The following is a 50,076-nucleotide window of genomic DNA, read 5'->3' as shown; positions in this document are numbered from 1 at the left end:
AAATATAACTTCTAGAGTGATCCCAGTGCCGACAAACACTGAAGGCGTTCGAGCCAAAGCGGTTCGGTCTGTCGGGGAATCGTATAGAGGATGCAAAGGAGTCTTGCTATGACAATTGATAATGGCGTACGTGTAATCGCTGGCATGATGGTGCTACTTTCTGTCGTGCTTACCCTCACAGTTCACAGCCAATTTATTTGGCTAACCGTCTTCATTGGCGTAAACCTGATCCAAAGTGCGTTTACAGGGATTTGTCCGGCTGCCTTTTTCCTGAAAAAACTTGGACTAAGCAACGCTTGATGGAGTCATAATGACCAAAATCGTAATTATTGGCGGCGTCGCTGGTGGCGCCTCTGCCGCCGCTCGCGCCCGTCGCTTAAGTGAAGAAGCCGAAATTATCATGTTCGAACGTGGCCCGTACGTCTCGTTCGCTAATTGTGGTTTGCCTTATCATATCGGCGGAGATATTACCGATCGCAGTAAACTCTTGCTGCAAACCCCAGATAGTTTTCGCGCCCGCTTTAATGTGGATGTGCGCATCAACAGCACAGTCACTGCGATTAATCGCGAGAACAAAACCGTTACCGTCACCCGTGCCGATGGCAGCGATTATCAAGAAAGTTACGACAAATTACTGTTAAGCCCAGGTGCGGCCCCCATCATGCCGCCCATCCCTGGCTTAGATAACCCGCTGACCCACTCGCTCCGCAATATTCCAGATATGGATGCGATTTTGCATACCATTGATATGAATAACCCCAGCCATGCGACTGTCGTTGGCGGAGGATTTATTGGCCTTGAGATGATGGAAGCGCTGCATCAACGCGGGATTAAAACCACCCTATTGGAGATGGCCGATCAGGTCATGACGCCGGTTGATCGCGAAATGGCGGGCTTTGTTCATCAAACCATTCGCGATCAAGGAGTGGATTTACGCCTAGGCACAGCGCTGGAGTCCGCCGAGTTTATTCCCACCACGCATGTCGCCAGTGATGATGCCGGCGAGCCCAGAGAGCCACAACACTTAGAAGGTTCACTGAGCCTCACGCTCAATAATGGTGACACGCTGCAGACTGAATTGTTGATCATGGCGGTTGGCGTTAAGCCTGAAGTCACGCTGGCGCAACAGGCGGGGCTTGCCATTGGTGAAAAAGGCGGGATTGTGGTCAACAGTACTCTGCAGACCCAAGATCCCGATATTTACGCGGTCGGCGATGCAGTCGAAGAAATCGACTTTGTGACCCATAAGCCAACGTTAGTGCCACTGGCGGGTCCGGCGAACCGTCAAGGACGTATGGCCGCTGACAACATGCTAGGAAGCACTGAACATTATCTTGGCACCCAAGGCACCGCCATCTGTAAAGTGTTCGATCTCGCCGTCGCCTCGGTGGGCCAAAACGAGAAACAACTCAAGCACGCTGATATCGACTATCAAAAGGTCTATGTCCACGCCGCCAGTCATGCCGGTTATTATCCCGGTGCCGAAATTGTCTCGTTTAAACTGTTATTTGCCCCGGATACCGGTGCGATTTTAGGCGCACAAGCGGTGGGTAAAGACGGCATTGATAAGCGCATTGATGTAATGGCCGTGGCACAACGTGCTGGCATGACCGTTGAGCAGCTACAACATCTAGAACTCACCTACGCACCGCCTTACGGAAGTGCCAAAGATGTGATTAACCAAGCGGCGTTTGTAGCAACCAACCTGATTAAGGGTGATGCAAAAGCGATTCATTATCACGAGCTAGATGCGAGACATGATGACCAAGTGCTACTCGATGTGCGCAATGCCCCAGAGCGCGAAAACGGCCAGTACATTGAAGGCGATGTGCATATTCCGGTCGACGAGCTGCGCGGACGCATCGATGAACTACCCAAAGACAAAGAAATTTTGATTTACTGTCAGGTCGGTCTCAGAGGCAACGTCGCCTACCGCCAGTTAGTCAATCATGGCTTTAAAGCGCGCAATTTGATTGGAGGCTATCGCACTTACAAATTCGCCACCGCCTAACCATTCAGACACTCCCTATCAAAAAGCACGAGCACCCGTTCGTGCTTTTATTTATTGGAAAATCTCCCCTACCTCGTTTATACCTTAACTATTGTCATGATTAGTTGTAAGGCTTTTAGTCATTAACTTCATGCATGATGTCACGACATCACTCCACTGAGTCTCATTTCCCGTTTTGAGCAAGAGGATAACTATGCTAGGTCGCTCTAACACTCATTTACAAGCACTTGAGCAAGCCATTATCGCCGTTGTCACGATTGATCATCACAATAACATCACCTTTTTTAATCAAGCCGCAGAGGATATATGGGGATACGCCGCGAACGAGGTATTAGGTAAAAACGTGGCGATGCTGATCCCTACCGAACTGCAAGCTGATCATGATAGTTATGTTAACCGACACAGAGAGGGCGGGGAGGATCGTATCGTCGGACGCTCTCGGGAAGTGCAGCTCAAGCGGAAAGATGGCGCATTGACTTGGGTACAACTGTCGTTATCCAAGATACGTGTCGCTGGCAAAATCCATTACACCGCCTTTGTTCGTGATGTGACCGCGGAACGAGAGGCACGAGAGATGATGACCCAAACGCTCGAGCAAGCGCTTGATGCAGTCGTGTGCATAAATGAACACAACTGTATCACTTTTTATAACAAAGCGGCTGAGCAGTTGTGGGGATACAGCAAAGAAGAGGTTCAGGGTAAAAACGTTAAAATGCTGGTCCCGCAAGCAATTCAGTCTACTCATGATGAATATATTGATAGGAACCGCAAAACCGGCGAAGACAGAATTGTCGGGACAAGTCGAGAAGTCGAAATTGAACACAAAGACGGTCATCGCCTCTGGGGACAACTGTCACTGTCTAAGATACGTCTGGATAACCGGACACTCTATACCGCATTTGTTAAAGATGTTACGGAAGCAGTAAGACGTCGCGAAGAAATGCGATTACTGTCCATGGTCGCTAACGAAACCGACAATGCTGTTGTGGTGACGAATCCGAAAGGTGAAGTGGTATACGTTAATCGCGGCTTCGAAGATATGTCAGGCTATACATTTAATGAAATGGAAGGGAAAAAGCCAGGACATGTTTTACAAGGTAAAGATACCGACCCCCAAACCATACAAAATATCCGCGATCATTTATCACGTTGTGAACCCTTCTATGACGAAATATTGAATTATAATAAGGATGGCGAGCCCTACTGGATCTCCTTATCGATAAACCCTGTTTGGGACAGCCAAAACCAGCTAACCCATTTTATATCGGTACAAGCCAATATTACGCAAGTCAAGCAAACCTATTTAGATTTCACCCGCAAACTGGATGCTATTGGCGGCGCGCTCGTCATTATGGAGATTGACGCGACTGGCAAGCTTGATTCCGTGAACCCCTTATTTGAAGAGGCACTAAAACAGATTGATAAGTCGTGTGACGACGCGTCACGTTCTATTTATCATAAAATTACTCACGAATTAAAAGAAGCGATTGATGAACAAGGGCATGCTTCGGCGTTGATCGAGTTTGATGGTCAACATGACCAACTGGCGATTGATGCGAGAATCTGTGTACTTAAAGATTTATCCGGCAACATACTCAATTATGTCATGTTCGGTATCGATATCAGTACGCGGCGTAAAACAGTCGCAAAAACACAAACATCAATGCAGTCCGTCTCTCAGTCCAGCCAAGAGGTCATGAAAATCATTGATACCATCAACAATATTTCAGAGCGCACTAACTTACTCGCACTCAACGCCGCCATAGAGGCCGCTCGCGCGGGTGAGCTTGGGCGTGGTTTTGCCGTGGTCGCCGATGAGGTTCGTCAGTTAGCCCAAAGCTCTCATCAGTCGAGTAAACAGATTAGTGAATTAGTGGAAAGTACCGTGCAAAGTATTGATGAACTGGCCACCTTGTTGAATGACATAGAGAGCTAGAACGTCGAGAAGTCCAAGAGCCAACACTAGCGCCATTTATTCACGCAAAAACTAAATTAGCATTGACTTATATTGAAGCCTCAGTATGCTGCGTGTCTGATTTAATCGTAACCTGTTTTGACTCACTGAAAGGAAAATCATGACATTTCAAATTCCATGGGAAGCCTTAGTTGGTGGCATGCTTGTGGGCACAGCCTGTCTGGCACTATTAGCTTTCAATGGTCGTATTGCGGGGATCAACGGTATAGTGTCAGGCGCGTTGTCATCACGCGGTCGTGAGGCACAATGGCGAGGGTTGTTTTTGCTGGGTATGATCACTGCCGGTGTCTTAATGCCATTCATTGGCTTCGAATTGCCCGACTACACAAGCCTTACACCGGGATTAACACCTATGGTTGCCGTACTCGCAGGTTTATTGGTCGGCGCAGGAACAACGCTCGGAAACGGCTGTACCAGTGGTCATAGCATTTGTGGCATCGGTCGCTTATCGAAACGGTCAATCGTGGCAACGCTCACTTTTATGAGTGCTGCCTTTGTCACTGTTTTTGTTCGTTTACACCTTTAAGGACGTTTATCGCTTATGTTCCGCCTTGTTGCTCTACTCTCAGGCTTTATCTTCGGTGTGGGTATGATGGTGTCAGGCATGACCGACCCGTCTAAGGTGATTGGCTTTCTGGATGTGTTTGGCCACTGGGACCCCAGCCTTGTGTTTGTGATGGGTGGTGCGCTGCTGGTTTTTGTTCCCGGCTACTTTTTGGCCGTGCGTCGGCAGAAAAAACCCTTAATGGCCGATCAATTTTGCCTGCCCAAAACGCGAAAGATTGATAAAAAACTCATCGGCGGCGCATTACTCTTTGGCACCGGCTGGGGACTCGCCGGACTTTGCCCAGGCCCGGCAATCACGGCCATTGGCTCCGGTGCACTACCGATAAGCTTATTTGTGATTAGCATGCTAGTCGGAATGCGGCTTGTAAACCTATTCAGTGCCAGCTCAAACCGCACTCTCGCGGCTGAACGTTAAAGAATGACAGGTGAGCAGGCGGCGCAATCGCCACCTGCCTTCGGTTTATCGTCGTTCTACGAGAACAGTCCCGACGACAAATAACGGTCGCCGCGGTCGCAAACAATGGGCACCACCACAGAGCCGGGTTCGGCTTTCGCGACTTGCAGGGCCGCAAACACCGCGCCACCCGAGCTAACACCTGCACATATACCCTCTTCTCTGGCGAGGGCGCGCGCAGTCTCTTTCGCATCTTGCTCAGAAATGTCCATCACCTCGTCGATATGCTCGTCGGTATAAATGCCAGGTAAATACTCAGCCGGCCAGCGCCGAATACCAGGGATCGCACTCCCTTCGGTAGGCTGTAAGCCAATGGTTTTAATCGCGGGGTTTTGCGTTTTTAGGTACTTTGAGGTTCCCACAATGGTGCCTGTGGTGCCCATGCTGGCGATAAAGTGGGTGATTTGTTGCTGGCTTTGTTGCCAAATTTCTGGGCCCGTACCCGTTAAGTGCGCCTGCCAGTTATCCGGGTTAWTAAACTGATCCAACACTTTGCCCTTACCCTGTGCCTGCATGGATAAAGCTAAATCGCGTGCGCCTTCCATCCCCGCCGCTTGAGAGACGAGGATAAGCTCACTGCCATAGGCTCGCATGGCATCTTTGCGCTCCTGTGTGGCGTTTTCAGGCATGATTAAAATCAGTCGATAGCCTTTAATCGCCGCTGCCATCGCCAGCGCGATCCCAGTGTTGCCACTGGTCGCTTCAATCAAGGTATCGCCCGGTTGGATATCTCCCCGTGCTTCTGCTTGCACGATCATATTAAGTGCAGGTCTGTCTTTCACCGAACCGGCTGGGTTATTGCCCTCGAGTTTGACCAAAACAGTGCTGCCTGTAGCTGCAGCTAGGCGCTGCAAGCGCACCAAAGGGGTCTGACCCACATAATCTTCAAGCGTGGGGAAATCAGCCACGTTGCTTACCTCTGCATGTTTCATGAATTGCCTGCCTGATGGGTGCTTTCAACACCGCGTAAGGCACTGTCTATCGCCATAYCCTACAAGGAGGCTATGTGCGACACGCAGACATTTTTTCACTAACATATACAAAATGGTTATATTCAAACTCTTTTTTATTCCCTTCAATTGCTTTTATTCTGTGACCTATCCCAACTTTCTTCGCTGATAACAGCAACAAACGGCTATCAAGGATTTTACAATGAAGGTATTCAAAACGCTGGCTCTCTCAGCCTTGCTTGCCACCAGTGCCGCACCGGTATCTGCCGCCGAGCAAACTCTTTTGAATTCATCTTACGACATCGCGCGTGAGCTTTTTGCTGATTACAATCCGCTGTTTGCGGCGCACTGGCAAGAAAAAACCGGAGAGTCGGTGACCATTAAGCAGTCTCATGGCGGATCCTCGGCGCAGGCGCGCGCCATCATGCAAGGGCTACAAGCGGATGTGGTCACCTTCAACCAAGTCACGGATGTACAGGTGCTGTACGATCGCGGCAAGTTGATCGACAAAAACTGGAAAGAGAATTTCCCCAACAGTAGCTCGCCGTACTACTCCACCACCGCGTTTTTAGTGCGCAAGGGCAACCCCAAAAACATTGAAAATTGGGATGATTTAGCCAAGGACGACGTTGCCTCTGTCTTCCCAAACCCAAAAACCTCCGGTAACGCCCGTTATACCTACCTTGCTGCACTCGGTTATGCGCAAAAGGCGTTCGGAAAAGACAACACCGAGCAACAAGACCAGTTTTTGAAACAGCTTCTCGCCAATGTGGCGGTGTTTGATACCGGTGGCCGCGGCGCAACCACCTCATTTGTTGAACGTGGCATTGGCGATGTGCTGGTCACCTTTGAATCAGAAGTCAACAATATCCGCCAGCAATATGGTAGCGACAAGTACGATATTGTGGTGCCTAAAACCTCGATTTTAGCTGAGTTCCCCGTCGCCGTGGTTGAGCGTAACGCCAAACGCAACGGCACCACTGAGTTGGCAACCGAGTATCTGTCTTACCTATACAGTGAAAAAGCACAGCGCTTATTGGCCGATTTTAACTACCGTGTCCATCACCCTGACGTGGTCAAAGACAATGCCGATCGTTTCCCTGAAGTCGAATTGCTGACCGTGGAAGCTATCGCAGGAAGTTGGGACCAGGCCATGAAAACGCACTTTGCCAGTGGCGGAAAACTCGACCAACTACAACGCCGTTAATGCTTTCTAGGTATTGAGACGCTATGCCATCGCTATCGTATCAACGCCAATCCACACCTTTGGCAGCACGTCAGCAACGCGTGCTGCCCGGGTTTGGCATCAGTTTGGGCGTGTCTTTGCTGTTCTTCAGCTTAATCCTGCTGTTACCGGCCAGCGGCCTTATCATGCAAACCAGCCAAATGAGTTGGCAAGAATACTGGTTTGCCATCACTGACCCACGCATTGTTGCCAGTTATAAAGTCACAGCCGGTGCGGCGCTGATTGCCTCACTACTAAATGGTGTGATTGGCCTGCTCTTTGCGTGGGTGCTGGTGCGATACGATTTTGCGGGCAAACGCTTGGTCGATGCGCTGGTTGATTTGCCGTTTGCACTGCCCACCGCCGTTGCCGGTGTCACGCTCGCCACCCTGTACGCCGATAACGGCTGGATAGGCAGTGTGCTTGCTAATTTCGGTATCCAAGTTGCTTACACGCCGCTTGGGATCGTGATTGCCATGATGTTTACCAGCTTGCCGTTTGTGGTGCGTACCGTCCAACCCGTGTTGGAGGAAATTTCTCAAGAGGAAGAAGAGGCCGGTACTGTGCTCGGGGCGAGCGACGCTGCGGTATTTTGGCGGATTATTCTGCCGACCATCAAGCCAGCGTTGTTAGTCGGTGTGGCCTTATCGTTTACCCGCAGCTTAGGCGAGTTCGGCGCGGTCATTTTTATTGCTGGCAATATGCCCTACGTTAGCGAGATCACGTCGCTGATGATCTTTGTTCGCTTGCAAGAGTTTGATTTTCCAGCGGCGAGTGCCATTGCCTCGGTGATCTTGATGGCATCCCTGTCATTGTTGTTTGCCATTAACCTTTGGCAAGGTCGCTACTTAAAGCGCATTCACGGGCGATAAGGACACCTTATGAGTAGAAACACGGTGAGAATCGGTGATACCCCATGGATAAGGCGCAGTTTAATCGCGCTTATGCTGCTGCTCGTGGCGCTGGTGTTGGTTGTGCCATTGGTAAGCATCTTTTCCATTGCCTTCGCGGATGGTATCGCCAGTTACTTCCAACACTTGCTCGCGCCGGATACCCGCCACGCGATTGGCCTCACTTTATTAGTGGCCGTTCTCACGGTACCCATTAACCTAGTATTTGGCGTGATGTTGGCATGGGCGGTCACCCGTTTCCAATTTCCGGGACGAAAACTGGTCACCACCTTGATTGATATCCCGTTTGCCGTGTCGCCCGTGGTCGCAGGCTTACTCTATTTGCTGCTGTATGGCAGTAACGGCTGGCTAGGCGCGTGGCTATTTGAGCATGATCTTCAAGTAATGTTTGCCCTACCCGGCATTGTGTTGGTCACTATTTTTGTTACCTGCCCTTTTGTCGCCCGCGAGCTGATCCCGCTCATGCAACAGCAAGGGCAAGCCGAGGAAGAAGCGGCGGTGGTGTTAGGCGCATCATGGTGGCAGCTTTTTCGCCGCGTCACCTTGCCCAATATTAAGTGGGCCCTCATCTACGGGGTCATTTTGACTAATGCGCGCGCCATCGGCGAGTTTGGTGCGGTCGCTGTGGTGTCAGGCAGCATTCGCGGTCAAACCAATACCCTGCCTTTGCAGGTACAGCTGCTCTATGAGGACTACCAAACCCAAGCGGCGTTCGCCTGTGCGTCATTACTTGCTTTTATGGCTCTCGCCACCTTGGCGCTAAAAGCTTTGGTGGAATGGCGTCAGTATCGTGTGCACGCCAGCACCGCGCCGATGGATGAAAGCAGTGCATCAACGCCTGCCCACTTAACCTTACAAACGAACCAGAGTGAGCCGTAAGCCATGCGCATTCAACTGAACGATATCACCAAACACTTTGGCCAATTCCAAGCGTTATCGCCGTTATCACTCACCATTGAGCAAGGTGAAATGATGGGGCTGCTTGGCCCCTCAGGATCCGGGAAAACCACTTTATTGCGTATTATTGCCGGATTAGAAAGCAGTAACAGCGGCCAGATCCTGTTTGGAGAGCGCGATGTCACCCGCGTTCATGTGCGAGATCGCCGTGTCGGGTTTGTTTTTCAAAACTACGCCTTGTTTAAACACATGACGGTGGCAGAGAACATCGCCTTTGGCTTGCAAGTGATGCCACGTCGCGAGCGTCCTTCACCGGCCACGGTGACACAAAGGGTTAATCAACTGCTTGAGGTCGTGCAGTTGGGCCACCTGGGCCAGCGGTATCCCGAACAATTATCAGGCGGGCAAAAGCAACGTATCGCGCTGGCGCGAGCGTTAGCGACACAGCCGGAAATCTTATTGCTTGATGAGCCATTTGGGGCATTAGATGCACAAGTGCGCAAAGAGTTACGCCAATGGTTACGCAGACTTCACGATGAAATGGCTTTTACCAGTGTGTTTGTTACCCACGACCAAGACGAAGCACTGGAACTATCGGATCGCGTGGTAGTGATGAGTAACGGTCAAATTGAACAAGTCGACAGCCCGGTTGATCTATATGCTGCGCCGAAAAGTCGCTTTGTGTTTGATTTTTTGGGGAATGTAAATGTCTTTTCCGGCGCCTATCAACAAGGCGTCTGGCAAAATGGCAATGCCTTTATCCAACCCACATTAAACACGCACACCCAACAATCAGGCACTTTGTATGTGCGCAGCCATGAGTTAACTCTGGCCGATAAACCCAATAGCCAACTCTCGCTGCCCATGCGTGTGGTCTCTATCAATCCAGTCGGTGCCGAGGTGCGGGTTTCACTCGCCCCACAAGGCTGGGAGAGTGAACAACTGTGGGAGGCCACCCTGACCCATCATGCGTGGCAAGCCGCAGCGTATCAAAAAGGGGATACCGTGTATGCGATGCCGCACCGCGGATATTTTTTCAACGGCACTGACATGGAGCCACAACGCCTTAATTGGCCATTTTTGGCGAAAGATAGCTTGATATACGATATTTAATTGGTTTTGCGGGTAAATCTTGGCGGTGCTTTATCAACTCTCTACTCAGTATCCGCCTTTCAAACAGACATCGCCACTTTCAATTCGGATAGCGAAGAAGGGTAGCCTAGGTAATAACCTTGTGCATATTCGCACTCAAAGCTTTTCAACAATGCAAGCTGAGTGTCCGTTTCCACGCCTTCAGCCACCACGTTAATGTCAAGTCGTTTGGCAATATCAATAATACCTGCAGTGATCGCTTTGGCACGACTGTCGGTTTCCATCGATTGGATGAAACTGCGGTCAATCTTGATTTCATCGACGTTGATTCGGTTAAACATCCCTAAAGAGGTATATCCAACACCAAAATCATCAATGGAGAAGGCCACGCCATGGCGTTTGAGGGTATCAACCACTCGTGCGCACTCAAGAATATCATCAAGTGCCGCGGTTTCGGTTATTTCTAGGCACAGGTAACGCGCAAATTCTGGATTCAATTGCAAGTAGTCATCAATACGCCGGATCGCACTCTCACTATTAAACTCAACCGCAGAAATATTAACCGACACACGCTGAATGACAGTTCCCAACAGACCGCTATCATGTAACTGCTTGGCAGCTTTTTCGAGCACGAGCGCCGTTAGGTCTTCGCAAAACCCCTGCTCTTCGGCAAGCGTGATAAACGTACTCGGTGGCACCACACCATAGGTTTCATGGGTCCATCTCGCCAATACTTCTAAGCCGGTTAGCTCGCCTGATGCCAAGCGATATTGCGGCTGAAAGACAACCTCAATCTCTTTGTTATTGATTGCAATCCTGAGTGCGGAAACGAGCTGCCTACGCTTTTGAGCTTGCTCAGTTAAATGAATATCATGATACGTTATCGCCCCTTTGCGCTTTTTGGCGTCATTCAGGGCGCGCGTAGCCGCCGTCATCAAGGTGGCGGCATCGTCACCATCTGGCCCAAATAACGCCACCCCTATCGAGCAAGTGGCTTTTTGATCGTATCGTTGCAAATGACGATGACACTCACGGTGCAACCTATCAATATAAAGGGCCATATCGCTGGCACCGTCTAACGCTACAAGGCAGGCAAAGCGGTCTGCATGGACGCGCGACGTGAGTTTATCGAATAGCGTTGATACCTCAATGGCATGAGCCATGTCAGACAGCAGGTGATTAGTACGTTCAAACCCAAGTTTATTGGTGAGTGATGTGAACCCATCAATGTCGATAATCACCAAAACATACGAGGTTTGTTGCTCCCGTGGGGCAAGCAAGGTATCCACATGACGCATAAACACTGACGGGCTGTGCAACCCTGTGACACTATCAATGTCACTCGCTCGCTCTAACGCTAGGTTATTCCTTCTTGCCAAGTTCCAGAGCATAATCGATGTCACCACAACAAAGAGGTGCCCTTTGAATGCTTGTGCCAGCTCGTACAGCTCCAGGTTTGTTGTTAAGGCAGTCACCACGCGATCGGAGAATAAGATCCACAAAGTCGCAAAAAAGAAATAGATAAACGCCAGCTTCAGTGCGTAGTAGTTCGTTTTTTTCATTGTGGTTCCCGTGCGATGACGTCCATTCAACCTTTTTGCAACACCCTACCTCACGCCCACCGTGACGCAAAGTGAAGGAGGCGGCAATAAAACCGACCTCTTTCAATCCATTATTAAAAATGAGACAGCGCTTTTAAAGTGTGTAACTGCATATTAGGTCTAATGTTAGTTGTTCGCCAGAAAAAACGACAATAAACAACCTACTAATTGACAAACGCCTTCCATCTATATTAGCCATCTCATCAATGATTAGGCGTTAGACTACCTAGCATCAATCCAACACAGTCCGGTAAAGCGTCATACATTACCCCGCCGCGCCATCTGCGCGTGCTTGGCTCAGCATAGGGCCAAATCGCACCGCAAACCAGCCATAGCTGATCGTCCAAAGCAGTGCTGATGCGGCAACCAGCTCTAGGGTATACACCGGCCAAAACCACATGCCAAATACACGGACGAGGGCTGAAATGAGTAAGGCATAAAAGAGCCAAGAAACAGTGGGACCTTGATAGACATTGCGCCCAGTATGGCCGAGCGTGACTCGCACAATCATGGCCAAGACAACGCCACCGAGCGCACCTATCGCGAATAAGTGCCAGATAAGATTTGATGCCCAGGGGTTAATCACCAAGGCTTTTAATAACAAGCCAAGTGGTAAAAAGAGATAGAATACGTGCAACGAGAACAGCATAGGTACCTGGTACGCTCTCCAACCTTTCCAGCGGTAAAGCCGAACACATTGCGCAATACCCGCTGTAAGCAGCAACCCACGCGCGACCATGTTATCAGTACCGGACACCAAAGTGACGCCAATCAGTAGCACAAACAGAGCAATAATCGCTCGCTCTAGCCACACAGGTGGGCTGGACACCTGTATACCCAACTTCTTCTCCGTGAAAAACGGGATCACGCGGCCACCCATGACGCTAATAAGCAGCATGAACCACAACAAGGTACTGTGCCAAACTTGATTAATAGGTAGTGAGACTTCCCCTAGCATTACGCCGTAAGACAATGCGTTAAGCAAAACCGCCACCGCTAAAATAGGAATAAATAGATAATTGCGCTGACGCTTAGTCACTACCACGCGATAACCCAACGACCATGCCACGCAGGCCATAAACAGGGTATCAAGTACAAGGCTCGACCAAATTGGGACATCCACCCAGAAGCTCAACCGCGCCAACAGCCATAATGAAAAAATGGCGAAAAGCTTCAACCCTCGGGTACCTGGCACACCCGTCCAGTTTTGCACCGCCGTCATTAAGAACCCACCGACAATGGCCATCGAAAACCCAAACAGCATCTCGTGGGCATGCCACCAAAGGGAGGGAACGGTCAGTGAAACCATTCCAGGATGCGTGTAAAGCCCACTCCATATAATAATAACCAGACATGAGTAAAGAGCACCAAAGAGGAAGAAGGGCCGAAAGCCCAATCGGAGCAACGGTGGGATCTTATCTTCTTTTTGTTTGTCGGTGACATTCAGTAGCATGGTAAAGCACTCCATAGGAGAATTTCGATGATGTCACCCTAGCACACACGAAAACACTGCCTTTGATATTAAACAAACCCAAACCACTTTAATGTGCTACAAAAAATAGGGTTATTATATCTATTGAGTAACCGATTTCCGTCTTGTCGTGTCACTCGGTCAAGGCCGTCAATAGAAGAAGAAACCCAAACCACTGAATAGAACCACACTACTGAAAATTAATTACAACATTGTCATTTAACACAGATATTAATTAAACATTGATCACAAATAAAACACGAACTATGCTCTAAATATACCAATATGTAATTTAGTTACACATAAGGAGCGTGCTATGTTATCTGCAATTAAGGAACTTTTTACCCCTCATAAAGATTATGCGGGTCGACATATTGATGCGGTTATTGACCGTTTGGCCGCACAAACAAGGACAGAGCCCCATGTTTGGTCTTACCTTCGAGAGCAAGCTGTTTATGAAAACACCCTCAATGGCATGCGTGTATATCCTCATGAGCTCAGAAAGTACGCGGCCTAGAACACCAGCAGATTTTGCGTCGTGCTACTGTAAGGTTCGTGCTAGACTCCACGCCATTCAGTGTGTCTGAGCGGGAACGCGGACACACGCTTCTTGTTTGTTGAGTCTGTTATGCCATTTAAAAAACTGGGTTTAAGCGACCCTCTTTGCCAAGCCATTGTCCAACGCGGCTTTACCACGCCAACATCGATCCAAACGAAAGCCATTCCGCTTATCCAGCAAGGGCATGATCTGATTGCCGCGGCACAAACGGGCACGGGGAAAACCTCGAGTTTTATCTGGCCTATCATCGATAAATTATCTGCCGGTGAAGCTGGGCGCAAAAAACGTGCTCGCGCACTCGTCATCGCTCCCACTCGTGAGCTCGCCCTGCAAGTGGCAAAGAGCGCACGTCAAGACAGCCAGTTTACTGAGCTAAAAACCTTAGCGATGGTTGGCGGCATGGACGAGCAGGCACAAAAGCAAGCCTTGATCGACGGCGTCGACATTTTGGTCGCCACCCCGGGACGACTACGCGATTTACTCAGCCAACGTGCCGTCTATCTAGATGAAGTGGAAGTGCTGGTTCTCGACGAAGCAGATCGCATGCTCGATATGGGCTTTATTGATGCGATTCAACATATTCTAGACCGATTGCCGACAAGCACGCAGTGCTTACTGTTTTCGGCCACGCTCTCTAATAAAGTGCGCGATCTGGCCAAAGCGACCATTGGCGATGAAGGCAAAGAAATCAGCATTGCCGCACGAGATGCCTCGAAAGACAACATCACCCAATGGTGCATTCCAATCGATAAAGATAAGAAATCCGCCCTACTGAGTCACTTAATCAAAGAAAATGGCTGGGAGCAGGCACTGGTTTTTATCGAAACCAAGCACGGTGCCGCCAAGCTCGCCACTCAGTTGGAAAAACGGGGCATTGCCGCTGAAGCTTTTCACAGTGGACGCAGCCAAGCCGTGCGGACCCAACTGCTGGAAAACTTTAAAAACGGTGACATCCAATTTTTAATTGCCACCGGTGTCGCTGCACGCGGCATTGATATTGAGTCGCTCGAACGCGTGGTCAATTACGATCTGCCCTTCCCGGCCGACGAGTACGTCCACCGAATTGGCCGTACCGGTCGCGCCAGTGCTCAAGGCGAAGCGATTTCATTGGTCTCAAAAGATAACACCAAAAACTTGCGCATGATTGAAGCACGTCTCGGGCATCCACTTGAACGTCGCATCATCGAAGGCTTTGAGCCTAAAAAGCCGGTGCCGCTGACTGCACCCAAGTGATAATGTACAAACAATGATCGCGACAAAAAACGGCGAGCCTGGTGCTCGCCGTTTTTGTTTGCTTTATGCCTGAGTCAGTGTTTGCCACAGCGCCTGCCATGCGTCTGGGCGGCGATAGTATTGGCTCACTGTTATGGCTTGCCATTGGCCGTTTTGCTCCACCAGCATGGATGGAAAACCGCGTAAGCCATGCGCTACCATCAATTGACGGGTTTGATTCACCGCGGGCATCACGTCATTTTCGGCGCGATTCATCGCCTGTTGCCAAGCCCCTGCCTCTATCCCCATCTCACTGGCAAGCTCTGCGAGCGTGTCAGCTTCATAGACGGAGCGACCTTGCTGATAATGGCCACGCTGGATGCGTTTCAGCATCTCTGCCCCCTGACCATCAAGCTGCTGAGCAGCGAGGATGGCTTGCGCGGTAATAAAGGAGTCCAAAATTACCGGCTGGTCGCTTGCCACACGGTCAAGATAGGCTTGACCAAATGTCTGTCCGGTTTGATCGGCAATGGTCTGATCTGCCGCCAAGATGTGTTGACGAAAACTGTCTTCAATCGGCGCACGCTCACGCATGCCACCTGGATGAAGCTGCAAGTTAACCTCAGGGATGTTGCTCAGGCTTTCAATCAAAGTGGCGGCGCCAAAGCACCAGCCACACATTGGGTCAAAAATATAGTGGACGTTTACCATTCCATCTCTCCCATATGTACTTTGGCACCAATTTCCAAAGCCATCGGCAAACCCGCTTTCGGATATTTCGCTTGCATGGTTTTAATCAGCTCAGCACTGTCTTTGCTGTTTGCTTTCGCCTCGGCAAAGTCTTGCAAATACTGCTGGGCAAAGGTAATGGTGTCAGCGTTCAGTGCCGTGCCCGCGGTCATGTGTCCTGGGATCACCACGTTAGGCTTCAGTGCTGCCATTTCTGCTAATTGTGCAGCCCAACCTTCACGTGCTTGATCAGATTGTGCGTCAGCCATCCAAAGGTGAACATTGCCATACACAGCGACGTTACCCAGGATCGCCTTGTTGGCTGGGATCCAAAGATACGGACGATGCGCCAACTCGCCTTTCGCGCCGCGAATTTCAATTTTACGACCGTCCAGTGTCAATGATGTACGGGTATAAGCAGCAGGTACTACGGGATTTTGCGGGGCATTGTCACCCATTTTTGGGCCCCAAAATGCCATTTTTCCATCCAGTTTTTCTGCAATCGTGGCGCGTACTGCCGGTGTGGTGATCACGTTTGCATCAGGGAACATACCGTGCAGCACTTCCGCACCAAAATAGTAATCTGGGTCTGCTTGGCTAATAAAGATAGTGGTCAGCGCTTTCCCAGAGTCCAGCACCTTAGCAGCAATACGTAGCGCGTCTGCTTTAGTAAAGCCAGTGTCTACCACCATGGCTTCGGTTTCGCCATACACTAAGGTTGAGTTTACGTGGAAGCTATTACCATCCGCGTTATATACGTCCAAGTTCAAGGGTTCAGCATTATTTGCTGCCATTGCGCTGCCGGTCAGTAATAAAGAGGCGGCTAGGGTTTTTATCAATTTCATCGTCGTGCTCCGTTGTTTGCATTCGGTGTTGAGATGCTGTGCAGTTTACGGGCTCGACTTGTTCGGATATATAGCTAATAATTTGCATCATTGTTTCATATTTCGATCATATTGATGCTTCGTCGCCATTCATCACACGATCGATATTGTTTATAGCCAACCTCGGAGCACACTCATGGATAAACTTACTGCGGCAAGAGTCATGGTGGATGTCGCCCTAACGCAAAGTTTTACCGCCACTGCCGAGCGTCTCGAGATGTCGCGCCCCATGGTGACTCGCCATGTCGAAGCACTGGAAGACTGGTTAGGCGTGCGCTTATTGCAGCGCACCACGCGCAAGGTTTCGTTAACCTCCGCTGGCGAGCAAAGCTTGCCGCAACTGGAACAATGGGTTGAGCAAGCCAATACCCTGACACAGCAATGGCAACAAGACGCGGGCTTGACTGGCAAAGTGCGGGTGGCCACCAGTATGTCGTTTGGTTTTGCGCAACTGATCCCCGCGGTAAAGCCTTTTATGGCCGCTCACCCCGGGGTCGATGTAGATATTGAAGTGCAAGATAAGGCGGTCGATTTGATTGCAGATCGGATTGATATAGCCATCCGCATTGCATCCAACCCCGACCCTTCCCTTATTGGTCGTCCGATCGCCGCGTGTGATTCCGTCTTGGTGGCGGCACCGGATTATTTAGCCGCCCATGCACCAATCCGCTCACCGGAAGATCTCACCGCGCATAGCTGTCTCAGTTACAAGCAGTTTGATCGACCGATTTGGCATTTAGACAAAGGTGAGGAACACGCCGCGGTTGAAGTGCAAGGTAAGCTCTCAGCTAACGAGGCGACTACTCTACTCAGTGCTGCCATTCAGGGCATGGGCGTGAGCATGCAACCGGTGTATCTGGCTCATAGTGCCATTGCGCGGGGTCAGTTGGAGGTCGTACTTCCCGATTGGCAACCCAAGGCAATGGATATCTACGCCTTGTATCCGTCACGTCGCAACCAGCCACCAGCGGTGCGTGCGCTGCTGGATGCGCTGATTGCCCACTTCGCCAATCGCCAGTGGGCACCGGTTGCTATTTAGTCAGCAGAAAAAATTGAGTAAGGAGAGCTATTTAGTAAGAGAAAAAGCGCGCAGGCTTAATCAGACGATTTTGCTCGCGCAGCATGATAACGCTGGGCTTTAACCAGCCATTTATCAAGCTGATTGGCAAAGGCTTGTTTTTGCTGCGGACCAAGCGGAGCAGGCCCACCTGTGTGCACACCGCTACTGCGCATGGTTTCCATAAAATCACGGATATTAAGCCGGGCGCGGATGTTTTCTTTGGTCAGCAATTCGCCGCGGGTGTTAATCACCGTCACGCCCTTTTCAATCACTTCATCCGCCAGCGGAATGTCTTGGGTGATCACCAAATCGCCCGCCTCTGCCTCGGCAACAATTTGGTTGTCCGCCACATCAAAGCCCTTCTCGACCTGACGTGCGCTGGCATAGGGCGACGGTGGCAAGCGAATAAACTGGTTGGCAATAAAGGTGGCTTGAATGTGCGTTCGGTGTGCCGCGCGCACTATCATCTCGCGCATCGCGACCGGACAAGCGTCCGCGTCTACCCATATTTGCATGCTGGTTCTCTTAGCGTTAGCGTCAATGCCTGCATTAAACCCCAATTCACCGCAAATTGAAACGTTACCCCTGCGTCGTATCCGCATTTAGTACTGGCTTTACATCGCTTGGCTGCTCAGGCGCGCAGATATTAGGCTGTGTTGGCCGCCCGCTCTTAAACTGCGCTAGCCAAGACGTTAAGCATGGCATCACGCCATCTGCAAATGCTGCATCGCCTTGCCACCAAATTCGGGCCAGAGTTAACCAGCGGTGACGCTCACTGTGTGCATTGGCGATGTTGTCGGTGCGCAGTAGGCTGTGGTCGGCCTTTTCAAACACACGCACGTGATAAAACGGCAGCGGCGCGTTAGCAAGCAGCTGGTGATACGTAGAAGCGGTTTTATCTGAGTCGACATAAGCATCCCGCGCACCAAACAACGCTAACGTGGGCACGTCGAGATCGATTAAATCAGCAGTCACATCCGAGGCCCAATTACGTTGTACAAATTGCCAAAAAGCCTCGCTCATGGGGGCGTTGTCATCTTGTTTTACGTGGTTGAGGTACTGTTGATACGACGCGCCGGATTGGATCAAGGCATCCACTGTCGCCTCGGCAGCTTGCTCTTCCGCAATAGCGGATTCACTGTATCCGGCGGCTAATCGCCGTTGACGTCCAGAATACTCGGATTGCGCCATCCAGTTGACTGCTCCACCGACACTGATCAGAAACTCGATGTTTTTGACTTGGTGCGCCACCTTAGGGATCACCCAACCAGCTTGACTAAAGCCCATCAACCCCAGCTTGCCATCCTTTAGCCACAAGGTTTGGCGCAAATAGCGAATCGCCGCCGCGACTTCATCGGCCCGATCTTGCATCGATTGCGACCGCCAATCCCCGCTCGACTCTCCCACTCCCGGCTTATCCCAAGACAACGCACACCACCCATTCGCCGCTAATACTCGCCAAAGTGGGAGGTAATAACCAAACGCATCGGTCGGCACGTCACCAGAACCATGCACAAACACCACACACTGATTCGGCGCCTCAGTACCTTCAGGTAAAATTAACTCACCCGTGAGCTGATTATCGCCTACGTTAAAGTGAATGGATTGACGCGTCAGCCCCGCGTTTGGGTCATCCATGACTATCAACACAAACGCGCCTATCAGCATCAGCGCTATCAAACCTCGCTTTAGCCACTTCATCACCTTTTCCTTCCACCCCATTATCACTAAAAGGTGTATAAATAGCCGGTATTGAACGACCAAAGATCGTCTCTATCAACAATCGGGCTGTATGATACTTCATCGCCATAGTGGCGATAGCTCACCCCCAACAACAGATGATGCGCGCGGCCAAGCCTGTAATAGAGGTTGAGGTCGGATTGGAATTTGCAGGTTTGATCAGGTTGATAAGTGGGTCGGCCAGCTTTGGCATCCTGGGCTGACACGCCGACATAATAACGACTCACCGCGCGACCCACACAAGTCAGTGACACTTGAGGATCAAGCACCCACTGGCCTTGTTCCATCGGCGCGCCATACCGGCCCACCACCGCGCCACTGTTATGATTATCCGAGATATCATGATGGTAGCCGAGCTCAAAATAGCCCACCGACGTTATCCAGCCGGTGGTTAGATTAGCGGTATACACCGTATCGAGACTTTTCATATCTTTGAGGGTTTTGCTGTCACCGCGGGCGTGATCGCCAAACACATCGTCGCCCACACCCGCCGACACATACCAGCTGTCGCCCTCGGCGAGATACACACCTAGGGTATCGTTGCGATAAAAAATCCCCTCCCATTGCGCCTCAACCACCAGCTCAATGTCTTGGTCATCTTCACCATCTTTATAAATCGACGGCTCCGTATAGCCGACCAGGCCGACGGTCAGATAATTATCCGCGGACATACTGTCGGTTTGAGCATGCCCGGCCAAGGGCACCAAAGTCAAAAATAAACAGATAGGTGTGACAAATGGCTTCACCGGCGATTCTCCATAATGRCGAAAGAGTAACTGAGAGTTCGCTCTTATCTTGAAACAACCGGTATTAAGAAAACGTTAAGACTCTCCCGTCATTTTGTGCGCGGCTTCCCAATTGATAACCGCCCTCGCCATCTGAGCGTCGTACTGAAATTCAAAATGCCAGTTAAGCTGTCCGGCAATGCGCTCAACAAGCTGCAGGCCTAGACCAAATCCCAGCTGTTTCTCGTCCACGTCTGAATCAATAGGGTTGGCAATCGAAAACTGCCCGTTGGTGATCTTAATCTCAATCGCGCCAGGCGCACTGTAGGTGAGCGCATTGCGAATCAGGTTGGTACTCGCAATACGAAACAATTCCCTCTCGATAGAAATAGGATCACTGTGATCATCGATATGTACAGTCACTGACTTATGCGCAGCAAGATACGCCAGCTCATCCACGAGGGTTGCGCAGAGCGAGCCAAGATCGACCTTTGATTGACGAGCTTTATCCGGATGTTGCCTTGCCAGCCAAAGCAGTGATTCAGACAGCGCCATCATATTGGCGTTGGCACGCGAGGCGCGCTGCAAGGCCGGATAACTGGCATCCTTGTCATCGATGCGCAGTGACAAAGTATCCAAGGATGCCTGCATAATCGCCAAGGGCGTGCGCAGTTCATGGCTGGCATGCTTTAAGAACTGCTGCTCCCGTTGGTTATGCTCACGCACCTGTTGCAGCGAGGCCATCAAGTGGTCGGCAATTTGGTTAACTTCACGTACCGAAAAGCGCACATCGATGGCTTGGTCAGGGTGTGTTTTTACCCGCGCCGACCATGCCACCAACTCTTTGAGTGGCTTCAATGCATTGTTAAACAACAGCCCAATCACGGTGACAAGCACCAGCATAAAAGCGGCAATTAACACGCTGGCATCGGCCAAAGAACGCTCGACAATCATGGCAGCTAATGCCTCGATTTTTTCTGCCGCTTCAAACTCGACCAGGTATAGCCCTTGCGATAGGTGCTGATCGGAGTACAACAAGTAGCCATACTCACGCGTTCCACTGTCATTAATGCGCTGAATTTCAATTGGATCATCGGGCTGTATCGGCTCTGAGGAAAACAAATCACGCACCGATGTCGGGATAGCCTGCCAATCTCGATACGCACTAACAGTGTTGCTTTGGGGCAATGGATAGTTAGGATCGGCGGCCAGCTTCTGCTCTAGCTTGATAGCATCGAGCCGCATGTAGTTTTTGCCTGCCTGACTGATTTGATAAAAGCTAAACACAGTGACAAGTGCCAACAACCCGATAAAGATGGCCACCGCCATGAACACAAGCTGGCGGCGCGATTGCGCGGCGAGGCTTCGAACAGGGCTTTGGCTCATACCGGCGCGGCCTCAGAAAGGGACAAACCAATACCGACATGGGTATGGATCAGCGTTTTAGCAAAGGGTTTATCAACCACTTTTCGCAAATGGTGAAGGTGCACGTTAATGGTTCCTTGGCGCACATCATCGCTGGCCCAAATCGCCTCCTCAATATCGCTTTTGGACACCACAGTGGGTGAGCGGCGCGCGAGTAGCAACAGAATGTTCCAACCGATAGGGGTCAACTTAAGCGGCGTATCACCGCGCGACGCGATATGCTCTTTGGGGTAAATCGTCAGATCAGCAATGGTAATACACTCTCGTACCGGTTGATGACGTCGATGCAAGGCCTGTAAACGTGCGAGCAACAAAGGCATGGTGCAAGGTTTGACCACATAATCATCCACGCCGGCGCGAAAGCCCTCAAGCTGGTCGGCGTCCGCGCCGCACGCGGTCAGCATTAACACCGGGGTATCAATCCCCTGCTCACGCAGCTCACGACAAACCGCCATCCCTTGAACGTTGGGCAGCATATTGTCGAGTATCACACAATCAAACGTCTGCTGGCTGGCAAGCTGGATCCCCGTTTCGCCGTTATAGGCAAAATCACAGTCGATATTATGCAGCTCTAAATATTCTGACATCGCTAAGCTGAGATCGTGGTCATCTTCAATGATGAGTATTTTCATGCGGCATGCTCTTCTATCCGTGTCGTTTTTAATCTACACGAATCCATTGGATAAAATACACCCCACTCTATTGATCTCGTCCGATACAAAAAAAGCGCCCGCAGGCGCTTTCATCGAGAGACTATCATATGACTTACTTTAGCAATGCCAACACCGCATTGACGCAAGCTTCGGATGACACCGGATTTTGCCCTGTCACTAAATTGCCATCAGTAACCACATACGAGGTAAAGTCATCCGCTTTCTCATAAAGACCGCCGTTTTCTTTGAGCATATCCTCAACTAAAAACGGCACCACCTCAGTCAAGCCAACGGCGGCTTCTTCGCCATTGGTAAAACCAGTGACCCGTTTCCCTTTCACTAGTGGCTCGTCGCGATCTGAACGCGTATGGCGGAACACTGCCGGGCCGTGGCATACCGCACCAACGGGTTTGCCCTGATAATAGAAGGTCTCAATCAGCTGACGAGATGTCGGGTCTTCCGCCAAGTCCCACAATGGACCGTGTCCACCGGGATAGAAAATCGCGTCATACTCATACGCATTCACATCGCTCAGCTTGACGGTGTTATTAACCATATCTTGCAACTCCGCATCGCCATCAAACCGGCGTGTGGATTCCGATTGCGCATCTTCCGCTTCGCTGTTTGGATCAATCGGTGCTGCGCCACCTTCCGGGCTGGCAACTACAATGCTCGCTCCAGCATCTTTAAACGCGTAATAAGGGGTGGTGAACTCTTCAAGCCAAAAGCCTGTCTTGTGTCCCGTGTCGCCCATGGCATCGTGAGATGTCAGCACCATCAAAATTTTGTGTTGTTGCATCATCGCTCCTTATTGTCACGCGTTTGGGTAGTATTTGCTTGGTTTTCATTGAGTAGACTAACAAGACATGAATGTTAACGTAAAAGGTGGTCGCTTAGATCACTCTCATCAGTTGACGGTTTTTTTACGTTTATTGTCTAACTCTGACCTAATGCTAGCGCAATAATGACACCTAAGCGCAGCAAACGCCTATCATGAAGTCATTCATCGCTGGTCCCCAGCAACGATTTAGCCTTTAAACATTGATTAAACGAGGTAAACATGAAAAAAACCTATTTACTTGCACCACTGGCACTGGTTGTCGCACTGGTTGGCTGTGAACAGCAAACCAACGAACCACAAGAGGCGCAATCGCAAGTCGAATCTAGCTTAGACGACGCCCAAAATGCAGTGAAAGAAGGCACAGAGCAAGCGATGGATAGTGCAGACAACGCCATCGATAGCGCAGAAAACACCGTTTCTGAAATGGTTGATCATCATAATGCAAAAACATCACTAGACTGGAACGGTACGTATCAAGGTGTGGTGCCCTGCGCCGACTGTGAAGGTATTGATACCACACTAACACTGAACCCAGACAACACGTATTCACTCACCAAAACCTATCTGGGCAAAGAGGGAGAAGCTCTTAAAGAATCAGGCACCTTCAAGTGGGATGAAACAGGCAGTGTCGTCATCCTTGAAGGGCTGACTGACAGCCCTAACCACTTCTTTGTGGCGGAAAACCAGGTGATCATGCAAGACATGAATGGCGAAACCATCGAAGGCGACCTTGCTGAGATGTATCACCTGAAAAAGCAGTAATCTACCAATATAATCTTACTTGATAAGAGCCTAGCGCTTGCCCCATAAACCAGCACTAGGCTCTTTTCGCGTATTTCGTATCCCCTTCCCACGCTTTCCCGCTTCACGCCAACACTTGCCTGTCTGCACAGATTGGCAGTTTAGTGACAAATTTGTTGCTAATAAAACTTGACGGGTTTTCACTCCATGGTTTAACACTTAACTAGAGGCGAAACAAAATCTTATCCGGTGAGCGAGCCACATGGCCGCATGAACGATGAGCCACAGCAGACAGTAGAGTCGCCTAGACAGGACCGCGCAACACCAGCGCTTCCTCCGTTTGTTCGATAACAAGACCGAAAGACGGCACCTTTCTGTACCGGTAATCATACTTGATCCAAGTTTGATTACCGGTCAGTAGTACGTTTATAAGCACCACAGTCGTGGTATTGAACAGGAGTCACGCGTATGAGCGACGTTGTATTGAAGTTCTCTTACGAAGAATACAGCGCCCGTTTAGCCAAGGTTCGCTATGCCATGGAAGAACAAGAGATCGACACCTTGTTAGTGCACGATCCATCTAACATGGCGTGGCTAACCGGTTACGATGGCTGGTCTTTCTATGTGCCTCAGTGCGTAGTGATTGGCGCAACGGGTGACCCTTTGTGGTTCGGACGTGTCCAGGACGCCAACGGTGCGCTGCGTACTGTCTATATGAGTGCTGAGTGCATCACCTACTACCCTGACCATTACGTGATGAATCCGCCCCTGCACCCCATGGAATACTTGGCAAACTATGTGCTGGCAGAACGTTATTGGGATCGTGGCCGCATCGGCGTCGAGAAAGACAACTACTATTTCAGCGCCACGGCGTTTGAATCGCTCAAAGAACATCTGCCAATGGCGACCCTCGTCGATACTACCGGACTGGTTAATTGGTGCCGCGCGGTCAAGTCTGATCAAGAGCTCACCTACATGCATACAGCTGCGCGTATCGTGGAGAATATGCACCGTGTCGCCTTTGAAATGATCGAGCCCGGCTTACCCAAGCATTTACTGGTTGCAGAGATTAATAAACACGCGGTGGTCGGTCATGACGGTCACTTTGGGGATTATGCCGCTATCGTGCCGATGTTGCCCTCAGGAGGTGATGCTGCTGCGCCTCACTTAACGTGGGACGATCGCCCATTTAAACGGGGAGAAGGGACCTTCTTCGAAATCGCTGGGGTGCATCGTCGCTATCACTGCCCACTCTCTCGTACCATTTTCTTAGGAGAGCCGGGTTATGAGTTCCTCCGTGCTGACGAGGCGCTACAGGCCGGACTAGAAGCCGGTCTCGCGGTCGCCAAGCCCGGCAACACATGCGGAGACATTGCCAACGCCCTCAATGATGCCTTGTTGCGCTATGGATTTGATCGGGAAGGCGCGCGCTGTGGCTATCCGATAGGGTTAAGCTACCCACCCGATTGGGGCGAGCGCACCATGAGCTTGCGACCCAGTGATCAAACCCTATTGCGCGAGGGGATGACGTTTCATTTCATGCCAGGGCTTTGGATGAAAGACTGGGGCATGGAAACCACAGAAAGCATTGTGATCACCCGCGATGGTGCACAAACCTTGTGCGACCTACCGCGCCAGTTGTTTGTCAAACATTAGCTTGGTACATCGCGTCAGATACGGGCACCATACTTGTGCCCTTTTCTGTTCAGCCTCGTTACTATTTTTAGCTACACTCATAACGTGATGATTTAAAAATTAAACTTTACCCGTTTCCGCCGGATTGAGCGTCACAACAGATCACAAGGAGAGGTTATGGAACCCACCGCAATTGAAGCCACCGTCGATTTTCATGCCGATGGTGTACAGCATGGCTTTCTTAAACTGCCTCACTCACACGACCAATCCGCATGGGGCTGTGTCACCATTCCGATCACTGTGGTTAAAAACGGCGAGGGGAAAACGGCCCTGCTGACGGGCGGCAACCATGGGGATGAATACGAGGGCATCACAGCGTTACTCAATAGCTGTCATCAACTGATGCCAAAAGACATCAAAGGCCGTGTGATCATCTTACCAATGATGAACGCGCCCGCGGTGACCGCAGGCACACGCACTTCCCCTTGGGATCAAGGCAACATGAACCGCGCTTTTCCTGGTTCACCAACCGGCAGTGTTACCGAACAAATTGCCGATTACTTCACCCGATATTTAATCCCACAGTGCGATACCGCTTTAGACATTCACTCAGGCGGTAAAACCTTAGATCTTATTCCCTATGCGGCGTCCCACCGCTTAGAGAATCTTCAGCAAGCCGACGCCTGTGCCGAAGGTGCTCGCCTGTTTGGTGCCCCCTATCAAGTGCAAACCACTGAAATGGATGCCACCAGCATGTACGACACGGCGGTAGAGCAACAAGGTAAGATTTTTGTCACCACAGAGCTCGGTGGCGGTGGCACCAGCACACCTGACTCTATCGCCATTACTCAGCGCGGTATTCACAACTTTTTAGTGTTTTCGGGCATTCTACAAGACGATTATCGCCATCCACCGGCCGCGCCCGTCAAGCTCGAGCTACCCGACAAACACTGCTATGTGCAAAGTGAACACGCAGGGATTATTGAGTTCTCTGTGCACTTAGGCGATACCATCAAACAGGGTGATTTAATTGGCAAAGTGCATAATATTGAGCGTACAGGGACTGAACCCATCCCCTACTATGCCGAGCGCGACGGTATTTTACTGGCCAAACGTCACCTCGGACGGATTTATATCGGCGATACCTTTGCGGTGATTGCCGAACCTGTTTAGCGGAGGGGCCATGAAGCTGGATAAATTTGATATCAAAATCTTGCAGATCTTGCAGCAAGATGGCCGTATTACCAAATCTAACCTCGCACAGGCGATCAACCTGTCTGTAAGCCCCTGCTGGGAGCGGGTAAAACGGCTCGAGCAAGCAGGTATCATCGAGGGCTATGGCGCACGTATCAATCCAGATGCGGTGGTAAAACTTAACACTGTGCTGGTCGAGATCACCCTTGGCCAGCATGATGTTGACAGCTTTCAACGTTTCGAACGTGCCATGCAGCACTGCGACGATGTCAAAGAGTGTTGGGCGACGGGCGGTGGGATAGACTATATCGTTCGTCTTGGTGTCACTGATATCGACTATTATCAGCGTCTGATTGATAGCTGGTTGACCGATGACCTTGGCATCAAACAGTACTACACCTATATCGTCACCAAACAGGTGAAGCGACCAGCCCTCACCTTACCACTTGAAACACCAGATGTTGCTGCCAATGGCTAATCATTGCTTGTCCTTGTTTGCTAGTACTCAATGACATTGACGCATGACCCATTAACTTTTTAGCAACATATCTCTTCCTGTTACATCACGGCATGATTTGTCCAACATTACATACAAACAAATTCACCTATCAATAAAACCTTCACTAGCYTCTATCACTGTGACGTTTGCACATTGACACTCACGGAAGATAGAGGAAATCATGAAACGACCGTTCTTAGTTTGTACAACTCTCGCAGCAATAACACTTTGTTCATCATCGGCACTGGCGAGCATGGGTGACACCCCGCTCAGCCCAATCCAAATCGCCAGTCAGTTTGCACTGGATGCCGACCTTACACCACCGCCAAATTTCCAGGCATTTTCACTCACAAGCCCTTACCAAAATACCATCACGGTACATCAGGCTGACGCGGCTTTTATTAAGGTGCATTTTTCACAATTTTCTTTACCAGAAGGGGCCTATGTCACGGTGAGCAGTGAAGATGGTCAAGAGCAATATCGTTACACCATGCAAGCCAATGGTCAGCGAACCTTCAACGCAGAAAACGGCGAAGACGGTGTGAATCAGTTTTCTGCCATGTCAGTGCATGGCGACACCGCAAGAGTTACGCTCACCCTCCCCGCTGGCACACAATGGCAATCAAAACATGCCTTGCGTATCGATACCTATAAAGCGGGCGATCCCAGTGATGAAATCATCGCCGAGCAAGAGGTAGGTCAACTCTCAACCTGTGGTATCAATGAGCGCAAAGACGTCGCTTGCTGGCAGGACAGTCACCCAGAAGAATATGAGCGCAGTCGCCCAGTGGCGCGCTTATTAATGAATGGTAGTGGCTTATGCACCGGCTGGCGTGTAGGGCCAGACAATCACATGTTCACCAACAATCACTGTGTCGAAAGCCAGACCGAGCTTGCTAATACCGAAGTGTGGTTTAATTATCAGCGCCCCACCTGTGGCAGGGGTCAAATTACTGATGTGGTAAAAGTCACTGGCGCGCAACTACTCAACACCGATTACACCCTCGATTACACCCTATTTAGCGTAAACAACTTCGCCAAAGTGGCGCAGTTCGGTTATATGGGACTTGATGTGCGCCAACCTCAACGTGGCGAAACCATTTTTATTCCGCAACACGGCGCAGGTAACCCGAAAGAACTCTCGATTGAAAGCGACCAAAACAGTGGTGGAATATGCCAGATTGACGTCGCCATCACGAATGGTCGAGGCAGCAACACGGATACAGGCTATTTTTGTGATACCACCGGCGGCTCATCGGGCTCACCCGTACTCGCAAAAGACAGCCACAATGTGATAGCGCTTCACCACTTTGGCGGCTGTGAAAACCAAGGGGTACGCATTGACAAGATTTGGCCACAAGTGGCCGGTGAGTTTGAGAATGTCCCTCCGCAAGGCGATCATCAATCGGGAGGCGCGCCGAATGCCGTCTTTACAGGCCATTGCACAGCACTGAGCTGTGAGTTTGACGCCAATGGCGCCAATGACAGCGATGGCAGCATCGTCAGTTATCAATGGGACTTTGGTGATGGCTATCAAGCGACTGGCGTGACAGCGTCACATAAGTATGGCAGCGCTGGCACCTATTCCGTGACACTGACCGTCACCGATGACCAAGGGCTGACTGACTCGGTAAACAAAGCCTTTACCGTGGGTAGTGTTAACGACTTTCCACGCACCGAGCTAAGCGGCCAACGCAGCAGCTGGCAATACTTCGCTTATACTGCGCCACAAACAGGTAGCGCCACCGTGCGCATGTATGGCGGCACGGGAGATGCCGACTTGTATGTACAAAAAGGCACCAAACCAGACCAAAACCAGTACCAATGTCGTCCGTACACCAGTGGCAACAGTGAGAGCTGTCGGGTGGATGTCAACGCCGGCGACGAGGTGTTTATTGGTATTCGTGGCTATCGCGCGTTCAGTGGTGTCACACTGGATGTTAGCCAATAATAGCGGCAAGGCGCACGGTATTTTCGTGCGCCTGATTCATTGCTTAACCGCTTACCTCTCATGGTTTTATCACGCCAATCCGACCTTTTTATCGACACCAGAAAATTTTCTTCTGTCATTGTGCGGTTTCAGAAAAAATTTCGTTAATCCCCCTTCTTAACAAAAAACCTCTTTTTTGCTCATTGCATACAGTAACAGTAGGCAAACGCTGATAGGCAGCGTGGCGATTTTGAATCAGGAGGGAGTATGACCGTATTCCAATCACGCGATCTTAACTACACTGGCAGCGCAGCCAATGCATTGCGTCATGATGTAGCCGGCAAAGCCAGTTCAGACGTTCTCGCGTACCTGGACGATCAGCGTCTATTTCGCCAACTTGCCTATGCCAATGGTAAATGGGTTAATGGCGATTCAGATACACCCGTGCTCAACCCGGCAACGGGCGAAGTGCTCGGCTACACCGCATCACTCAATGCTGCGCAAATCAATCAAACCATTGATGACGCCGAGACCGCTTTCCACCTGTGGCGTGCCGAGTCCGCCGAAACGCGCGCCAAGCTATTGATGAAATGGCACGACTCAATCATGGAAAACCAACACGACCTTGCTCACCTGATGGTGCTCGAGCAGGGCAAAACGTTGCGCGACGCCGAGGGTGAAGTCGCGTACGGCGCCTCGTTCATTCAATGGTTTGCCGAAGAAGCGAAACGCGTGTATGGCGACACCATGCCTAGCCACATTCCCAACGCCCACCTGGCGACACTACGTGAGCCCATTGGGGTAGCTGCCTTAATCACCCCATGGAATTTCCCTAACGCGATGATCACCCGTAAGGCAGCAGCAGCGCTCGCGATTGGCTGTAGTGTGATCGTCAAGCCCGCAGAAGAAACGCCCTTTTCTGCGCTGGCGTTGGCGGAGCTCGCTGAACGTGCCGGGATCCCTGCAGGGGTGTTTAACGTGATTATGGGTGACGCGCCCATGGTCTCGACCCAGCTTTGTCAAAGCGACAAAGTCAAAGCGCTGAGTTTCACAGGCTCAACGCGTGTGGGACGGTTACTACTCGAGCAAAGTGCCCAAACCGTGAAAAAGTGCGCCATGGAGCTTGGCGGCAATGCGCCCTTTATTGTCTTGCCTGATATGGATATTCAACAAGCGGCGCGCGCGGCCATCGATGCCAAGTTTCAAACATCGGGACAAGATTGCTTGGCCGCCAACAAAATTTTAGTCCCGCGCGACAAACATCAAGCCTTTGTCGATGCCTTCGCCGCGTTAATGGATGAACTTGAAGTGGGTAATGGTTTGCTGCCCAGCACAGATATCGGCCCATTGATTTCGTCTCGTGCCGTGGATAAAGCCCAAGCCATTGTCGATGACGCCATTGCCAAAGGCGCGACCGTGATGGGCGGAAAACTCAACCCCAACCTAGGCGAAAACTTCTTTGCCCCTACGCTAATCACCAAGGTGACGCCCGATATGCTGGTGTATCAAGAAGAGAATTTTTGTCCTGTGGCGGGCGTGATTGCCTACGACAATCTGGATGAGGCAATTGCCATGGGTAACGATACTGAGTACGGACTCTCGGCGTATGTCTATGGCAATGATATTCGAGATATTTGGCGCTGTCTGCGCGGCCTTGAGGTCGGCATGGTCAGTGTCAACTCAGTGAAAATGACCGGTCACCCTATTCCATTTGGTGGCGTCAAACAGTCGGGCTTGGGCCGTGAAGGAAGCCGCTATGGCATCGACGAATTTAGTGAAATCAAATACTACTGTTTAGGTGGCTTACCCACGGTGAGCGGCAGCTAATTCAGGTTTGCTGACGGATAAGGAGACTGATCATGCGTCCAGAAACAAAAGCCTTGTTGGAAAAAGACAGAAACACCGTATTCCATGCTTCAACCCACTTGAAGCAGTATGCGCACGGCGAAATGCCAGGCCGAGTGATTGAGACAGGCAAAGGTATTCGCATCACCGATTCCGAAGGGGTCGAGCTGATTGACGGCTTCGCTGGGCTCTACTGCGTCAATATCGGCTATGGTCGGGAAGAAATGGCCGACGCCATTTATGAGCAAGCGAAAAAGCTCGCGTACTATCACACCTATGTAGGCCACACCAACGAAGCGCTCGTGACCTTATCGGAGCGCCTAATCAAGATGGCGCCGGGCATGAGCAAAGTCTATTACGGCATGTCGGGCAGTGACGCCAATGAATCACAGCTTAAAATTGTTTGGTACTACAACAATGCGCGTGGTAAGCCTGAGAAAAAGAAAATCATCTCTCGGGATCGGGGTTATCACGGCTCCAGCGTGGCATCAGGGTCACTCACGGGGTTACCACTGTTCCATGCGCACTTTGATCTGCCCATCGAGCGCATCAAACATACCATGGCCCCCTACTATTATCGCCGTGAAGACAGCGGCATGACAGAGCCTGAGTTCGCGCAACACTGTGCCGATGAACTGGAGAAAATGATCCTCACGGAAGGACCCGACACGGTCGCAGCGATGATTGCCGAACCTGTACTCGGCACCGGTGGCATCGTACCGCCCCCCGAAGGTTACTGGGCGGCGATTCGCAAAGTACTGGATAAGTATGATGTCTTGTTGATCGCCGACGAAGTGGTATGTGGCTTTGGCCGTATCGGGAGTGATTTTGGCTCTATTTACTACGACATGAAGCCTGATCTGATTACCGTTGCCAAAGGATTAACCTCCGCCTATCAGCCACTGTCTGGGGTGATGATCGGTCACAAGGTATGGGATGTACTGGAAGACGGCACCGATGCGTGGGGCGCGATTGGCCATGGTTACACCTACTCTGGCCACCCACTGGGCGCGGCAGCCGCACTGTGTAACCTCGATATCATTGAGCGCGAGAATCTGACTCAGAACGCCGCGACCACGGGGGAATATTTGCAAATGAAGATGAAAGCCGCGTTTGCCAATCACCCACTGATTGGCGATAGCCGCGGAGTGGGTTTGCTCCATGCTCTCGAGTTTTCGCCTGATCGTGCCAACCGCAGCCACTTTGACCCCAGCCTTAAAGTGGGCCCACAAGTGGCTGCCGCCTGTATGGAGCAAGGTCTGATTGCGCGTGCGATGCCACATGGCGATATTCTTGGTTTTGCTCCACCCTTGGTGGTCACCCCCAACGAAGTGGATGAAATCGTCGCTAAAGCGCAAGTCGCCGTCGATAAGGTGATGGATAAACTCGTCACCAGTGGACAATGGCAACCCAAATAGCGCGATGATTCCTATCCAGTAAGCAAAAAAAAGCGCCGACAACTCGGCGCTTTTCTCATTAACAAACTCTGGTCTTACTAGCTGGCGGTCGCCGGCTGTAATGCTAAGTTCGCTTCTTTCTCTTGCTGCATCCGCATCACCGCAATCGGGCCGGTGATAAAGGTAAAGGCAATCAAGAAAGACACAGGCACGGCGGTGATCACGATAAACGACTGAAGCGCATTCAAGCCACCATCGCCAGCAAGCAGAAGTACACCGGCAACCACACCCATCACAATCGCCCAGAATAGACGATGACGGCGCGTTGGCTGGTTGTCACCTGACACGGCCATCGCAATCGAGTAAGCCATCGAGTCACCCGTGGTCGCCACGAAGGTGGTGGTCAGCAGCATAAAGGCTGGGATCAGAACCACGCTGTAAGGCAGCTGTGACAAGGACGCAATCAAGATAGCAGGCAAACCCGCATCCGCCATTGGGCCAGAAATGCTGCCAGGCGATTGCAACTCATAAAAGATACCCGTACCACCCAGTACYGAGAACCAGAAGTTAGTCGCAATCGGTGCACAGATAGCCACGGCGACGATCAGCTCACGAATCGAACGGCCTTTCGAGATACGAGCGATAAAGATCGCCATCATCGGCGCAAAGCCAATAAACCAACCCCAGAAGAACCAGGTCCACCATGCATTCCAGCTACCGTTATCGGTATTCAGTGCTAGCGTATGCATATTGTTGAGGTAGTAGCTAAAGCCTGAGCCAAACTGTTCGAAAATAAAGCCAGTTGGACCCAGCACAATCACCACGCCCAACAATACGGCTGCACCAATCACATTCATGCGGCTCAGCCATTGTAGGCCTTTATCCATCCCCGTAAATGCAGAGATCGAGTAAATCGCCACGACGGCAGCCAGAATCAGCATCTGCATTGGCATGGTGTTTTCGATACCCACAAAGCTTTCTAGGCTGTAGCCAAGCTGGGTGGCCAAAAAGCCAATCGGACCGATGGTACCGGCCGCCACGGCAATGATAGAGCAGGCATCAATCACAGAGCCTAACCAGTGGTTTTCCAGCTTGTCACCGAGTAGCGGATACAGCAACGCACGAGGGCGCAGGCGTACACCCGCTTGATGGTGGGCATACATCAGTACGATGGTTGCCAAGGTGCCTAATACTGCCCAGGCTAAAAAGCCCCAGTGGAAAAAGCTTTGGCTCAGGGCAGGGGCGACGGTTTCCATCACACCCGCTTCCATGTCACCCAACGCCGGCGGCGGCGTCATGAAGTGATAAATAGGTTCCGCGGCTGACCAGAAAACACCACCGCCCGCAAGCAGGGTGCACATGATCATCGCAACCCAACGGAAACGACTCATTGAGACAGTATCCGTGGCGCCAAGTTTTAATTTACCAAATTTACTGCCGCCAATAGCAAGCGCCAGTACAAAATTGATCACCATCAACCACTGCCACCAGTAACCAAAAAGGTTGGCAGACTCAGAAAATAGAGACTGGATAACAGAAGAGAAGTGTTTCAGGTCAAACAAGGCAAAGGCAAGGAAGACAGCAACAAAGCCGATAGTAAACACGGCTACGAGACGGTCATTATTTTGTGTAGATTTAAGCATTAGTTCGCTCACAAGGTGTGTGAGGGAGGGGACTCTATCAGTGTGGCGAATGAATGACCAGAACAAATTGTTACAGTCAAAGAAGGGAAAAACGTGACAAGCATCACCTATTCAGCCATGGCGGGGGCTGAATAGGAATATGACATTTTTGTTAAGTGGGCAAAATTTACCCAACACCGTGTCGTCACGCTGGTGTCTTCGGTTTCTCTGTCTTATTCGCCTTACCCGTTTCGAGCACTTTTTTATGCAGCACCACGGTGGCGCGATACAGTTTAGGGTGAACCTGTGACTCGCCTTTTTTTGCACGATTACACGCCGAAATCACTGCCGCCGTTATGCAAGCGGCCACTTTCAGCTGTCCAAGCTGATAGGCATAGTTAGCAACCTTTATTGCCATAAAAATCGATTGGTCGCTGTATTTGTAATTACGGGCGGCGAATTTCTCAAAGCGGAGAAAGTCTTTGTGATAACCCTTAAGAATGCGATCAACGTGGCGATCGTAATACTTTTTATACTTGGCGTAGCTCCCTTTGGGGTTGCTCGCCATAATGTCTCTCACCCAGACAAACGATTGCAGCTGTTCCTTTTCAAATAAGCCACTCAGCCAGGCAAACATATGACCTCCCTACTGCTAGCTTAGCGGCCTTATTCTACTCAATTTCCGTGACTAATCTATGAAAAGGCGAAAGTAACTCATTGACTGGCGGTTATTTAATCAGTGTTGGTCGCTAACTATTACGAGGCCCCAATGGACAACAGTGAGCGACCACAGAAAGATTAGGCTTGCGTGTTGATGTTAATGGTATAGGTGGCGTCCCCGACGGGGAGCATATGTAGGATCTGCTCGCCAAGCGCTGGATGGGTAAGCAGGTAATTGCCTTGCGGAAAGCGGGTGTCTTCCGGCCCTTTCAATACTAGGCTGAAGTTTTCTACCGCGTGCCCACCCACCTCATCACCGTGGCCAGGATGGGTGTCGACACGCGCCAGCGTCATTGCGTATTCCGTATCCGTTCCATCAATGAGCGTGATCGTTTCATTAATCAATTCATTGACATGCTGGAAAGATAGTACATTCATCGTCCCTCCCGCGCCCCTCTTTGGGTCAATGCGCTTGTTAAAGCTTTACTGATAAGATTAGATGAAAAATTCGACAATGCACAATAGCTTAGTGATTTTTTCAATCGCTTAGAACGACAAAAGGCAACCCATCGGTTGCCTAACTAACGCTTGATTACGCTGACCCAGCCGCTTTAACTGGGCGGGTCTTATTCGACTTTGTTTTGTAGTAATACCACAAACGTCTGCTTTTGTTGTTCATCGAACACCTCTCAATCAGATTAATGAACGATATTGATGTCAAGCGCCAAATGCGGCGCCAATTCATAGTCTTATATTATTTCGTTCCGGAAAGCAAATTCGATCACTGTCAAGCAGCGATAAGGCGAGAAAACAGCCAGCTCAAGGTGCTAAATACGTATTCAATATGTCAGGTAGGTCAGGCGCGAGGCCCACAAAAGAGAAAGCCGCTCTACTGAGCGGCTTCAAGATGCATTCCTTGTTGGTTGTTGGTCAATGAACATGTTTCTTACATTGCCCCGTGTGCTCACTACGTTGAGCGTCCTCACCGCATGGTCTTGTGTTAATTGCCTGGCTGGCGGCTAACAAGGTGTCGTCATGGGCGCCTGACATTAACGGGGACTTAACGCATTATGTGGCGCGTCACTGCGCGCTAATCATCTACCAAATTGTGTGTCAGCTCAGCTGACATTTTCAGTAAAGCACACTTTTGCCACTGTGCCATGGTGTGCCGTTCAAATTGTGAACAGAGTAATAAATCTGACACAAACTGGGATTTCGCACAGCATACCGGCCTGATTTATGCCACCGAACCACGCCAACATAAAAAATTCTCGCACCACTAGACGACCGGTCTAATTTTGATTATGCTACCCCACATGAAATCGAGCAGCACCCAAGAAACCAGCACTCACAACGCGACCCACCAACACTTGTTGGAAACGGGCGTGAGTGTGATGGCGCAATTTGGCTTCAGCGGCGTCGGCCTTAGCGCGATACTAAAACAAGCCGGCGTGCCCAAGGGGTCTTTTTACCACTACTTTGCGTCGAAAGAACAATTCGGCCAAGCCGTGTTAGACCACTACTTTGCTTGCTACATTGCCGACGTAAACCGCTTACTGTCAGATAGCACGCTCTCTCCCATTGCACGTGTACACAGCTACTTCAGTCGCTGGCAAGCACAATATTGTAGTTTGGATCCGGTGCAAACGTGTTTGGTCGTCAAGCTGAGTGCAGAAGTGGCTGATTTATCCGAGCCAATGCGGCTGGCACTGCGCGATGGCACCGATCAGCTGATTAGCTGCTTGGCGAGTACCCTCGCCCAAGATAGCGATGTGTTTGATGAAAAAACCGCGCTTACCACTGCCACGACCTTGTATCAGTTGTGGCTGGGCGCCAGCTTATTAACCAAACTGCATCGTAACGACAGTCATCTTGCACAAGCGATGACCATCACCGAAGAAAAGCTCGGGCTGATCGATTAACGACGCTTTGCTGTACCAAGCATCGCTTAAACAACAAATTAATCTCCGATGCGTGGCATTCGCGACGGCACTCGTTGTTAGCGCACAGCCACCATCTACTCRAAACCCGCTTTGGCGGGTTTTTAACCGGCACTCACTAGACGACCGGTCTAATTTAAATAAACGCTTGATACCATCAAGCACAATAAAAGGAAGGATGAGCAATGAACAACTTTGAGTTCTACAATCCCACACGTATCGTTTTTGGCGAAGGTAAGATTGCCGAGCTGGATCGGCTCATCCCGGCCGATGCAAAAGTGTTGATTCTTTTCGGCGGCCAAAGTGCACGCAAAACCGGCACCTTGGATGAAGTCGAACAAGCGCTAGGGCAACGTCAATTTGGCCTATTTGGTGGCATTGAACCCAACCCGCGCTATGAGACCTTGATGAAGGCAGTCGAGAAAGTCGGCGCTGAAGGTTATGACTACCTTCTCGCCGTGGGCGGTGGCTCAGTGATCGATGGCACTAAATTCGTTGCCGCAGCCGCGAAATATGACGGTGACGCATGGGACATCCTCACCAGCATGGGCGGAAAAGTGGAAGCAGCGCTGCCATTTGGCTCCGTGCTCACTTTGCCTGCTACCGGCTCTGAGATGAACAAAGGCTCAGTGGTGACCCGTGAGTCGATGCAAGCGAAATTGCCGTTTATGAGCGAGCTGGTGTTCCCGCAGTTCTCAGTGTTGGATCCGGTGAAGACCTACACCCTGCCGATTCGCCAAGTGGGGAACGGTGCGGTCGATGCGTTTGTTCACGTGGTGGAACAATACCTCACCTATCCTGCCAATGCGCCGGTGCAAGACCGCTTTGCCGAAGGCCTGCTACAAACCTTGGTTGAGTTGGGCCCACAAGCGCTGGAAACACCAGAAGATTACAATGTGCGTGCGAGTCTGATGTGGACAGCCACCCTGGCGCTTAACGGCTTGATTGGCGTAGGTGTCCCGCAAGACTGGTCAACCCATATGCTCGGCCATGAGCTCACAGCCCAACATGGCTTAGACCACGCCCAAACCCTTGCTGTTGTGCTGCCTGCGATGCTCAATGAGAAGTTTGAGCAAAAAAAGGCCAAGCTCGCACAATTTGCTGAACGTGTTTGGCATATTGAGCAAGGTAGCGACGCCGAGAAAGCCAAATTAGCGATTGAGAAAACACGCGACTTTTTCGAGCGCATGAACGTGAAAACGCGCATGAGCGATTACGATCTGGATGAAACCGCGATTGAGCCCTTGATTGAAAGCCTGACTCAACACGGTATGACCCAACTCGGTGAACATGGCGATGTGACGCCAGATGTTTGCCGCCGCGTGCTTCAAGCCGCGCTGTAATCGTCGTTTTATTTCATGATGAGGCGCGCTGATCCAGCCGCCTCTTTTCCCATCATCAAGGGAGGAATCAATGTCAGCATTAACCAATCAACGTTTTGTTCTCGCATCGCGCCCGGTTGGCGCGCCAACCGCTGAGAACTTTCGCTTAGAAGAAGTCGCCATTCCCGCACTCGGTAACAATGACGTCCTAATTGAAAACCATCACCTATCGATTGACCCTTACATGCGCGGTCGAATGAGTGATGCCAAATCGTACGCAGAACCCGTGGCGATTGATGGCCTGATGGTCGGTGCCACCGTGGGTAAAGTGCTGGAATCTAACCATGCCGATTACCAGGCCGGCGATTGGGTACTGGCTTATAAAGGCTGGGAAACCCATTCTGTCGTCGATGGCGATACCCTGCTTAAACTTAACCCTGATCTCGCGCCGGTTTCATACGCGCTTGGGATCTTGGGGATGCCCGGCTTCACCGCCTACATGGGCTTATTAGATATCGGCCAACCCAAAGAGGGCGATACCCTGGTGGTGGCGGCCGCGACCGGCCCCGTTGGCGCGACCGTCGCTCAAATCGGTAAGCTGAAAGGCTGCCGCGTGGTAGCGATTGCCGGTGGTGAAGACAAATGCCAATACGCTCGTGAACACCTCAGTGTTGACGCGTGTATCGATCACAAAGCCGATAACTTTGCCGAGCAGCTTGCCGAAGCCTGCCCGCAAGGCATTGATGTGTACTTTGAAAACGTCGGCGGCAAGGTATTTGATGCGGTGATGCCACTGCTTAACACCGGCGCACGCATTCCCGTGTGTGGCTTGGTATCTCAATACAACAACACCGCCCTGCCAGAAGGCCCAGACCGCCTTTCGCAGTTGATGGGAACCATCTTGGTTAAGCGCCTAACCGTAAAAGGTTTCATCATTTTTGATGACTACGCGCACCGTTATCCCGAGTTCGCTCACGACATGGCCAAATGGGTCGGTGAAGGCCAAATCCATTACCGTGAACACGCGGTGGATGGCTTTGAGCAAGCGCCTCAAGCACTGATTGATGTACTCGAAGGCCGCAACTTCGGCAAGATGGTCGTCAATATTAAATAAAGTATCCGCGCTTTATTTCGTCATACCGAAAACCCTGCCTCCCCCTTAGCGATGGATAGCTAAGGGGGTTTTTTATGAGTGACGTTCGCTTTTCCGTTCCACTCCCCTTTTTGATGCAGAAGAAACACTCAGTGCCAACTACACTAATGGGGATGATTGACTAGCTTCATCGAAATTTGGCAAGGCTGACCGCAGGACGCAACCGCTCCACACCTGTTTCAGCTAAGAAAGAGGATGTATTCAAAATGGCCAAAGTCGCACCCATGATTCGTCATCAGATCAACCTCGGTTTTGCGTTTGTTCTGATTATGGCATTACTGACGATTTTTGCGGTGGTGGAATGGAAGGTAAAACCCGAGCTTATTGAGCAGCGACAAGAGCGGATCAGCATCAATCAACACGCCCTGCTCGATTTACTCGACGCCAAACTCGGCCAAATTGAACTGTTAACCAGCACCATGGCGTTAGCGGGGACCACACTCCCCAAAGATGAAGCTCTGTTCCGCACCACCTTTCCCGAGATCCTCAATAATCATGGCGATCCAGCGATTGCCGGCGGTGGTATCTGGCCCGAGCCCGGCACATTTACACAAGGGGTGGCGCGGCGAAGTTTTTTCTGGGGCCGAGCAGGCGCGACCATGGAGTACTACGACGATTACAACCATCCAGACGGGAAGGGGTATCACAATGAAAGTTGGTACGTAGCGGGCAAAACAACCCCCGCCGATCATTGCAGTTGGTCCAACGCCTATATTGACCCTTTTACCAAAGAGCCGATGATCACCTGCACCGTGCCAATGAAAGATGATAAGCGCTTTGTGGGTGTCGCCACCGTCGATATGAGGCTCGCCGGCATCTCAGATATTTTGTCCCAGTATGGCAAAGAAAACGGTGGCTATGTCTTCGCCTTCGACGCAGACAGCAAAGCGATCAGCTTTCCGCAATCAGCCGTCACCTTTCAACCCTACAGGAACACACTATGGACGCGAGACGAACTGCAAGTGCAATTGCCTTGGTTGCAATCGGCGCTTAAGGCAACCCTAACACTCAGCACCAGCAAGCTAATCACGGTAGAAAATGACGGCATCCTCAACGAAGCCGCATATGTCCATTTGATTCGCTACCCTGAAGCCGACTGGGTGATTGGCCTCGCCGTCCCTAAAAGCAAAATGACCACCGCCGCTGACAACATGGGGTTGTTTTTAATGATAGCGATTGGTGGCTTGCTGCTCGTTGTCGGTGTCATCGCGACGATCACCGCCCGCAATTTACTGGATAAAATTCGACAAACCACCCATCAGATCCGAGAGTTGATCGATGGTGAAACCACCCAAGCACTCGACGTGGGGAACCTGAATGAAGTCGGGGAATTACGCCATGCCGTCAACGATTATGGTGATAAACTAAAGGCACTGCTATTGCGTTTAGAAACACTCCAAGATGAATTAGTTCAGAATGAAAAACTGTCCTCACTCGGCTCCCTGGTCGCAGGCATCGCACACGAGCTGAATACCCCCATCGGCAACGCACTGATGTCTTCAACCTCCATCTTGTCGATGAAGCAAGATTTTGTCCAACAACTCGAAAAGCCGATCACACGTGACGATTTAGACCAATTTCTCACCCATGTTGAAGATGGGACACGGATTGTTGAACGTAACATGTCACGTGCCTCCGAATTAATCCGTGCATTTAAACAACTGGCCGTGGATCAAACCAACGACCACCAGCGCGAGTTTGACCTCCATCATCTTATCAACGAAGTGCTTCTGTCTTTGCGTCCGACACTACAGCGAACGCCTCACCACCTTGACGTAGATATTCCTGAGGCGATTAAGCTCAATAGCTACCCTGGAGCCCTCACCCAAACGCTGATCAACTTAATTAACAATGCGTTAGTGCATGCATTTACCACGCAAGATCAAGGCTATATTCAAATCCATGCGAGTCAGGATTCACACGATCAGGTACATATTACCGTCCAAGATAACGGCGTGGGCATGACGCCAGACGTGCAAAAACACATTTTTGATCCCTTTTATACCACCCACCTCGGTCAGGGCGGATCTGGCCTTGGCTTACATATTACCTTCAACCTCATTACGAGTGTGCTCGGTGGCCGTGTTCAGGTAAAAAGTAAACCGCAACAGGGCAGTCGCTTCATTGTGACGATTCCACTGACGGCCCCCGAACGTGCCTCGTCGTCTTCATAACGATGGCAGGTAAATGGGATATCATTGTCCAGCCAACTGCAACGCCGAGGGTAATGCGGTCATAGCACCTTTGGCGGTAGTGGCCAGCGCGCCACAGCGGTTGCCTTGACGCACGGCCTCAGTCACCGCCTCTGGCGACTGCCAGTCGGGCAACTTGGCTAGGGCAGCCAACAAGCCGCCCATAAACGCATCACCAGCGCCAGTGGTATCCACGACCTTGGCGGGTGTTGTCGCCACCTGCCAAAGCGCTCGGTTGAACGCAACTTGTGCACCGTCACTGCCTAGCGTGACCACCCACAAGGACACACTCGGTACGTGCGAGACGAGCACTTCAAGCGCGGATTTGATAGACCGGCTCTCGCCGGGCTCGGAGCCTGTCACTAACGGCGCAGTCAGTAAAGCAAGCTCATCATCAGACACTTTGACCACATCCGCCAGCGGCAAGGCTTGCCTCACGGTCTCTAGCATCTGCGCCTCGCTTTGCCACAAATCATCACGCAAGTTAGGGTCAAAGCTGACAAACCCACCCTGGTCACGACACGCTTGCATGGCGCCGAGCGTGGCCGATCGCGAGGGTTCGTTAGCTAACGCAATGGAGCAAGCATGTAACCACTGCCCCTTTTCAAACACAGGGAAGTCATCGGGCTGCACAAACTGATCGGCACTGGGTTTCACCATAAACGTAAAGCTGCGCTCACCCGCCTCATCTAACTCGACCAACACGGTTGAGGTGCGTTGCGCGTTATCGCGATGCATAAACGCAATGTCTACGCCTTCATCGGCCAACGTGGTTTGCATAAAACGTCCCAACGGATCGTCGCCCACTCGACCAATAAAGCCTGTTTTCTCCCCCAGCCGGCTAATCGCCACGGCCACATTGGCGGGCGCACCGCCCGGACATCTTAGGTAGTGACGTTCACCGTCAGGGATCAAATCCACTACCGCATCGCCAGTGACCCATACCTTACTCATCACGCTTGCTCCTCGTTCAATGCTCGATTAGGCCGCCGCCGTTTGCGCATATTTTTTACGGGTACCCAGTACATAGGTCACCGCAAACGCCACGACAAAAGCAATGGCCATTCCGATGATATACGGCACCACTCCGTCTGGGCGAATCGAAATGACCCCTGGCAGCCCCGCGGCACCCAGCGCTTGCGCTTTCACTTTAAAGAAGGTGATGAACGCGCCTGCACAGGCTGCGCCTACCAATGCCCCGATAAACGGATAACGGTATTTAAGGTTAATACCAAACATCGCCGGCTCAGTAATGCCAAGCAGTGCCGTGATACCCGCCGGCATCGCAATTCCTTTCGCTTTCACATCCGCCGTTTTTAGCCCGAACGCCAAACAGGCTGCGCCTTGCGCCACATTTGACATCGCGGCAATCGGGAAGATGAAGGTACCGCCAGTGACCGCAATTTCTGCCAACAGTTGGGTTTCAATTGCGATAAAGCTGTGGTGCATCCCGGTGATCACAAACGGCGCATACACAAACCCAAACAATGCACCACCAATCATCCCTGCTGATTCATACACCCAGTTGAGACCATCGCCGAGCAAGAAGCCGAGATCACGGGTAAATGGACCCACCAGAGTAAAGGTGATCAGCCCGGTGATAAAAATCGCCAGTAGAGGCGTCAGCAAGTTATCCAGCACCGAGGGAATAATACGACGTAGCCCTTGCTCGACTTGGGCGAGAATATAAGTGGCAACCAGCACAGGCAGTACCGAGCCTTGATACCCGACTTTTTCAATCTCAAAACCAAAGATTTCCCACACTGGAATATCGCCGGACACCGCCGCACCGCCAAAGCCCCAGCCATTGAGCAGATCAGGGTGGACCATTAACATCCCGAGTGCCGCGCCCAAAAAGGGGTTAGCGCCAAACTTTTTACTGGCAGAAAACGCCAGCAGTACCGGCAAGAACACAAATGGCGCATTAGCGAAGGTATTGATCATATTGGCCAAGTCGCCCATTTGTGGGTAAGCCTCAATTAAAGACTTGCCATCAATAATCAAACCCGGCGCCGTCAGGATATTAAAAATCCCCATCAGCAAACCACCGGCGACGATGGCTGGAATAATGGGAACAAAAATATCTGACAGCCCTTTCACCGCGCGTTGTAGCCAATTTTGTTTTTCAGCGCCAGCCGCCGCCACGTCTTTCGACGACATATCTGACTGGCCCGTTAATTTGCTGAATTCGGCATAAACATTATTGACAATGCCCGAGCCAAAAATGATCTGTAACTGACCGCTGACTTGAAATTGGCCTTTCACACCTTCAATCGATTCAATCGCGCTTAAATCCGCCAAGTTATCATCATGGAGTGCGAGTCTTAGCCGCGTGGCACAGTGTGCCGCCGCCGCGATGTTTTCTTTTCCACCCAGTTTATCGAGTAGTTGTTGTGCTATTTTTTGGTAGTTCATGGCTACTTCCCCTGCACGCTCTCACCGTCTTTGCCACCGTCACTTTTATTTTCGTGTGGCGTCACACGCTCCACATTTTCGGGAACGATCCCGAAAATGATGTGCTGAATCCTGTAAAGCATCAAGTATGAGGGCTAATCGCTGTGAGATCGATCAGTAAACCGCCGCGTACCTCTCACCTTAAACGTGATGAATATCACTAAATAGGGGGCATTTAAGGCGCTATGTTTGCAAAGGATCCGTAAATGGAACGATCATGGTACTCCCAGCAAAGGAGAACCCATGGCTAGCTTGAATGATGTCGCCCGTTTAGCGGGTGTTTCTAAATCAACCGTTTCACGCGTGATTAACCAGGAATATGGCGTAAAGCCCGCCACCATTGAAAAAGTTAACCGCGCCATTGAGCAATGCGGCTATGTGGTCAATCAAATCGCTAAGGATTTGAAATCCAACAAAACTAACCTCATCGGGGTGATTGTACCGCGAGTATCGTCGAATGCGATGTCAGCCAGCGTTGATGGGCTTAGCCATGTCTTTGATAAAAAAGGCAAACACGTGCTATTGGCCAACACGCGCCAAGACGATCAGCGTATTTGCTACTACCTCGATTTGTTCAACCAAAAACGCGTAGAAGGGATACTGCTGTTTGCCTCCACGCTCAACCCCGACTTGGTGCACGCCATTAAGCGCTCGAGTGCGCCGGTGGTGGTAATTGGTCAAGACGGCTCACCCTATAACATTCCCAGCGTGATCCATGATGATTATCGGGTGGGCTTTTGTGCTGGCGAGCAGCTTATTAATGCTGGCTGCCGACAGGTGGGCTTTCTGGGGGTACAAGCGGAAGATATTGCCGTTGATCAGCAACGTTATCAAGGCTTTGAGAGCGCATTGACCACGTTGACCCAAACGGTACCCGTGTTCCATTACCAAGGTCAATTCTCGATTCAATCGGGCTATGTCGCCATGACCGCTATGTTAGAGCAATATCCTGATCTTGACGGCGTATTTTGTGCCACCGACCGTATCGCGATTGGCGCTATCCAAGCTTTGCAAGCACAAGGGATCACCCCTGGGCACACCGTGAAGCTGATGGGAGTGGGCGATGATGAACTTGCCCAAGTGGTATCGCCAAGCTTATCCACGTTTGACTATGCCTTTGATGCAGCAGGAGAAAGTGGTGCCAAAATGCTGCTCGAATTACTGGAAACCGGACAAAGTCATGTATCCAAATTGGTGATGGGCTTTAACTATATCAGCCGCGCCACCTGCCCTTAACACAGCGACCGTTAACCCAATACAGAGAAATTTTACTTGCGCCACCGCCGTCTTATTCGCTATTTTTGGAACGTTCCCGAAAATAAAATTGGTACGGATAGATGGAAATAACCCCAACAGGCCTGGTTGACGCATGTGGTGGCGCCGATAACGTGCGACGAGCATTGCGCCATCAAGACAAGGTGATCATTGAGCTCATCGAGCTTGAACGCGTGAACCAAGACGTGCTGCCAATCAGTACGATTGACCATTCACTACGCCAGATCACCCTCGATCAACCCGTCAGTCAGGGGGCGCTAACGGCACTGGGACGCGTGATCGATCACAACCTGCGTGAACAAGCCGCGCCCTTCTATTCACCCAGCCAAAAGACAGATTTCCATCGCCCCGGATGGCATATCAGCCCTCCCCAAGGGCTGCTGAATGACCCCAATGGTTTTATTTATTTTCAAGGTCACTATCACCTTTTTTATCAGTGGTATCCCTTTGCCTGTGAGCACAAAGATAAATTCTGGGTGCATTTAATCAGCCCTGATGGGGTGCAATGGCATACCGCGCCGCTCGGCCTCACCCCCAGTGATTGGTATGACAGCCATGGGGTATTTTCAGGCCACGCCATGGTGATGAACGACGCCCTTTGGCTGTATTACACCGGCAATACCCGCATTGGCCCCGAGCGTTTGCGCCAAACAACCCAATGTGTGGCGCGGTCAAGCGATGGCATTCATTTTGAAAAGCTCGGCCCGGTGATTGATGCCCCACCAGCAGGCGTGACCGAGCATATTCGCGATCCCAAAGTCATCCATGATGGCCAACACTATCGGATGCTGTTGGGCGCGCAACGTGAAGATAAAATAGGCCGCCTGGCGCAGTATTCGTCTGCTGATGGCCTTACGTGGCACTATGACGGACTAAGCGGTGATAGCTTAGGCGAGCATGGTTATATGTGGGAATGCCCAGATCTGTTCCAATTAAGCGATCAATGGCTCTGTATTCTCTGCCCACAAGGCAGCCCATCACCAACGCCCGATCATCAAGTTCCTCACCACAATGGTTACGCTAAAGCCACGCTAGAAGCGGACGGCATCACGCTTGATAACTGGCAAGTGCTGGATCATGGGTTTGATTTTTACGCCCCGCAGACGGCGCAGACCCCTGACAATAAGCGCATGCTTATCGCTTGGATGGGCCTGCCAGACGAAGTTGAACAACCCAGTTTAAGTGCGGGCTGGTTGCATCAGTTAACCTGTCCACGTGAGTTACGCTGGGAAAATGGGCAAATTTATCAGCGCCCAGCCGCCGCGCTGCAAAGCTTAAGAGGCCCTCAGCAACTTTTGGTGATTAACCCTGAGTGCCACTCAACCACCGTGGATTTAGGCACCAAGCAGTTTGAGCTCAACACCACGTTGCCCATTCCGACCAGCGGCCACTACACGCTATACTTTCACAGCCGCAGCGGCATGATGACCCCAGCCTCCTCCGGCAAACCATCCGGTTGTGCACTCACCATTGACGGTGACAGCCGCACCCTAACACTGGATAGAAGCGCAAGCCTCGCCAAAGAAGGCGATACCCGTCGCTGTATTCACTTGCCCGAGCCGCTAGAAGATTTGCCACTACAAGTCCTCGCCGACACCAGCTCACTGGAGTTCTTTATCGCCGGCGGGCAATGGACGATGACCAGCCGTTACTTCAGCGCTATTGACGCAACCTTTTTCGCGCTGACACGCGATCGCCACGACACGCCTTTGCCAAAAGAGATGAATTGGTATGCGTTGAAAAACGCCAGTGTTAGGTGAATACATCAGGGAAGTGGCGTTGACCATACTACGCCACGTCTGACTGGCACAGTTAACGCCCATCAACTAGCATTAAGAGTTTGAATCTTCTGCGTTTAATCATCGCCATGATATTATTGGCGATGATTAAACACGCTTCTTATTTCAACTAGGGTGACGATATGCTGCTTGCAACACTGGCGATTATTGCTGGATTTGCGCTTTTGGTGTGGAGTGCAGATAGGTTTGTAGAAGGCGCGGCCGTGAGCGCCCATTATGCCGGTATACCGCCGCTACTCATTGGCATGCTGGTGGTAGGATTTGGTACATCAGCGCCTGAAATGGTGGTCTCAGCGATGGCTGCAGTCGATGGCAATCCTGCGTTAGCACTGGGCAATGCGCTGGGCTCGAACATCGTCAATATCACCTTAATTCTCGGGGTGACCGCCCTTATCGCGCCTATTGCAGTGCATTCCACCATTGTGCGCAAAGAGCTACCCATTCTTTTAGCCATCACTCTCATTATCGGAGCAATGCTATGGGACTTCACGATCAGCGCCTACGAAGCTTTACTGCTTATCACAGGCTTTTTACTGCTGATCGGCTGGTCAGTGTGGTCTGGCGTACGTACTAAAAACGATACCCTCGCCACCGACATGAATGCCGAACTCAACCAGCAAACCCTGTCGCTAAAAAAAGCACTGATGTGGCTAACGATTGGGCTGGCACTGTTAATTGTCAGCTCGCGCATCTTGGTATGGGGTGCCGTTGAGATCGCCCAACAGCTGGGCATCAGCGATCTGATTATTGGTTTAACCATAGTCGCATTAGGCACCTCCCTGCCCGAGTTGGCCGCCTCAATTATCGCCGCCCGCAAAGGAGAACACGATATTGCCGTGGGCAACGTGGTCGGCTCCAACATTTTTAATTCCCTTGCCGTGATTGGTATTGCTGGCGTCATCGAGCCGATTCGCGACATCACCGAAGCAGTCTTCTGGCGAGATTGGATGGTGATGCTCGCCGCCACCGTGCTCTTGCTGCTGGTCGCAATACGCTTTGGCAAGACACGCGAAATCAACCGCGCCGAAGGGGGATTACTGTTTGTGTGCTACGTCAGCTACACCTGTTTGCTGATCTATGCCGTGCGGTAGAAGATCGAAGGCCGAGCAATCTTCACACAACACGCTAACGTTGATATGGGCTCTAATGCAGCGCGAGTTAGACCAAGGGGTAAAACCATTTATTCGACACTGATCCAATAAATAAAGCAGCTTTTCTACCATGACCACATTGAGTCGAGCTTTTGTCGCGAACTTTGCTAGCATTGGCCGCTAAAAATAATCATAGCCCCCTTGGCCATGCCATTGGGGGTTGAGCAATATGCTTTGCTCACTGGTGATACCCGCTTAGTTGGCTCAAGAGAAAACGCAGATGACTTTCTTCACATCGACACAGTCTTATCGTTGTCCATTTTTCAAAAATCCTGAAACATGTAACTGTACGGCTTGTGTCAATCAAAGATTGATGCAGGAAAGCAAAGAAGCCGTTAAACGTGCAGAGGCAAAGAACTTTGCCAGTGGTGGCTCTACTCCTAGTATCAGTGCTGCATCTGAACCCGCACCAGTTCAAGAAAGCACGCAACAAAAGGTCGCTCGTCAACGCAAAGCGCGGATCGAAGAAAGCGAAGATAACTGGCAAAAAACACAAGCTGCTGCATTTGATTTGGCTTGGATGCAATCGCCTAAAACCCAACCTCAGAGTGCACTTTGGAAAGCGCTATTTACCGACGATACACCTGAGGAAAAGCAAAAGCTTATCAAACAAGCGAATACGCACCTCAACGAACCCGTGAGAGAAGGAGAGATCGTTGTTATTCCTACCGCCGAGCCAAGAACCACTAAAGAGAAAGAGGCGCTAAGCGCGCTCCAAGAAGAGGCAAAAGCTGCTAGCACTGAACTAAGTAAGCTTAGCGATGAAGTACTTACGACAGTTAACCGACACTTTGAAGTACTCGATCACTTTGCTAATGAGAGTTTGAAACAATTGGAAGCAGACGGTTTACCCAGCGATTATTATGCCTACGCGTCTCTAGGAGTGGGGGTCGCATCAGCGACCGTTCAGCAGCACTTGCAGAACATCAATAATGTATTGTTAGAAATCAATGATCTCTATGCTGCACAAGTGGCGATGGCGAGCAAAACGGGTGGAGTGAATTATGGTGTATTCGTTGCTCAAAGGGCAGAGCTTTTTAAAAAGCTAGATGGCTCTTTTGCTGGACTTTCCAAACGCAGCATTAGATTGCCTCTGTATACGCAAGTTAAACGCAATCTAAAGCTGTCCACTAAATCAGTCATTCACAACGCCGATGAGATTTTAGAATCGGGTTTTGTTAAGAGCCTAGGAAAACGTATTGCCAACGTTTCTATCGGAGCCTCGGCTGCGAAAGGTGTAGGTTATGTTGGTCTTCTGCTCGGCGGAGCAAGCAGCGTATCAACGATATACGAAGCTTGTTCAGTAGACAGTTCAGGAGAATGTGGCAAAGTCTCTACACGCGAGGTGATTGGTTTTATGGGAGGTATCGCTTTAGGCGCTGTTGGAGGAAATATTGCCGCCGGCGTTTCAGTGTTGGCTCTAGGCGTTGTGGGGGTTACTGCAGCACCTGTTATTGCTATAGCAACTGTGGGCTCATTTGTTGTTGGAGGTGCAATCGGTGGAATTGCTGGGACAACTATCGGCAAGGCTACTGGCGATGATCTCTACTTCTTATATGAAAAAGGCATTGAATTAACTGACTAAAGCAAAGAGATATCACATTGGAATTATATGAATTAGTTATCACTATCATTGGATTGGTGTTTGGGGGGTACCTTGCGGTTTGGTCTATCCCGGGTATTATCATGTTTTCTTTGATTACTCTTGGGGAWATTAAGCGTATTGTATTACTGGATAAGTGTTTATCTCAAAATATAAAAAAATACTATACCGAACAGGGCTATTTAAAACCTTACTACCAAACCCCCTACTCGATTGGCACACGTCTGCTTTTATACTGGATAACTTATCCTATAACAAACAATTGTAAACAAAAACTTCCTAAAAAAATGAAAGTTTTCATGTGGGTGAATTGTATTGGGGCGTGGAGCTTTATTATTACACCATTATTCTCTCAACTGATTAAGCATTTAGACTGATAAAGTCTTACAAGGTTTATAACGTGGATTCTGGAATAACAAATATATCAACAGCTGAATGGTGGGAGTTTTTGATTGCAATCCCTGCGCTAATTTTTAGTAGTTACTTTCTTCTTTGGGCAGTACCCGCAGTGTTTATACTTGCGGCCTTGGCGCTTGGTGACATCAAGCGGATTGAGTTTATAGACCAGCAACTAGCAAAGAATAATGAGAAGCTACATAGCACATTACGCTATCAATTTTCCTATACAATAGTTAATAGATTTATGTGTTATTGTTTTGCATACCCATTGATTCGTCATAGG

General features: G+C 50.7%; 45 protein-coding genes and 1 pseudogene. 30 read left to right on the top strand and 16 right to left on the bottom strand.

Features of this window, described 5'->3' with window-relative positions; genetic code table 11:
• Positions 1-108 precede the first annotated feature (108 nt).
• The 6 genes and pseudogenes from BZG73_RS12840 to BZG73_RS12820 all read left to right on the top strand — a co-directional run bounded on the left by BZG73_RS12840 (position 109) and on the right by BZG73_RS12820 (position 4,968).
• On the top strand, positions 109-300 hold the full coding sequence (locus BZG73_RS12840) for a YgaP family membrane protein (RefSeq protein WP_069586663.1): 192 nt from the start codon (positions 109-111) through the stop codon (positions 298-300).
• A gap of 10 nt (positions 301-310) precedes the next feature.
• Positions 311-2,011, top strand: a complete 1,701-nt coding sequence (locus BZG73_RS12835) for an FAD-dependent oxidoreductase (protein WP_077668500.1) — start codon at positions 311-313, stop codon at positions 2,009-2,011.
• A 193-nt stretch (positions 2,012-2,204) separates the two neighbouring features.
• Positions 2,205-3,299: pseudogene (locus tag BZG73_RS16350) on the top strand (PAS domain S-box protein); the annotation flags it as partial.
• Positions 3,300-3,674: 375 nt separating this feature from the next.
• Positions 3,675-3,947 carry a methyl-accepting chemotaxis protein gene (locus tag BZG73_RS16345; protein ID WP_369801978.1) on the top strand — a complete coding sequence of 91 codons (273 nt, stop codon included), beginning with the start codon at positions 3,675-3,677 and terminating at the stop codon, positions 3,945-3,947.
• A 139-nt stretch (positions 3,948-4,086) separates the two neighbouring features.
• Positions 4,087-4,512: a YeeE/YedE family protein gene (locus BZG73_RS12825; protein ID WP_077668498.1), complete on the top strand. Its 426-nt coding sequence runs from the start codon at positions 4,087-4,089 to the stop codon at positions 4,510-4,512.
• Positions 4,513-4,527: 15 nt separating this feature from the next.
• Complete coding sequence (locus tag BZG73_RS12820; RefSeq protein WP_077668497.1) at positions 4,528-4,968, top strand: YeeE/YedE family protein; 441 nt, start codon at positions 4,528-4,530, stop codon at positions 4,966-4,968.
• 56 nt (positions 4,969-5,024) lie between these two features.
• Here the strand turns inward: BZG73_RS12820 and cysM are convergent, their stop codons facing one another.
• Complete coding sequence (gene cysM / locus BZG73_RS12815; protein WP_077668501.1) at positions 5,025-5,915, bottom strand: cysteine synthase CysM; 891 nt, start codon at positions 5,913-5,915, stop codon at positions 5,025-5,027.
• A gap of 244 nt (positions 5,916-6,159) precedes the next feature.
• On the opposite strand from cysM, the gene cysP reads away from it, so the two are divergent.
• Genes cysP through BZG73_RS12795 form a run of 4 tightly spaced genes read left to right on the top strand, consistent with a single transcriptional unit; the run spans position 6,160 to position 10,103 of the window.
• Positions 6,160-7,164 (top strand): thiosulfate ABC transporter substrate-binding protein CysP, encoded by a 1,005-nt coding sequence (gene cysP / locus BZG73_RS12810; protein WP_069586667.1) that lies wholly within the window; start codon positions 6,160-6,162, stop codon positions 7,162-7,164.
• A 23-nt stretch (positions 7,165-7,187) separates the two neighbouring features.
• A complete protein-coding gene (gene cysT / locus BZG73_RS12805; RefSeq protein ID WP_077668496.1) occupies positions 7,188-8,054 on the top strand; it encodes a sulfate ABC transporter permease subunit CysT in 867 nt (288 codons plus the stop codon).
• A gap of 9 nt (positions 8,055-8,063) precedes the next feature.
• Positions 8,064-8,972, top strand: coding sequence for a sulfate ABC transporter permease subunit CysW (gene cysW, locus BZG73_RS12800; RefSeq protein ID WP_077668495.1), 909 nt, complete (start codon positions 8,064-8,066; stop codon positions 8,970-8,972).
• Positions 8,973-8,975: 3 nt separating this feature from the next.
• Positions 8,976-10,103, top strand: a complete 1,128-nt coding sequence (locus BZG73_RS12795; protein ID WP_077668494.1) for a sulfate/molybdate ABC transporter ATP-binding protein — start codon at positions 8,976-8,978, stop codon at positions 10,101-10,103.
• A gap of 59 nt (positions 10,104-10,162) precedes the next feature.
• Here BZG73_RS12795 and BZG73_RS12790 read toward each other — a convergent pair whose 3' ends face one another.
• Positions 10,163-11,644, bottom strand: a complete 1,482-nt coding sequence (locus BZG73_RS12790; protein WP_077638288.1) for a putative bifunctional diguanylate cyclase/phosphodiesterase — start codon at positions 11,642-11,644, stop codon at positions 10,163-10,165.
• 304 nt (positions 11,645-11,948) lie between these two features.
• Complete coding sequence (locus BZG73_RS12785) at positions 11,949-13,136, bottom strand: NnrS family protein (RefSeq protein WP_158075308.1); 1,188 nt, start codon at positions 13,134-13,136, stop codon at positions 11,949-11,951.
• A gap of 334 nt (positions 13,137-13,470) precedes the next feature.
• Between BZG73_RS12785 and BZG73_RS12780 the strand changes: the two genes are divergently transcribed.
• Both BZG73_RS12780 and BZG73_RS12775 read left to right on the top strand, forming a co-directional pair.
• Positions 13,471-13,671 carry a hypothetical protein gene (locus BZG73_RS12780; protein ID WP_077668492.1) on the top strand — a complete coding sequence of 67 codons (201 nt, stop codon included), beginning with the start codon at positions 13,471-13,473 and terminating at the stop codon, positions 13,669-13,671.
• Between the two features lie 111 nt (positions 13,672-13,782).
• A complete protein-coding gene (locus BZG73_RS12775) occupies positions 13,783-14,946 on the top strand; it encodes a DEAD/DEAH box helicase (RefSeq protein ID WP_077668491.1) in 1,164 nt (387 codons plus the stop codon).
• Between the two features lie 63 nt (positions 14,947-15,009).
• On the opposite strand, the gene BZG73_RS12770 is transcribed toward BZG73_RS12775, so the two are convergent.
• Both BZG73_RS12770 and BZG73_RS12765 read right to left on the bottom strand, forming a co-directional pair.
• Positions 15,010-15,636: a DsbA family protein gene (locus BZG73_RS12770; protein ID WP_077668490.1), complete on the bottom strand. Its 627-nt coding sequence runs from the start codon at positions 15,634-15,636 to the stop codon at positions 15,010-15,012.
• Positions 15,630-16,499 carry an MBL fold metallo-hydrolase gene (locus BZG73_RS12765; protein ID WP_077668489.1) on the bottom strand — a complete coding sequence of 290 codons (870 nt, stop codon included), beginning with the start codon at positions 16,497-16,499 and terminating at the stop codon, positions 15,630-15,632. Before BZG73_RS12765 ends, BZG73_RS12770 begins: the two co-directional genes overlap by 7 nt.
• Before the next feature lie 175 nt (positions 16,500-16,674).
• Between BZG73_RS12765 and BZG73_RS12760 the strand changes: the two genes are divergently transcribed.
• Positions 16,675-17,577, top strand: a complete 903-nt coding sequence (locus BZG73_RS12760) for a LysR family transcriptional regulator (protein WP_077668488.1) — start codon at positions 16,675-16,677, stop codon at positions 17,575-17,577.
• A gap of 56 nt (positions 17,578-17,633) precedes the next feature.
• Here BZG73_RS12760 and BZG73_RS12755 read toward each other — a convergent pair whose 3' ends face one another.
• The 6 genes from BZG73_RS12755 to BZG73_RS12730 all read right to left on the bottom strand — a co-directional run bounded on the left by BZG73_RS12755 (position 17,634) and on the right by BZG73_RS12730 (position 22,943).
• Entirely contained in the window at positions 17,634-18,113 is a 480-nt protein-coding gene (locus tag BZG73_RS12755) for a YaiI/YqxD family protein (protein ID WP_046075764.1), read from the bottom strand.
• A 64-nt stretch (positions 18,114-18,177) separates the two neighbouring features.
• Positions 18,178-19,299, bottom strand: coding sequence for an alpha/beta hydrolase family protein (locus BZG73_RS12750; protein ID WP_201247907.1), 1,122 nt, complete (start codon positions 19,297-19,299; stop codon positions 18,178-18,180).
• Positions 19,300-19,325: 26 nt separating this feature from the next.
• On the bottom strand, positions 19,326-20,084 hold the full coding sequence (locus BZG73_RS12745; protein WP_077668486.1) for a MipA/OmpV family protein: 759 nt from the start codon (positions 20,082-20,084) through the stop codon (positions 19,326-19,328).
• Positions 20,085-20,159: 75 nt separating this feature from the next.
• The gene (locus tag BZG73_RS12740; protein WP_077668485.1) at positions 20,160-21,449 is read right to left on the bottom strand and encodes a sensor histidine kinase; all 1,290 of its coding nucleotides are present in this window, start codon (positions 21,447-21,449) and stop codon (positions 20,160-20,162) included.
• A complete protein-coding gene (locus BZG73_RS12735; RefSeq protein WP_077578372.1) occupies positions 21,446-22,120 on the bottom strand; it encodes a response regulator transcription factor in 675 nt (224 codons plus the stop codon). The genes BZG73_RS12740 and BZG73_RS12735 overlap by 4 nt, the downstream gene beginning before the upstream one ends.
• A 133-nt stretch (positions 22,121-22,253) precedes the next feature.
• Entirely contained in the window at positions 22,254-22,943 is a 690-nt protein-coding gene (locus BZG73_RS12730) for a type 1 glutamine amidotransferase domain-containing protein (RefSeq protein ID WP_443216293.1), read from the bottom strand.
• A gap of 258 nt (positions 22,944-23,201) precedes the next feature.
• Here BZG73_RS12730 and BZG73_RS12725 point away from each other — a divergent pair, with 258 nt between their 5' ends.
• The 7 genes from BZG73_RS12725 to BZG73_RS12695 all read left to right on the top strand — a co-directional run bounded on the left by BZG73_RS12725 (position 23,202) and on the right by BZG73_RS12695 (position 32,244).
• Positions 23,202-23,744 (top strand): copper resistance protein NlpE, encoded by a 543-nt coding sequence (locus tag BZG73_RS12725; RefSeq protein WP_077668484.1) that lies wholly within the window; start codon positions 23,202-23,204, stop codon positions 23,742-23,744.
• Between the two features lie 447 nt (positions 23,745-24,191).
• Positions 24,192-25,379, top strand: coding sequence for an ectoine hydrolase DoeA (gene doeA, locus BZG73_RS12720; RefSeq protein WP_046075758.1), 1,188 nt, complete (start codon positions 24,192-24,194; stop codon positions 25,377-25,379).
• Between the two features lie 156 nt (positions 25,380-25,535).
• Entirely contained in the window at positions 25,536-26,531 is a 996-nt protein-coding gene (gene doeB, locus BZG73_RS12715; RefSeq protein WP_077668483.1) for a N(2)-acetyl-L-2,4-diaminobutanoate deacetylase DoeB, read from the top strand.
• Between the two features lie 10 nt (positions 26,532-26,541).
• Positions 26,542-27,030, top strand: a complete 489-nt coding sequence (locus BZG73_RS12710) for an Lrp/AsnC family transcriptional regulator (RefSeq protein WP_046075756.1) — start codon at positions 26,542-26,544, stop codon at positions 27,028-27,030.
• Between the two features lie 202 nt (positions 27,031-27,232).
• Positions 27,233-29,002, top strand: a complete 1,770-nt coding sequence (locus tag BZG73_RS12705; RefSeq protein ID WP_077668482.1) for a PKD domain-containing protein — start codon at positions 27,233-27,235, stop codon at positions 29,000-29,002.
• A gap of 246 nt (positions 29,003-29,248) precedes the next feature.
• A complete protein-coding gene (locus tag BZG73_RS12700; RefSeq protein WP_077668481.1) occupies positions 29,249-30,808 on the top strand; it encodes an NAD-dependent succinate-semialdehyde dehydrogenase in 1,560 nt (519 codons plus the stop codon).
• Between the two features lie 32 nt (positions 30,809-30,840).
• On the top strand, positions 30,841-32,244 hold the full coding sequence (locus BZG73_RS12695; RefSeq protein WP_077668480.1) for an aspartate aminotransferase family protein: 1,404 nt from the start codon (positions 30,841-30,843) through the stop codon (positions 32,242-32,244).
• Between the two features lie 77 nt (positions 32,245-32,321).
• On the opposite strand, the gene BZG73_RS12690 is transcribed toward BZG73_RS12695, so the two are convergent.
• The 3 genes from BZG73_RS12690 to BZG73_RS12680 form a co-directional block, all read right to left on the bottom strand.
• Positions 32,322-33,866 (bottom strand): BCCT family transporter, encoded by a 1,545-nt coding sequence (locus BZG73_RS12690; protein ID WP_046075753.1) that lies wholly within the window; start codon positions 33,864-33,866, stop codon positions 32,322-32,324.
• 184 nt (positions 33,867-34,050) lie between these two features.
• The gene (locus tag BZG73_RS12685) at positions 34,051-34,482 is read right to left on the bottom strand and encodes a hypothetical protein (RefSeq protein ID WP_046075752.1); all 432 of its coding nucleotides are present in this window, start codon (positions 34,480-34,482) and stop codon (positions 34,051-34,053) included.
• Positions 34,483-34,643: 161 nt separating this feature from the next.
• On the bottom strand, positions 34,644-34,943 hold the full coding sequence (locus tag BZG73_RS12680; RefSeq protein WP_077578378.1) for a DUF6916 family protein: 300 nt from the start codon (positions 34,941-34,943) through the stop codon (positions 34,644-34,646).
• Positions 34,944-35,821: 878 nt separating this feature from the next.
• Between BZG73_RS12680 and BZG73_RS12675 the strand changes: the two genes are divergently transcribed.
• The 4 genes from BZG73_RS12675 to BZG73_RS12660 all read left to right on the top strand — a co-directional run bounded on the left by BZG73_RS12675 (position 35,822) and on the right by BZG73_RS12660 (position 41,094).
• Positions 35,822-36,427, top strand: a complete 606-nt coding sequence (locus BZG73_RS12675; protein ID WP_101494513.1) for a TetR/AcrR family transcriptional regulator — start codon at positions 35,822-35,824, stop codon at positions 36,425-36,427.
• A gap of 203 nt (positions 36,428-36,630) precedes the next feature.
• Positions 36,631-37,788 carry an iron-containing alcohol dehydrogenase gene (locus BZG73_RS12670; protein WP_077668479.1) on the top strand — a complete coding sequence of 386 codons (1,158 nt, stop codon included), beginning with the start codon at positions 36,631-36,633 and terminating at the stop codon, positions 37,786-37,788.
• 70 nt (positions 37,789-37,858) lie between these two features.
• The gene (locus tag BZG73_RS12665) at positions 37,859-38,881 is read left to right on the top strand and encodes an NADP-dependent oxidoreductase (RefSeq protein ID WP_077578380.1); all 1,023 of its coding nucleotides are present in this window, start codon (positions 37,859-37,861) and stop codon (positions 38,879-38,881) included.
• Positions 38,882-39,126: 245 nt separating this feature from the next.
• The gene (locus tag BZG73_RS12660) at positions 39,127-41,094 is read left to right on the top strand and encodes a sensor histidine kinase (protein WP_077668478.1); all 1,968 of its coding nucleotides are present in this window, start codon (positions 39,127-39,129) and stop codon (positions 41,092-41,094) included.
• A gap of 21 nt (positions 41,095-41,115) precedes the next feature.
• Here the strand turns inward: BZG73_RS12660 and BZG73_RS12655 are convergent, their stop codons facing one another.
• A complete protein-coding gene (locus BZG73_RS12655) occupies positions 41,116-42,066 on the bottom strand; it encodes an aminoimidazole riboside kinase (RefSeq protein WP_077668477.1) in 951 nt (316 codons plus the stop codon).
• A 27-nt stretch (positions 42,067-42,093) separates the two neighbouring features.
• A complete protein-coding gene (locus BZG73_RS12650) occupies positions 42,094-43,527 on the bottom strand; it encodes a sucrose-specific PTS transporter subunit IIBC (RefSeq protein ID WP_077668476.1) in 1,434 nt (477 codons plus the stop codon).
• 282 nt (positions 43,528-43,809) lie between these two features.
• Between BZG73_RS12650 and BZG73_RS12645 the strand changes: the two genes are divergently transcribed.
• The 6 genes from BZG73_RS12645 to BZG73_RS16185 all read left to right on the top strand — a co-directional run.
• Positions 43,810-44,802: a LacI family DNA-binding transcriptional regulator gene (locus BZG73_RS12645; RefSeq protein ID WP_077668475.1), complete on the top strand. Its 993-nt coding sequence runs from the start codon at positions 43,810-43,812 to the stop codon at positions 44,800-44,802.
• A 101-nt stretch (positions 44,803-44,903) separates the two neighbouring features.
• Entirely contained in the window at positions 44,904-46,601 is a 1,698-nt protein-coding gene (locus tag BZG73_RS12640; RefSeq protein WP_077668474.1) for a glycoside hydrolase family 32 protein, read from the top strand.
• A 161-nt stretch (positions 46,602-46,762) separates the two neighbouring features.
• Positions 46,763-47,731, top strand: a complete 969-nt coding sequence (locus BZG73_RS12635; protein WP_077668473.1) for a calcium/sodium antiporter — start codon at positions 46,763-46,765, stop codon at positions 47,729-47,731.
• Between the two features lie 280 nt (positions 47,732-48,011).
• Positions 48,012-49,376, top strand: a complete 1,365-nt coding sequence (locus BZG73_RS12630) for a hypothetical protein (protein ID WP_235606066.1) — start codon at positions 48,012-48,014, stop codon at positions 49,374-49,376.
• A gap of 17 nt (positions 49,377-49,393) precedes the next feature.
• On the top strand, positions 49,394-49,771 hold the full coding sequence (locus BZG73_RS12625) for a hypothetical protein (RefSeq protein WP_077668472.1): 378 nt from the start codon (positions 49,394-49,396) through the stop codon (positions 49,769-49,771).
• A gap of 23 nt (positions 49,772-49,794) precedes the next feature.
• A partial coding sequence (locus BZG73_RS16185) for a hypothetical protein (RefSeq protein WP_077668471.1) occupies positions 49,795-50,076 on the top strand: 282 nt, incomplete at its 3' end.

Source organism: Salinivibrio siamensis, from assembly GCF_001996005.1.
In the GTDB taxonomy this organism is placed as follows: Bacteria; Pseudomonadota; Gammaproteobacteria; order Enterobacterales; family Vibrionaceae; genus Salinivibrio; species Salinivibrio siamensis.
Note: the sequence above shows the minus strand (reverse complement) of the source record. Positions and strands in the feature narration are given on the sequence as shown.

Bases quoted from the DNA above. Each gene is read 5' to 3' on its own strand.
- BZG73_RS12840 (WP_069586663.1), top strand. From the start codon at position 109: ATGACAATTGATAATGGCGTACGTGTAATCGCTGGCATGATGGTGCTA.
- BZG73_RS12835 (WP_077668500.1), top strand. From the start codon at position 311: ATGACCAAAATCGTAATTATTGGCGGCGTCGCTGGTGGCGCCTCTGCC.
- BZG73_RS16345 (WP_369801978.1), top strand. From the start codon at position 3,675: ATGCAGTCCGTCTCTCAGTCCAGCCAAGAGGTCATGAAAATCATTGAT.
- BZG73_RS12825 (WP_077668498.1), top strand. From the start codon at position 4,087: ATGACATTTCAAATTCCATGGGAAGCCTTAGTTGGTGGCATGCTTGTG.
- BZG73_RS12820 (WP_077668497.1), top strand. From the start codon at position 4,528: ATGTTCCGCCTTGTTGCTCTACTCTCAGGCTTTATCTTCGGTGTGGGT.
- cysP (WP_069586667.1), top strand. From the start codon at position 6,160: ATGAAGGTATTCAAAACGCTGGCTCTCTCAGCCTTGCTTGCCACCAGT.
- cysT (WP_077668496.1), top strand. From the start codon at position 7,188: ATGCCATCGCTATCGTATCAACGCCAATCCACACCTTTGGCAGCACGT.
- cysW (WP_077668495.1), top strand. From the start codon at position 8,064: ATGAGTAGAAACACGGTGAGAATCGGTGATACCCCATGGATAAGGCGC.
- BZG73_RS12795 (WP_077668494.1), top strand. From the start codon at position 8,976: ATGCGCATTCAACTGAACGATATCACCAAACACTTTGGCCAATTCCAA.
- BZG73_RS12790 (WP_077638288.1), bottom strand. From the start codon at position 11,644: ATGAAAAAAACGAACTACTACGCACTGAAGCTGGCGTTTATCTATTTC.
- BZG73_RS12785 (WP_158075308.1), bottom strand. From the start codon at position 13,136: ATGCTACTGAATGTCACCGACAAACAAAAAGAAGATAAGATCCCACCG.
- BZG73_RS12780 (WP_077668492.1), top strand. From the start codon at position 13,471: ATGTTATCTGCAATTAAGGAACTTTTTACCCCTCATAAAGATTATGCG.
- BZG73_RS12775 (WP_077668491.1), top strand. From the start codon at position 13,783: ATGCCATTTAAAAAACTGGGTTTAAGCGACCCTCTTTGCCAAGCCATT.
- BZG73_RS12770 (WP_077668490.1), bottom strand. From the start codon at position 15,636: ATGGTAAACGTCCACTATATTTTTGACCCAATGTGTGGCTGGTGCTTT.
- BZG73_RS12765 (WP_077668489.1), bottom strand. From the start codon at position 16,499: ATGAAATTGATAAAAACCCTAGCCGCCTCTTTATTACTGACCGGCAGC.
- BZG73_RS12760 (WP_077668488.1), top strand. From the start codon at position 16,675: ATGGATAAACTTACTGCGGCAAGAGTCATGGTGGATGTCGCCCTAACG.
- BZG73_RS12755 (WP_046075764.1), bottom strand. From the start codon at position 18,113: ATGCAAATATGGGTAGACGCGGACGCTTGTCCGGTCGCGATGCGCGAG.
- BZG73_RS12750 (WP_201247907.1), bottom strand. From the start codon at position 19,299: ATGAAGTGGCTAAAGCGAGGTTTGATAGCGCTGATGCTGATAGGCGCG.
- BZG73_RS12740 (WP_077668485.1), bottom strand. From the start codon at position 21,449: ATGAGCCAAAGCCCTGTTCGAAGCCTCGCCGCGCAATCGCGCCGCCAG.
- BZG73_RS12735 (WP_077578372.1), bottom strand. From the start codon at position 22,120: ATGAAAATACTCATCATTGAAGATGACCACGATCTCAGCTTAGCGATG.
- BZG73_RS12730 (WP_443216293.1), bottom strand. From the start codon at position 22,943: ATGATGCAACAACACAAAATTTTGATGGTGCTGACATCTCACGATGCC.
- BZG73_RS12725 (WP_077668484.1), top strand. From the start codon at position 23,202: ATGAAAAAAACCTATTTACTTGCACCACTGGCACTGGTTGTCGCACTG.
- doeA (WP_046075758.1), top strand. From the start codon at position 24,192: ATGAGCGACGTTGTATTGAAGTTCTCTTACGAAGAATACAGCGCCCGT.
- doeB (WP_077668483.1), top strand. From the start codon at position 25,536: ATGGAACCCACCGCAATTGAAGCCACCGTCGATTTTCATGCCGATGGT.
- BZG73_RS12710 (WP_046075756.1), top strand. From the start codon at position 26,542: ATGAAGCTGGATAAATTTGATATCAAAATCTTGCAGATCTTGCAGCAA.
- BZG73_RS12705 (WP_077668482.1), top strand. From the start codon at position 27,233: ATGAAACGACCGTTCTTAGTTTGTACAACTCTCGCAGCAATAACACTT.
- BZG73_RS12700 (WP_077668481.1), top strand. From the start codon at position 29,249: ATGACCGTATTCCAATCACGCGATCTTAACTACACTGGCAGCGCAGCC.
- BZG73_RS12695 (WP_077668480.1), top strand. From the start codon at position 30,841: ATGCGTCCAGAAACAAAAGCCTTGTTGGAAAAAGACAGAAACACCGTA.
- BZG73_RS12685 (WP_046075752.1), bottom strand. From the start codon at position 34,482: ATGTTTGCCTGGCTGAGTGGCTTATTTGAAAAGGAACAGCTGCAATCG.
- BZG73_RS12680 (WP_077578378.1), bottom strand. From the start codon at position 34,943: ATGAATGTACTATCTTTCCAGCATGTCAATGAATTGATTAATGAAACG.
- BZG73_RS12675 (WP_101494513.1), top strand. From the start codon at position 35,822: ATGAAATCGAGCAGCACCCAAGAAACCAGCACTCACAACGCGACCCAC.
- BZG73_RS12670 (WP_077668479.1), top strand. From the start codon at position 36,631: ATGAACAACTTTGAGTTCTACAATCCCACACGTATCGTTTTTGGCGAA.
- BZG73_RS12665 (WP_077578380.1), top strand. From the start codon at position 37,859: ATGTCAGCATTAACCAATCAACGTTTTGTTCTCGCATCGCGCCCGGTT.
- BZG73_RS12660 (WP_077668478.1), top strand. From the start codon at position 39,127: ATGGCCAAAGTCGCACCCATGATTCGTCATCAGATCAACCTCGGTTTT.
- BZG73_RS12655 (WP_077668477.1), bottom strand. From the start codon at position 42,066: ATGAGTAAGGTATGGGTCACTGGCGATGCGGTAGTGGATTTGATCCCT.
- BZG73_RS12650 (WP_077668476.1), bottom strand. From the start codon at position 43,527: ATGAACTACCAAAAAATAGCACAACAACTACTCGATAAACTGGGTGGA.
- BZG73_RS12645 (WP_077668475.1), top strand. From the start codon at position 43,810: ATGGCTAGCTTGAATGATGTCGCCCGTTTAGCGGGTGTTTCTAAATCA.
- BZG73_RS12640 (WP_077668474.1), top strand. From the start codon at position 44,904: ATGGAAATAACCCCAACAGGCCTGGTTGACGCATGTGGTGGCGCCGAT.
- BZG73_RS12635 (WP_077668473.1), top strand. From the start codon at position 46,763: ATGCTGCTTGCAACACTGGCGATTATTGCTGGATTTGCGCTTTTGGTG.
- BZG73_RS12630 (WP_235606066.1), top strand. From the start codon at position 48,012: ATGACTTTCTTCACATCGACACAGTCTTATCGTTGTCCATTTTTCAAA.